Raw genomic sequence first — 57037 nt, forward strand, 5'->3', positions numbered from 1 at the left:
ACAGAAGTGCCGCCAAATTTATAGACGTACAATGCCATGTTTTTTATAGACCTTTTTGGCGTTTATTACGCCCTCTCCATAGATGAGAGGGTGAGGAGAATTTCGAGCATTTTCATCAATCAACGCTTGCGCAGCTTATGACTTGCTCGCCAGCGTTACCAATAACGTGAATATTTTACCGCGCGCAGCTTATTTATCCGATACAAAATTATCCGGCAGCTTTTCCGGCAAAAAGAATGCATCAAAACCTCTTGCGGCAAGACCTGTTCGTAACTGTTTATCGCCCGTCCATAACAAGCCATCCGTTTCTATACTCAACGCCACAAATAACAAATCTTTTGCATCCACGTCTTTAACCAATGCCCATGCTTTTTTGTAATGCCTCGACTGAAATACTATTTTCATCAAAGAAATCAATATGCCGGATCAGTTCGTAAAGCAGTTCCAAGATTTCATCCTGGGAATGTTTACTGACTACGCAGATTTTTTCTTTGTATTTAATACGCAGATTTTTTCTTTGTATTTAAATAGTTCGACAAAACCATATTTTGGCATTAGCAATGGCTGCTCAGAGCGCAATAAGACATTGGCTATTTTCGAATTTTTATTCACCAACGCCGAAAAAACGATATTGGTATCGACAATCACCGGTTTCATTTAATTTTTGCCAGAAACTTTTCTTGATTTTCCCGCCACCAATTTTCTTTCAGTTCATTGTCAAGCAAGCTTGCGTCATCATCGGTCATTTGACTTTTTGAAATCAGCTCTTTGATCCGCAGCATCTCAATCAGTCTTGTCAATTCATGAGCTGGTAAAAACTCTTTGGAGAAGCTTAAATTGACTGTTTTGTCTGTGGTTTGGTATGTCAACATGATCAGGGCCTCTTTTGGTTAATTTAGCCTGTCTTAATAATGTGTCGCTATCGCGACGGATTATTTTAATGTCGATTCTCGCACCGACAGCCGAGATACTTTTCTTTGCTTGTCCAAAGAAAAGTATCCAAAAGAAAAGACACCCGGACGCCGCTTGTATCCTCCGCTCCTCGCTTTCGGCGGGGGTTGACGAAAGGGGCTCCCTGCCCCTTCGTCAACGCGATGCATCCCTGCATCGCCCCTTCGGGCTAACCCGCCAAAAGCTCCGGTGCTCGGCGCGTCATACGGGAAAAATCCATCCTGATATTTGAAGGCAAATCTAACGTAGGAACAATGAAAATTTGCTCAAATATGGTTAGGATCTATATTTATTTCAACTCTTTTGGCATCATTTACTGCTTGCTCTCCTTCTTCCGTTGAAAGGAGTTTAAATGTGCCTTCAAGGTGCTTCACTTCGATAAAGTAATTTTTTTCAGCACTAACTTCAAATTGGTGAGGTTGCCCGCCTTGAAAAGCCAAACCCAATACATTAAAAATATAGTTACCTGTTACAACATCAAACATAAAATAGTTATTTGGACCGACGGTTGATGCCAATCGCCCATTAATCATAATGTGTGTTAGTGCTCCAGAGCCACCAAACCCGCCTCTGCGAATAACATAAATCCTAGCTTTACCCACAACATGATAAAATTTTTTTGCATCTGAATCTTTCTGAGTAGGTGATAATTGACCGCTAGCAGCACAGGCCACCATCAATAATGATAGACCTATGATAATAATTCTTTTGATCGCAATATTTAGCACTTACATTATCCTTGTGAAATTTAATTTTTTCGCCCCATGCAAGCCGCAATCATTAAACCATTTTTCTAGTTGAGGAGGGATAGAGCCGTAGGCTGGGTAGAGCAACGCGAAACCCAGCAAAAAACAACGCTAGGTTTCATTCATTCAACCCAGCCTACAAAAACCGACCGTAACTCAACGATTGCGGCTCCGAAATGTTGGGTTACGCTATCGCTAACCCAACCTACATGGGGATGGGTTTTTCTGCCGTTATGCCGCGTCGAGCACCGAAGGTATTTAACGGAATTGCCCGATAGACGATGCAGGCCCAATAGGCCGGAATAAGCGAAGCATTTCCGACTGATACCTGCTTACCAGAAACGCCTACCGGCTTATTCTGGCCTACAAACTTTGTCGCCGCTGACGACCGCCAAAACCTTGGCGCGCACAGGATCATCGCGAGAACCGACTTCAAAACAGGGCCGTAGGCTGGGTAGAGCAACGCGAAACCCAGCAAAAACATCAAAGCTGGGTTTCATTTCATTCAACTCAGCCTACAAAAACTAACAATAACTCAACGATTTCCGCTCCAAAATGTTGGGTTACGCTATCGCTAACCCAACCTACATTGGGATGGTTTTTTGTCCCGTTATGCCGCGCCGAGCACCGGAGGCTTTGAACGGACAAATCGGCAGGACAGCCGATTTGCATGTGTAGCACCCGAAGGGCGAGGCACAGGGATGTACCGAGTGATTTGCCCGATAGGGGCGATGCAAGGATGCATCGCGTTTTACGTAGGGGCTGGGACGCCCCTTCGGAAAACCCCGTTCAAAGCCTTCGGAGCGCAGGATCAACGCGGCATCCGGGTATCTTTTCTTTTGGATACTTTTCTTTGGATAAGCAAAGAAAAGTATCTCGCTCGTCGGTGCGAGAACCGACTTCCAAATAATCCACGGCTGCATAGACAAATAAACCATTCAGAGCCGTAGGCTGGGTAGAGCAACGCGAAACCCAGCAAAAAACATCATAGCTGGGTTTCATTTCATTCAACTCTGCCTACAAAAACCAACAATAACTCAACGATTTCCGCTTCGAAATGTTGGGTTACGCTATCGCTAACCCAACCTACATTGGGATGGGTTTTTCTCCCGTTATGCCGCGTCGAGCACCGAAGGTATTTAACGCAATTGCCCGATAGGCGATGCAGGCTCAATAGGCCGGAATAAGCGAAGCATTTCCGACTGATACCTGCTTACCAGAAATGCCTACCGGCTTATTCTGGCCTACAAACTTTGTCGCCACTGACGACCGCCAAAACCTTGGCGCGCACAGGATCATCGCGAGAACCGACTTCAAAACAGCCCATCGCAATAGCGGCACATTAACTCAAACAATCTCGCCCTCTTCATACAGCGTCTCTGGCGCAATATCGGCCCCATTTGGCCAGGATATACTCCAGCCATCGACGAAAAATTTTTGGAAATATTGCTTGTCTTTCAGAGGCTCAAAAACTTCACCATGCAACCACTTACAACAATCGGCAATCCTTTTCTCGCCATTATCGAAGGTCAACTTGATTTTATAATCGGATAAATATTCAGCTTCTATGACGACAGGCATATATTGCATGACATTCTCCATTAATTAAGAGGTTCAATTCGATCGATCTGTTTGCCTTGCGTGGCTTTTTGCCAATTCTGCATCAATTCTTCCTGATGCATCAACGCCCATTCCTGAATCAATTTTTTAGCAGTCTTAGAGTTAATATTGCCTTTTATCATACCGCCATCCATGCCAAATAAACCTCGTTGTCCCTGGTATTCATCATGGAAATGCGGCGGATTATGATCGTTATGAAACATCCGAATGATGATTCCAAAAAACATGGATACATAGGGCATCACAATCCACCAACTCAAAAACCAATTACCCCAAACGCTCCTTCACCCACTCCGGCACCGCCTGCAACGCAGCGGCCAGATTAGTCGGATCATTCCCGCCAGCCTGCGCCATATCCGGCCTGCCGCCGCCTTTGCCGCCGACTTGAGTGGCGACGAAGTTGACCAAATCACCGGCCTTGACCTTGCCCATGGTGTCTTTCGATACGCTGGCGATCAGACTGACTTTATCGCCGTTGACGACCGCCAGCACCAACGCAGCAGTACCCAGTTTATTTTTCAGTTGATCAGCCAAATCGCGCAAGGCTTTGGGATCGACATCATCCAGTTTCACGGCCAGCACTTTCACGCCATTGACCTCAACGGCCTGACTGGTCATTTCATCGCCCGCCGAGCTGGCCAATTTGGCTTGCAGTTTTTCCAGTTCTTTTTCCAGCGCACGGTTTTTTTCCACCAGTTGCTGCACTTTATCTGCGGCTTTATCCGGCGAGGTTTTCAACAAACCGGCAATGTTTTGCAAAGCATTTTCGCGTTGTTCTACCCATTCCAAAGCCGCTTTACCGGTCACGGCTTCCAATCGGCGTACACCGGCTGCAACCCCGGTTTCGCCGATGATTTTGAACAAACCTATGTCGCCGGCTCTATCTACGTGCGTGCCGCCGCACAGCTCGGTGGAAAATTCACCGATTTTCAATACCCGTACTTCGTCGCCGTATTTTTCGCCGAACAAAGCCATCGCACCGGCTTTCATGGCCTCGTCTTTGGCCATCACTTCAGCTGCCACCGGATTATTCAACCGAATTTGCTCGTTGACCATATCTTCGATAATAGCAATTTCCGCCGCCGTCATCGGCTCGAAATGCGAGAAGTCGAAACGCAAGCGCTCGGCATTCACTTGCGAGCCTTTCTGCGCCACATGCTCGCCCAAGGTACTGCGCAGGGCGGCGTGCAAGAGATGGGTGGCGGAATGGTTGCGTTCGGTGGCTTTGCGAGTCTCGGCGTCCACGCTGACTTCGCAGGCCTGTCCACTGGCGATGGTACCTTGTAAAACCTTACCTTTATGCAGGAACAGCTTGCCGCCCTGTTTTTGGGTATCGTGCACTTCGAATATCGCGCCGTCGCATTCGATCAGACCGGTATCGCCGACCTGGCCGCCGGATTCGGCGTAAAACGGGGTTTGATCTAAAATCACCACCCCTTCGTCGCCGGCTTCCAGACTCTCTACCGCTTGACCTTTTTTGTACAAACCGATGATCTCGACTGAGCCATTCAAATTGAAGTAGCCGGTAAATTCGGTATTGCTATCGTGTTTGATGTCCTGATCGTAATCCGCCGCAAAACTGCCGCCAGCACGGGCGCGATCGCGCTGGGCGCTCATTTCCACTTCAAAACCGTTGTGATCGACGCTGAGATTATTCTCACGGGCGAAATCGGCCGTCAAATCCACCGGGAAGCCGTAGGTATCATAGAGCTGAAACACCACATCACCGGGTATCACCCTGCCTTCCAGTTTAGCGACACAGGCTTCCAAAATTTTCATGCCTTGCTCCAGGGTTTCGGCGAAGCGTTCTTCTTCTTTTTTCAGCACCCGCTCGACTTGTTCCTGGGCCTTGGTCAGCTCCGGATAGGCCTCACCCATCTCGGCCACTAATGGCGCAACCAGTTGGTAGAAGAAAACTTCCCGGATGCCCAAACGGTAACCGTGGCGGATGGCGCGGCGAATGATGCGGCGCAGCACATAACCGCGACCTTCGTTGGCAGGCAATACGCCGTCTGCCACCATGAAGGCGCAGGAGCGGATATGATCGGCAATCACCCGCAACGAGCTGTTGGTTAAATCGCTAGTGCCGGCCAATTTGGCGGCGACTTTTAACAGGTTTTGGAATAAATCAATTTCGTAATTGCTATGTACGCCCTGTAATACTGCCGCAATCCGTTCCAGGCCCATGCCGGTATCGACGGATGGTGCAGGTAGTGGGGTCAGATTGCCGTCCTTGTCGCGGTCGTATTGCATGAACACCAGATTCCAGATTTCGATATAGCGGTCGCCGTCTTCATCCGGACTTCCTGGAGGGCCGCCGGCAACATGCTCGCCGTGATCGTAGAAAATCTCGGTACACGGACCGCACGGACCGACATCCCCCATGGACCAGAAATTATCTTTGGCACCGATACGAGAAAAACGGCTCGGGTCGATTTTGACATCTTCCAGCCAGATGGCTTCGGCTTCAGAATCTTCGTTGAATACCGTCACCCACAAACGTTCCGCCGGAATGCCGAGTTCCTTGGTCAGAAAATCCCATGCGTAATGAATGGCGTCTTGTTTGAAATAATCACCGAAGCTGAAATTACCCAGCATTTCGAAAAAAGTATGATGGCGCGCAGTGTAGCCTACGTTTTCCAGATCGTTATGCTTGCCGCCGGCCCGCACACAGCGCTGACTGGTGGCGGCACGAGTGAAATCTGTATTTTCCCTACCCAAGAACACGTCTTTAAACTGCACCATGCCGGCATTGGTAAATAGCAAAGTCGGATCGTTTCCAGGCACTAAGGAGCTGGAAGGACGCACGGCATGGCCGTGTTGACGAAAGAATTCCAAAAAGGCGGTCCGCAATTCGGCACTGGTCATTTTTTTCATGGTGATTAGTTCGATTTTTGTTTTAACGAATGTTTGTAGAAGCTGATGGCTCTGTCGCGATTGATGCACTTCACTTTGTTCAGCACATCCTACGTGCTATCTTTTAACTCTTGCAAGGTCATAAATTTGGCTTGACCAGAAAGCACTCGTGCCATCCGCACATCAAGAGTCTCTTTATGCCAAGCGGGCGATTCAACCGGGACGGATTCATGACATAGACTGTCCCAGATTTCTTCCATCAAATGCATGCGTTCGCTGATTGATAATGATTTGATTTCATTGCTGAGCATAACTGACCTTTACTTTTACCTTGTACGAGCCAAAAATTATTTGTTTTGAGTCCGTAAAATGCATCGACTACAGGAGGCGTGTTGGTCGCGATTGATGCGCTTCACTTTGTTCAGCGCATCCTACGGACTACTAAAATATCCCGATTACCATCACCATCCAATTAACTTGTCATATTCCGCATGGCTGCCTATCCAAAACCACAAAAAGCCTTCAGGCACCGGAACCGCCAAGGCACGATAGCTAATGCCAATTCGCGCCGACCAAACTTTGCCCACTTTTTTAAACTGTAGCGAAGGTTGACTAGGGTCAATTTTGAGCAATTCAAAATTTTTGTCGGCCAACCGCTGGATTTCAACCGGCAATTGTCCATAACTCGTCCAAAATGCCGATGACGCGTGATGTTTCAAAGCTCGCGAGCCATACCTGACTGATACTCAGTTAATGCACTGTTGATTAAAGCATCCAGCTTTCCTTCCGACTCATCCGTTTCGATCTTTTGATCCCAACGTCTTTGCTCAAATTCGACAAACCAATCCCGCAATTTTGCGAAGGCTACGTTATCCAACGCTGCGATTCGCTGTTCCAACAATTCCACTTCATTCAAGGTATTAGCCATTAACCACCTCGCGAATTTAATTTAATTTTCAATTCCGCAAACAAGCGTTTGATCATCTCGCCGCTAAAGCCGCGTTGCTGCAAAAACCGGCTGCGTTTTAGCCATTCGTTTTGCGTCAGCGACTTTTCGTCATCGTATTTGTTACAGTACACATCCATCAACAGATTGTGCCAGCCGCCTTGTTCTTCGGCGTGTTCATCCAAATCGACATCGGTAATGCCACGTTGCTGTAACTCATAACGAATACGAATTGGCCCATAGCCGCTGGCGAGACGTTGCCGCACATAGCATTCGGTATAGCGCACATCGTTTTGCCAGTTTTGCTCGGCCATTTCGTGTATGACCGGCTCAACCTCATCGCGCTGAAAACCTCTCAGCGCCAGCTTATCCAGCAATTCTTTTTGGCTATGCTCGCGCCGGGCCAATAATCGCAGACAAACCGCTTTTATTTGTTGGCTGCGCTCAATCGCCGTCGACAAACTCGGCGTCGTCTGCTTCATGGGCCGGTGCCACGGTCGCTAATTTTGCAAAAGCTTTTTCGCGAATGGCTTTTTCCAATTCCACCGCTTTATCCGGGTTATCTCTTAAAAACTGTTTGGCGTTGTCTTTACCCTGACCGATTTTCTCGTTGCCGTAGCTATACCAGGAACCGGATTTTTGCACGAAGCCGAATTCCACGCCCAGATCAACCAGTTCGCCGAAAAAGGACACCCCTTCGCCATACAGAATCTCGAAATCGGCTTGTTTGAACGGCGGCGCGACTTTGTTTTTGACCACTTTAACGCGGGTTTCGTTACCAATGACTTCGTCGCCTTTTTTGATGGCGCCGATGCGGCGAATATCCAGCCGTACCGAGGCATAAAATTTTAGTGCGTTACCGCCGGTGGTGGTTTCCGGGTTGCCGAACATCACGCCGATTTTCATCCGCAATTGGTTGATAAAAATCACCAAGGTATTGGAACGCTTGATATTGGCGGTGAGTTTGCGCAAGGCTTGCGACATCAGACGGGCTTGCAAGCCCATGTGCGAGTCGCCCATGTCGCCCTCGATTTCGGCTTTGGGCGTTAATGCCGCCACCGAGTCGATCACCACGATGTCGACCGCACCGGAACGCACCAACATGTCGGTGATTTCCAATGCTTGCTCGCCGGTATCCGGTTGCGACACCAACAAGTCATCGATATTCACGCCGATTTTTTGCGCATAGACGGGATCCAGCGCATGCTCGGCATCGACAAACGCAGCAGTGCCGCCCAGTTTTTGCATCTGGGCGATGGTTTGCAAAGTCAAGGTGGTTTTACCGGACGACTCCGGCCCGTATATTTCGATCACCCGGCCGCGAGGCAGACCGCCCACGCCCAAGGCAATATCCAACGACAACGAGCCGGTTGATACGACAGCGATATCGCGGCTGGCGGCGACATCGCCCATGCGCATGACCGAGCCTTTGCCGAACTGTTTCTCGATCTGCATCAATGCGGCGCCTAACGCCTTTTTCTTGTTCTCGTCCATTTCTATACCCGGTAAATCTATGACTGGTTAAAGCCGTGCATTATCACACAGATAGCCGCCTGTAAAACAGTTTCCATGAAATGTCGATTGGGGTTTTTCCCGACTGATTAGTCCGATTTTACTGGCTTTCGATAATTTCCAGACAGCGCTGAAACGTGCTGCGCACGATAAACAAGGTCATCACAATGGGATACAGCAAATAGTGCTCGGGCATCGCCAACCCAATCAGCACCCCCACCGCTAACGCGCAGGTATCGAAACGCGACAGATATCGTTGCAGATAACGCAAGGCATCCCGCGACTCTCGGTCGAAGCGGGGACTTTTATTGATGAAGGCCAGCAACATCCAGCCGCAGAGCAAGGCGTAATAGATGGGAAACACGTGAAACATCGGCGAGCCTTTGCTAAACAAAGGCTCCCAGTAACCGTACCAGGCCCATAGAACGCCACATGAAAAACCATCCTGCCAGACGCTGCTCGGCAGTTTTTTCAGACAGCCGCCCAACAGGAACAACCCGGCCAGATAGGCGCCGGACATCCATACCGGCTCCTGATTCAGAAACGGTAAATATACACTCTGGGTTTGCACCAGCGTCGTCAACACGACGCAGAAGATAATAAAAATAGGCATAACATTCAGTATAGAAAACAGAAAACGCCTAATTTACACGTCAACGCCCCACTTTGCCTGCAGATAGTTTTGCCGGGTATCGAATATCCGTTGCAGCTTGCCGCCTATCAACAGCCTGTGCATGACCTGCCCCAGCCAACCCCATGGCATGGCGTAAAACACAAGGTCTTCCATGACGACATGCCCCTGCTCTTCCGTCAAGCACACTTCGTGACTCCAAAACTTGAACGGGCCGACCGCTTGTTGATAGACAAACCGATGCGGTTCGTTGCAGTGACTGATTTCAGATAACCAGGGCATGGGCCAGCCGAACACGGCCTTCATCCGGTAACCGATCATCAAGCCGGTGTAGATTTTTGCCGGCACTCTCGAGGTAATTTCAACGTTAAAAAACGCCGGAGTGATGTGATTCAGGTAATGCGGCGACGAGAAAAAATCCCAGGCCTCCTGGCGGGTCAGGTTTAATGCCTGCCGACGATAGAGCTGATAAAGGTTCATGTGGATTAACCTGGAAAAACGCGTTGCGGATATCGGCAATCTACCGCAAAAAAATTATTTTGCGGCATACTCAAAGCCGCAGGCGATTGGCCGCTCACTTTTTCAAACTTTGATTATGATCAAAACATTAGGTCAAACCCTTTTGAGTATTTTTTTAGCGGGGTGCTCCATGGTTGGTATACGCAATAGCGCGGAAGCCGCTTACACAGTGATTTTACAAGACGGCGACATTGAAATCCGCGCCTATCAGCCTTTACTGATCGCAGAAACCATCATCGACGCCGACTATGCCGACAGCGGCTCGATAGGCTTTAACCGTCTGGCCGGCTATATTTTCGGCAACAATCGCCAACAGCAAAAAATGGCCATGACCACGCCGGTTTACCGGGAACAACAAGGCGAAAAAATTGCCATGACTGCGCCGGTGTTACAGCAAAAATCCGCCGGACAATGGCGCATGGCGTTTGTGATGCCGCCGGAATACGCGCTATCCACGCTGCCCGAACCGCTCGACCCGCTGGTGGAAATCAAACAGCTACCCGCTAAAAAGGTCGCTGTGCTAGGTTATTCCGGCAGCTTGAGCGAGGAAAAAATCAACGCGATGGCGAACGAGTTAAGTACCTGGCTGAGCCGACAGGATTATAAAATCCGATCGTCCGCGCGTTCGGCGGCTTACGATCCGCCCTGGACTATCCCGGCACTACGCCGTAACGAAGTGCATATCGATATCGAATGAGTTATTGCGGCCGCGTGGACTGCAGTTTAGGTACAGCAGCCAACAAAGTCTTGGTGTAAGCATGCCGGGGCCGCGTTAATACCTGCTCGACCAATCCTTGTTCGACGATTTTACCCTGATACATCACAGCCACCTGGTCGGCCATTTCCGCCACCACCCCCAAATTGTGAGTAATCAGTAAAAAGCTCAAGCCTTGTTGTTTTTGCAGATTTTTAAGTAGCTCAATGATTTGCGCTTGTACCGACACATCCAGCGCGCTGGTAGGTTCGTCGCATATGATTAATTTAGGTTCTACTGCCAAAGCCCTGGCAATACAAATCCGCTGGCGCTGACCGCCGGAAAACTCATGCGGGTAGCGCAGCGCGGCATCTACAGGTAAATCCACCTGCAATAACAGCTCAGCGACCCGATTTTGCATCGCTTCCTTAGATATCTCGGCTCGTAAGGCTCGTAAGCCTTCGGCAATGATATCACCCACCACCATTCTGGGATTCATGGCTGCAAACGGGTCCTGAAACACTATTTGCATCTCGGCGCGTTGACGGCGCAAGGTTTCACCGCTTAGCTGAGTCATATCGACACCAGCAAACAACACCCGCCCAGCTTCCGCCGGGATTAAATTCAACAAACCTTTACCCAAACTGGTTTTGCCGCAACCGGATTCGCCTACCAAGGCCAATGTGCTACCGCTATGCAATTCAAAATCGACCCCGTCCACCGCCTTGATATGCCCGACCACCCGCTTGAAAATACCTTTACGAATCGGGTAATAGACTTTAAATTTTTCTACGCTCAACAAAGCCGGTTTGGCTTGCGCTGGCCGGCCCACACAACTTTCCATCTTGGGCAGCGCTGCCAACAATTTCAAGCTGTAGGGATGCTGGGCCTGATGGAAAAATTCGGCAATACTGGCCGTTTCGACAATCTTGCCTTTTTGCATCACCGCAATCCGATCAGCAATATTGGATACCAACGCCAAATCATGACTGATCAACCACAGTGCCATGCCGGTTTGTTTTTGCAGGTTTTTCAGCAAATCCAGAATCTGCGCCTGAATGGTCACATCCAGCGCCGTAGTTGGTTCGTCAGCAATCAACAAATCCGGCTTACCGGCCAAGGCAATCGCGATCATTACCCGCTGGCGCTGACCTCCTGAAAGTTGATGCGGATATTCGTGGATACGGCGCTCGGGCTCGGGGATTTCCACCTGTTGTAACAGTTCCAGCACCCGCTGATTAGTTTCTGAATTGGATAACTGAAAATGGATATGCAAGACTTCGGCAATCTGCTGACCTATCGTCATCACCGGATTTAACGACGACATCGGATCTTGAAAAATCAAACCAATCCGCCGACCGCGTAACCGGCAAAAATCGATTTCCGGAATGTTCAGCAAATCCTGCTCTTGCAAGGTTATGCTCGCAGCCTGCATCTTTGCATTATTCGGCAACAGCCGCAGCACCGACAATGCGGTGATAGATTTGCCGGAACCGGATTCGCCGACCAAAGCAAAGGTTTCGCCGGGTCGGATTTCGAAGCTGATATCGTCGACGACGGCGATTGGGCCGAAGTGGACGGATAAGTTGGTGATGTTAAGTAATGGGTTCATCTAAACAGTCCCTAGCTGAACTAATTGCTGAAACCAGCCAGCAAAGTGCTTGCATTCATCACAGAGCTTATCGAGACCGATACTTTGAATGGCTAATGGGCCATGGGTGGTTTTACGATAAGAAAGCCCCGTTTGCAAAAGCGCATCGCTAATGCGTTTTGATGGCCTTGTTTCATAGCTATCGTTTATATGTTCAGGACTTTCAAATTCTTTACGAATTAACTGCAATTTTTCTAAAACCCTGGACCACTCAGAGTTAAGAGCGGTTAGTTTGGCTATTTCTGAAAACAACAGTCCTTCAAATTCATAAGGTTGTATGTACGGAAAGAAACGCTGCGATGCTTCATTATAATCGCTGCAAATATCGTCCTTTAAAGCAGTCTCAATAAAGTGGGTTTTTTGATAGGTGTCATTAATTTTTTGGCTTTCCTCCAAGCCAGGAAAACGTTTGTCTAAGGCATATAAATCAAAAAATGTTGTAACAAGTAACGATTTATCTTGTTTTAAAGAATTGATAATAAACTTTTTGACTCGATCATAATTCAAAGCACCACCTTTTGAATTAATTGATGTGCTAATTAAGCAGGGCTCCAAATAGATGGCTTGATATGCGAGCGGAATTTTCAATACCTCCTGAATAAAGGTTTCTTCTGTTTGCCCTTCGCAAACAACTCTAACCCGCATCATCGGCTTGGTCTCCCGCCGATGATATTGCGTTGCCATAGCTCTCCTAAACTGTAATCTTCCAACCAGTCTTGTAATTGATCTTCATCGAGACGCTTAAAGGTAGAGGCATTGTTTTCTCTATCTACCACAATAATATCGTTAGCCGAAAAGTGATTAATGAGCTCAACGGATTGAGTAGAAATAATTAATTGGGTTTTTTCTGAAGCTATTTTGATTAAATCGGCCAGTATGGTTAAGGCGTATGGGTGAAGACCCAGCTCGGGTTCGTCGATAATGGTGGTGTCTGCCATTAGTTCCTTTGGTTGCAATAATAAGGTTGTCAAACAGATAAAACGTAAAGTACCATCTGATAAGACGAAGGCTTTGAAGGGCGTGTCTGGGTTGCCGACTTCTTTCCATTCAACTTGAATATATTCTTCGCCGTCTCGGAAAATAAAATCGTCGAAAAAAGGAGCGACAAGGCGAATAGTTTTGACAATAAGGGAGTAGTGTTGCGGGAATTTAGTTTTTAATAGTAGTAAAAAAGCGGCTAGGTTGTCCGCATTGGGCTTTAATCGTAAATTGTCAGATTTAGAATGAATTTGCTTGACTAGAGCAGTTTCAGTTGTGTCGGAAAAATGGTATACCCGCGTATTTTCAATAGCCCATTGAAATATCGTTAAGCTATCATCAGTTTCATTTATCTCACTGAGAGTTGATTCTGGATTTCCGGAATTAGCTGGAGCTTTGAACTGCAATAGTTCTTCCAATGGCGGGTTGTGACTTTTATTCACTCCAAAAGCAAGTGTTTCGGAATTTACAATTAATCTATTGTCAATAGTCGGTATAAGATTGATAGAGTAAATATTGTCATTAAAGAAAAGTTGAATTCTAATTTGATGGGTTTGTTTTCGGCCATAATGTAAGAAAGCATTCGCTCCTGCGTTTTTTTGAATAAAAGCTTGAAAAGTACCTGTTTTTATATGCCTTAAAAGATCAAATGTAGAAATAAAATTGCTTTTTCCAGCACCGTTTGCGCCGATTAATATATTTAATGATTTTAGTGCCAAGTTTTCCAAATCTTGAATGGATTTGTAACCATGAATGCTGATCTGATCCAACGCCGCCATTATTGAGTTCTCCTAGGATCAAACGCATCCCTGACGCTATCAGCAAACAAATTCGCCGCTAGCACCAGTGCAAACATAAACACAAACGCGGCTGCCAATGACCACCAAACTATGGGTTCGCGGGCCATTTCCAGGCGGGCGCTGTTGATCATGTTGCCCCAACTGTGGGTGGTGGGGTCGACGCCGATGTTGATGTAGGACAGCACCGCCTCAGCCAGTACTAAGGAGCTGAAATCCAGCACTACCGAAATCAGTACGATGTGCATGACATTGGGCAATATGTGACGAAACAATATCATGGCAGGTTTCACGCCCAAGGCTTGCGCGGCCAGCACATATTCCATTTCCCGTAGCTTCAAAGTTTCGGCCCGCAGTAAGCGGCATAAGCCCGTCCAACTGGTGACGCCTAAAATCAGGCACAGAAACAGCAAGCGCATATCGGCGCGCACCAACAAATTGTTGAAATTTTCCGGGTGGTTGGCCATGTAGACCTGCACCATCAAAATCGAAGCGGCTATCAACAATACGCTGGGAATGGAGTTGAGAGTGGTGTAGATGAATTGAATCACATCGTCGACCCAACCTTTGAAATAGCCGGCCATGATGCCGAATACGATGGCCAGCGGCAACATCACCAAGGTAGTCAGGGAACCGATCACCAGACCGGTACGTATGCTTTTCAAGGTCTGGTAAAACACGTCTTCACCGACTTTATCGGTACCCAGCACATGATAATAAGCCGACAAGGAAAACAAGGTATAACAGCCACTCACCACCAGGAATAATGTCGCCCATACGGCCTTGCTGCTGGTGCTGCGCCATAACGCCCGGCGCCGTTCGTGTTGGTCGCCCCAAGCCAACACTAAGACCATCAGCATCAGACCCGCCCCCCGGCTAAATCCTCCGAAGGTTTTATCAAAAACATCGCCAGCCCATTCCGTTTCGGGGTCGGTCAGATGCGCGCCACCGTATTGCAGGCGAGGATAATCCCAACCGGTGGAGCCGTCGCCCAGGGTCAGCGTTTCCTTGGCATAGCCATAAACCGCAAACGGTGCGGAATAGGTTTTTTCGCCGTGTTTGCGCATGGTGGTGCAAGCCACATCCAGCAGACTTATAACCTCGTTACCGCGGCTATCGCCGTCTTTAAAATGCACCGAATCGGCCAGGCCGATCAGCGCGAAACACAACAGCATAGCCAGTGATGCCATTGCCACCGGGTTGGAAGTGATTTTTCGTAACGGCCTCCGCATCTGCGCCTGCCGCGACATATAAACCGCCAACCCGGCAGCGGCCAAGACTAGAAAGTAAATCAACGCGTCAGTCCATAACACGATCATCAGCTTAACCTCACGCGCGGATCGACCAGGGTGTAGGAAATGTCGGTCAGCAATAAGCCGGCGACGTATAACACCGAACCCAAAAACACCATGGAGCGGACGATGGCGAAATCCTGCCGATTAATGGCATCAATGGTGTAACTGCCCAAACCGGGAATGCTGAAAAATGATTCCATAATCAGGCTACCCATAAACAACAACGGCAACACCACCACCACGCCGGTCAGAATGGGGATCATGGCGTTTTTCAGTACGTGTTTGAACAATACCTGGGTTTCGGTCAGGCCTTTGGCTCGGGCGGTGCGCACGTAATCCTTTTCCACCTCTTCCAAAAACAAGGTGCGGTACCAACGAGCGCCCGAGCCTATACCGGCCACCACGCTGATCATCACCGGCAGGATCAAAAACTTGATCGCCGCCAGCCCGCTGTCGTAACCGGAAATCGGCACCAGCTTCAGCAGTTTGCCGATAACAAACTGACCACCGATGATATAAAACAAGGACGATACCGACATCAACATTACGCACAACACGCTGCTGCCCAATTCGACGTAGGTATTGCGGAACAACACCATCAACAAGGCCAGTGTGATATTGACCAGCAAGCCGACCGCCAGTGACGGCAAGGCTAGCGCCAGACTGGGCCACATGCGTTGACGAATGTCGGTGCCGATGTTGCGACCGCTATCGGAAATACCGAAGTCGAACAAAAACAGATTCACCGATTTTTGGTAAAAAATGGTATCGCTTAAGCATTTGCCGCCCGCCTGCCCGCTATTCCACAACAACGGCAAATCGTAGCCGTGCTGATGTTTCCAATTTTGAATGGCTTGCTCGGTGACGTGCTTTTGCCCGAGTTGCATGCGGGCCATGTCGTCCGGACTGTTAACCACGAAAAACAGCACAAAAGTCAGCACGTTCACCGCCATCAGCAACGGCAAGGCGTATAAAAACCGCCGAATGATGTAACTCATCATGATTTGGTCTCCTGTTGCTGCCGCCGATAAGCCTTAACCGCCGGATAAATCGCCACGGCCAGCAAGGCAAAACCGAGCAGCAAAGGCCAGAACTCGGCCTTGTTCCACTCTTCCCGCTTTTGCTCGCGCAACTCGGTATCGATACGGCTGTATTTCAGGCGGTTGTTGATCATGCGAGCCGGCTTGAGGTTTTTATACCAACTGTGCAGCAAGGCGAAATCCTTGGGGAAATAGCCGAACAGCCAGGGTGCATCCTGGCGCAAAATATTCTGCATGCGATCGATGATGCGTTGCCGTTCCGGGCTATTGTCCATGTTGCGCATTTGCTCGAACAACCGGTCGAATTCCGGATTGGCGTAATTGCCGGCATTTTCGCCGCCCTGCTTGACCTTGGAATTGGCCCCGTACAGCAGGAAGAAAAAGTTTTCCGGGTCGGGATAATCGGCATTCCAACCCCAGACGAAAATCTGCGCCGCGCCGCTGCGCATTTTTTCCTGAAAGCGGTTGTAGTCGGTACCGCGTATCACCAGTTGTATGCCCAGCTTTTCGAATTGTTTGCGGTACCAGTTCATCAAGGATTTGTCGTCGGCGCCGGTAGCCGTGGTATCGAAATACAGCAACAAGGCTTCGCCGGTTTTAGGATCGATGCCGTTCGGGTAACCGGCCTCGGCCAGCAATTGCTTGGCTTTTTCAAGCGATTTACGCCGCGGTTTGCCGTTTTGCCAGTCGTAAACCACCGGATTGATGCCGGCCTCGCCATCCTGATAGCCGAAGATGCCCGGCGGCAAGGCGCCTTGCGCAGCTACACCGCGGCCGTTGGCGAAAATGGCGATAAACTCTTCGTAATCGACGGCAATGGAAATGGCTTGCCGCAATTTGCGGTTTGCTTCGCTATCGCCGCCGATGACCGGGTCCAGCATGTTAAAGCCCATGTAAAACACCGACGTGGCCACCGAGGTTTGCAACTGAATCTGCTTTTCCCGCATCATCTGGGTCAATTGCGGATCGCCGCTGCCTGAAAACTGCACGGCCTGATCGAAACTATCCGAGGCAATCCCGGAAGCGTCGTAATAGCCTTGCAAGAATTTTGCCCAGTAGGGAATGGACTCTTTTTCCAATGTGTATACTACCTTGTCCACAAACGGTAGCGGCTTGCCGGCATCGTTTAACCAACCGGCTTCGTGGTCGCCCGGATCACCTTCCGTCGGAAAAAAATCAGGGTGATAATGCGGATTTTTCGCCAGCACCATACGCCTATTGGGATTGTTCTCTTGCAACCAATACGGCCCTGTACCGACCGGAAACCAATCCAAGGTAATGTTTTTGTTTTTCAAACCCGGCTGTGCATAAAACACATCCGCTTCCCACGGCATGGGCGCGAAAAACGGCATGGCCAACCAATATTGAAATTGCGGGTATTTACCTTTGATTCGAATGCGATATTGATGATCACTTAAGGCTTGCACGCCGCGCAGGGTTTGGTTTTTCAGCTCTTGGAGCGGAATCTCCGCCGTAGCCTGGGCAAACTCGGCAAAGCCGTCGATATACCCCGCCATCAGTTCGGCAATGGGCGACTGTGTTTTCGGATAGGCCAGCCGCTTGATTTGGTAGACATAATCTTCTGCCGTTAAGGTTCGGCTTTGTTGTACGGGCAAGTCCGTTAGGGTATCTATAGCCGACAATTGCTCATCGCTTAAGGCGTGGTACAAATACCGACCAGGTTCGTTTTGACTGAAGGCCGGATGCGGCTGATAGGCAATACCTGGCTTGATGGTTATCAGGTAGTCGCTAAACGCAATCTCCGCGTCGTTGGCGCTATCCGGCAACATATTGCCTTGCTTATCCAGATAGCGAACCGTGGGCAGTTTGGTAGCCGTCAAGGGTTGCAATTGATAGGGGCGCTTCAGGTAATGGTATTGCAACGGCGGTTCGTATATCTGACCGATAAATCCGTATTCGTCGCTGCTGTAAGCCACGGCGGGATCTAAATGCTTGGGCCGCTCGGAAAAAGACGAATACAGGATGGCCTGACCATGATCGGTATCGGGATAGGGGTTATTGAGTTGGGAAATGTCGCAGGCGGTTAATGTAAAAACCGTTAGTGACAAAAGTAGCTTGCGTAATTTAGGAACCGACAAAGTGCTGGACATTATGTGAAGGCCTTGGAAACTTACCGGCATTCTAACAACAAGCCATTAAAATAATAAGTGGTAAGACAGACGCTGTACCTAACGCTACCTTGCTATTCCAAATTTGCGGAGACGACCTGTTTGGCAATCGAGCCATCATCGGATAGCGACAGCGCTAACCAATGATGACATGAAGTATTTAAGCCAAGTTATTGATAGGCGCCTCGGGGTTAACATCGACTTCGTAATCGACGCCGTCCACCTCGAAACCGAACAGCTTCATAAACTCGTGTTTATAACCGGCGAAATCGGTCACTGCGTTGATATTGTCGTTGTTGACCTGTTGCCACAAGGCATTGACCTTGTCCTGCACTAGAGGTTGCAATTCTTTTAAGTCGGCGCGCAGACGACCTTCCTCGTCGAGTGTTGGGTTGGCGCCATACAAGCTGTCGCGGAACAGGCCGTTGACCTGCTCGATACAGCCTTCATGGGTGCCCTGTTCCTTCATGACTTTAAACAACAACGCCAAATACAGCGGCATTACCGGAATCGCCGCACTAGCCTGCGTGACCACGGCTTTCAATACCGAAACCCGGGCATCGCCGCCCAAAGCGGCCAGTTTGGCGCGAATATCGATGACGCGTTTGTCCAGATCTTTCTTGGCCGCGCCTATGGTGCCGTGCCAATAAATATCCCAGGTGACTTTTTCGCCCAGATAGGTAAAAGCGGTGGTTTTGGCGCCATCCGCCAGCACGTCGGCTTCTGCCAAGGCATCGATCCACATTTGCCAGTCCTCACCGCCCATTACCGCCACGGTGTTATCGATTTCTTCCTGGGTGGCGGCCGGCAAGGTAAAGGATTTAATCACCTCTTTGTCGGTATCGATGCCGTTTTGCACCAAATCCTTGCCAATCGGCTTCAGGGTCGAAGTGTGGGTGACGCCGGTTTTAGGATGGGTGCGGCGCGGTGCGGCCAGACTGTAAATCACCAGATCGACCTTACCCATATCCTGTTTGATGGCAGCTATGGCTTTTTGTTTGATTTCGTCGGAAAAAGCGTCGCCGTTGATGCTTTTGGCGTACAGGCCTTCCGCTTCGGCGAATTGATGAAACGCCGCCGAATTGTACCAACCCGGAGTACCCGGCTTATCGGCCGAACCTTCGCGCTCGAAGAATACTCCCAGGGTTTTAGCGCCCGCCCCGAAAGCGGACACAATGCGCGAAGCCAGCCCGTAGCCGGTGGAAGCGCCCAAAATCAGCACGTTTTTCGGGCCGTTGCCGATAGCGCCGAAGCTTTTGACGTAATCAATCTGCTGTTTGACATTGGCTTCGCAGCCGACCGGATGGGTGGTAACGCACATAAAGCCGCGTACGCGAGGTTTGATAATCATGTTGCTCCTCAAATCAAGCCATGAAAAATTAAGAATAGGGCTGCTTTGGCAACCTCTTTCGTTGTAAACCTTAAAGTTTATCCCATGAACTGGCCGAATAGGAAAATTAATCTCGCTTCATTGCGAATATGGAAGGTTCATAAAGTGAGAGTATGATTACGAGTAAAATAACGGTGTGACTAATTAGCCTGAGCTTATATTGAGTCCTCCGGCACTTGTTGCGCACCGCGCGCCTATCATGCAGTCGCGCTATAACCGGCACCAGCATGGCTCTGCTACTCTGTCCGCCAAACATTTATAATTCCAGGAGACTTGTGCCTGAATTCAACACACAACGCATCAGTTGCCCCAACTGCAAATTAGCCGACTTATGCCTGCCCTATGGTTTACAGCCTCAGGAAGTGGCGCAACTCACCGGTATTATCAAAAACAGGCATCCGTTACAGACCGACCAGTTGCTCTATGCGCAGGGCCAAACGTGCGAAAGTCTATACGCGATAAAATCCGGCTCTTTTCGCAGCTTTATTGCCACGACGGACGGAGAGGAACAGATCATAGGCTTTTATTTGCCCGGCGAACTGATGGGCTTGGATGCCTTCCAGCACGGTCGTTTCAATTGCTCCGCCATGGCATTGGAAACGGCATCGGTCTGCGAATTACCTTTGGCCCAACTCAATGAGCTCTGCGCACACATACCCAGTTTGCAAAAACAATTGATGCGGACTTTGGGCAAGGAAATCGCATCGGATCACGACAAGATCTTGCTCGGGCATCGTCCGGCCAAACAACGCATAGCGACTTTTTTACTGATGCTTTCAAACCGCTATGCGGCGCTGGGGTTTTCAAGCACTTTGTTTAATTTGACCATGAGTCGATACGACATCGCCAATTACTTGGGCTTGACGATTGAAACCGTAAGCAGGCAATTAGGCTTGCTTGGACGGCAAGGCGTTATCACAGTCAAGCAGAGAGGGGTTATGATCAATAACATGCAAGTATTGCAGCTGATTGCCAATGCCTGCCCGCAAGCATGCACACCGGAAGCAGCTGTTTGATATTACCGCGTCATCGTCATAACCCGGCAATATCACGGCTTAAAAAGCTTACTCGGCAGTTTTAGCTGCTTCGGGTTTTGGTTTGCTCGGGCCGACGCCTTGTTCGCCACAGGCGGCCAGCAGGGTTGAAGCAGCAAGCATGATCAACAAAATTTGGCTGATTTTTTTCATACATTATTCTCTTGTTTAGTAGATTGAGTCCGCCCCCAGTTAATTCGCCGGCAGGCTAATTAATTCAGAGACCAAAAAGCCTAAGCGGCTTTCGGCCATCATGGCAGTAATCCGCATTCCTGGTTTGATATAGATCAAATGGATTGGTCTATCCTGATGCGTTTTAATATTTGCCTATAGCGGAGGCCGCCGAACTAAATTCAACCCCGCATAGCGGCCGATGTCTGAAACAGATCTATACGAATCGCCCGCCATCCCTTACTTTGATTTTCTCCACCTTGCCATGTAGAAGGTCACTTTTCAGTATATTCTTGCTAAACTCAGAGTATCCCGATCGACTGCGACGTTACCGGTAACAACCAGCCTTTTTATACTTACCTTCTTTGAGAGCTTTTATCTCCACGGCCCAGCTATGAGCGAAAACCTACATATAGTCTGCCCTCATTGTTCGGCGACTAACCGCCTGCCATCCCCACGCCTGCGGCAAAATCCGCAATGCGGCCTATGTCATCAAGCTATTTTTGACGGGCAGCCATTACAATTGAACAGCCAAAATTTTGATAAACACCTTACTCGTAACGGTATCCCGCTATTAGTGGACTTTTGGGCCGACTGGTGCGGACCATGCAAAATGATGGCGCCTGCTTTTGCGCAAGCGGCTAAATTGCTGGAACCGGATATCCGGCTCGGCAAACTGAATACGGAAACCGAAGCCGCTATCAGCGCGCGCTACAATATCCGCAGTATTCCGACGCTGATATTGTTTAAAGGCGGTCGCGAGCTGGCTCGCCAGTCAGGGGCCATGAGTACACAGGAAATCGTTCGCTGGGTGAAAGCTCACCATTAAATTGGCTTTACGCAAGATTTTCTGATAGCTCTACCAGACTCGGAACGGGAGGCGTCCGGTTTAGTCGGCCGCCTTACGGGAATAGCGATGCTTGACACCGATAGGGAAATATTCCGGGTCGGCAAAGTGATGCAAAGTCACCCGTGGCAGTTGCCGCTCTTTGGGGGTGTAATTGGCAAATTCGCTATTCAGACGCAACAATTCAGCCTTTATCGATATTGCAATAATCTCAGTCAGCGCTAGTTCCGGTTGCACATCCGGCAACAGCTCCACGGCGACATGCAGCTCCTTGTCTCCTAAGGCCGTTTCCCGCACCTGTAAAACAAACTTTCCTGTTACCCAACGCATAATGTCTGGCTGCTCCAGGCCAACCGTCACATTCTCGGGATAAATATTGGCGCCGTAATAGGACACCGTAAAGTCGGCCCGACCGAACACAAACACGAAAGGTAATGGGCGTGGCTGGAAATCCGTCGGCAAACCCAGATCCGCGACAGTATGAATACCGTGATGATTCAGAAATTCCCACATCTCATCGAAACTCAGCACCCCACCTTTATCGGCAATATGGTAACGCAGCAGCGGTACGCTGTTTTCACCGGACACCACCAGAGTGTTATCGTGCACTTCAAAGAAACGGCTACACGGATCGTATTGCACTAAAGTTGGCAGGCGTGACTCGCCAAACAAATTGCGAGCCGCGGCAGGAAGACCAGCCAGCCAACGGCGAATAGCAATACTAAAGGGTGTTTCATTGCCCAACACACCGCCATCGGCTGTACCATACAGCGAAGCCGAATCGAAGCAAGACCGAGTCGAACCGGTACGCCGGCCGAGCATACTCCGCCACTCTTCGCTGAAAACCTCGCCGGCAAACACCAACTTTGTCTGGTATGCATCCCACGCTATGCCCTCGGCCGCACCGGCATCCAACACGTCTTTAATAAACGGCGGATAACCCAGTAGTACGGTCTGCTCGAAATGCGGCGCCAGTTCGCGCACCACCCGAAATATTTCGGCCTTATTGTTGCCGGGTGTCGCCACCATCAATGGATAACCCTTGCGCGCCAAATGCCAGCAACATGAGGTGGTAAACAAACCGCCTACCCAATTTCCCAACGCGAAACAGACCACCGCCAAGGTGTTGCGCTGATCCGCGGCAAAACTATCTACAAAAACTTGCTCGAAACGTACCGCCACATCCAACTCATACGCCGCCGAACGCGGCCAAAAAGTCGGCCGACCGGTAGAGCCCGAAGACACCGCCACTCGGTCCGCACCTTGCAAATTGCCCCCCAGACAGCGCTCCGGCAACGGATACACCTGCATATAATCGGCCTTGTTTATCAAAGGCAAGCGCTGGAATGCAGGGTAATCATTAATCTCTGCCGGGATAATCCGACGCGAGTCCAAAAAATGCCGATAGGCCGGCACCTGTTCGGCGCAACGTTTAAATAATCCCAACAAGCGGCCTTGCGGGTCGGCCAAAAGCTGCTCTTCCAGTAACTGGTCAAGCGAAGTATTGATAAATCGATAAAACGCTTCTTCGGATTTCGATATATTTTGCTTAAGCATGAAACGCCACCCCAACAGCCAAAAAAATCAGTTGCGGCAACTATTGGGCCGCCTGCAGTCGCTTTAGGCTTTTCGCTACCCGGCCCGCATCCAGGGCGGGATCGACATCGTCATCTATCTGCCGAATCACCAGCGCAGGGTCGATAATAAACGTCCAGCGCTTGGCCATGTTCAACACCGGAATCTTCACGCCGTAAAGTTCCGTGACTTTGGCATCGGGGTCGGACAGCAAACTGAAGGATAGCTTGTGTTCTTCATGAAACGCCTTCAGGTCGGCAAGATCATCGGTACTGATACCGAACACCTCGGCATTCTGTGAGCGAATGGCGTTAATGGCATCGCGAAAAGCACACGCTTGCGTAGTACAGCCCGGCGTGCCGGCCTTGGGGTAGAAATACAACACCGTCCAGCCCTTTTTTTGCCGGTCTATTAAACGCATCTCGCTGCCGTCATAAGCCGTTAATTGAAACAGCGGCGCATCCTCACCGACCTGCAAAGTTTCAGCGTTTACGGCGGAAGCCCATGTCAGGCAAACCGACAAAAGCAGGCATCTAAAACCAGCACGAAAATTAACCAACATAGGCAACCTCTGAAAATTGTGTCCGAAAGGAGTTAAAACCTGCAGTGCCAAGTCGCCTTGGCAACACAGTGATGCATCTTACCAGCCCACCTCAAAAGTCAATTTAGCCGTCAAAGTGCAGAATTTCAGGATTTTAATTTGTATAACGGCGGATTAAATTTAAAGCCGAAATGTTGCGGGTCTTCGCCTATCACGGCGGCGGAAAAAATATAAAACACATAATCGCGGGTTTCAGTGGGCAATTCGTAATTTTGTAGGAATTTCCAAAAGTTCCTGTCCCGTGGATTATCCGGCATTTGCTTAATCATATTTTTCACCCGGTTATCGCCGTAGTTATAACTGGCCATCACCAATAATCCCGAGGCCTGGGCTTCGGTGCTATAAATTTTGCGGAGATATTTAATGCCCGCCTGGGTGGCCCGGGCGAAATCGAAACGCTCATCCTGTTCATCATATTCACGCAGATCGGCAAGCGGTCCCGGCGATATGCCGTATTCTTGCGCGGTACTTGCCAGCAACTGCCAAGCCCCCTTGGCGATGCCAAACCGGGTCTCGGGACCTATCGCACGCGTATCGTAATTGCTTTCTTGCAACGGCAGATAGATAAAATACAAGGGCAGACCGTATGTTTCCAACGTGGCTATAACCGGCTGTAACAAATGGTTTTTCTCCAAGGTGCTTATAGCAGTCTGCAACCTTGATGTGCCCTGCCAGTACTGAATATATTTACGTACCTCGGAAACAAACTCTTCCGGCAATTCCAATTCACTTTCACCCAATTCGCGCGCCACCTTGGCAATTAATTGGTTTTCATATTGTGTAGTGGTCGGGAATCTTAACCTAAGGCTGTTGGCTTCTTCGACATACTGCCGGTATTTGGCCTTCATGCTCGCCAAGCGCGCCCTTTCCTGACGCATGCGCAACCTTTCGGCGGCAATTTTCTCCTGCTGCAATTTCAATTGCTCTTGGGATATTCTGAGTTTTTCGGTGTTAATTGCCGCCAGCGTTTCATCCAAAACGGCGGCACTTTCTTCCAACTTAATATCAGCCAGCGAGATATTGACCTCCAGCGATTTAATGTCGTAAAACATATCAATCGCCAATTTTCGGGTATTTTCCAAAGCGATTTGTTGATAGGTCACCAAGGCTACCGCCAACCCGAAAAGCCCCGCCAAAGTCCAAATCACTTTTTTATAACTCTTGGAGCGCTTGACACGATCTTTATGAATTACCCGCCGGGCCATCAGCGTGTAATCGCCCATATCCGGACTATCTTCCTTGGCCATTAAGCGCGCCTCAATATCGGCCTGCGATACATTCCGGTGTAATGCGGCAGTTTCTGCTTGAGTACTAGGGTTTAAAACAGTTGCGGTAGTCGCGGGAGAGGAAGGGGCGGCAGGTAGCGAATGGGTATGCTGCTGTATTCTAAGATAAAAACCCGCAACACCCAGGGCAATCAGAACCGGAAAATGCAAGGCCTCTTTGTTGGGTATCAAACGCCCATCTATGAAAATGCCATTTGTGCTCTTAAGATTATATAGCCACCAACCACCCGCCTCCCTCTTGATCTCCATATGGTAGCGGCTAACCACATCATCAGAAATGACAATACCATTATCCCCTGCCCGCCCCACTGTAAAACGGTCGGCAAACTTAAAATGCCCAAGGACTTCTCCTTGAATATTTAATAAGTCAACCGCCAGCTCATCCCTTTTATTTGGCGCCAATACAGTACGATCATCGTCCTGATTTGCATGTGCAGTATTGTTTGGCTTGATTCTGGTTTTGTCATCGTTCATTGGAATTGGCTACCAATCAAGTACGTTTTATTAGCAATCCGCCATTCGGTCCCGCCGGATTTTGACAAACACTTTACTCTGCGAATGCTTTAAAGCTATAAACTAAATTTCTCCCGTAGCCCGATTTAAGTCGAGGCCGTTTCGATTGTAATACACTTCGAAATAGTCAACGGTAAACTTGTTAAGGATCGCTGCAAATCGGCAGGCTTTCCGCAAAAGTACTGTTAAACCGGCAAGCAGAATTGAAAATTGCAATTTTTGAATGGGGGAACGGCTTTGATGATAGGCGGACACTATTGCGAGTGACCTGCAAATTGTCATGACGGCTTAGGCTGACTTGGAATTATTAGCCCTTTCGGCATACCGAATACCGACAAGAGAGAGAAAGCTATCATTGATCGGGATCGCCCAACTCGAATGCCAGTGTTAAAAATCAGAATTTCACGAACAGACATGCCGCCATCAGATAATGTAAACATCACCAAAGGCGGAATTTGAAAATAATTGGCGTCCCCACGGGGGTTCGAACCCCGGTTACCGCCGTGAAAGGGCGGTGTCCTAGGCCACTAGACGATGGGGACTTAGAACTGGTGCAGTCTTCTGCGATTTAATGCTGTTTAACTTTTTGCCAACCGAAATTGGCGTCCCCACGGGGGTTCGAACCCCGGTTACCGCCGTGAAAGGGCGGTGTCCTAGGCCACTAGACGATGGGGACTAAGACTTTAAACAATCAACTGCGTTGGTGGAGCCAAGGAGGATCGAACTCCTGACCTCTTGCATGCCATGCAAGCGCTCTCCCAGCTGAGCTATGGCCCCGTAGTCGAGACCGCGCATTATACTGACATTTACCGCCTTGTCTAGCTATTTTTTATAAAGCTGATCGCACGGGCGATTCGATCCAGGGTTTTTTCTTTACCCAGCAAATACAGGGTCACATCGATGGCCGGCGATACACCGCAACCGCAAACGGCAACCCGCAAAGGCTGAGCAACCTTACCCAGGTTTAAGTGCAACTGTTCGGCGCTATCCAGCACCACTTGATGCAAAGCTTCTGCCTCCCATGCCTCAATCGCGTCGAAACGGCTCCACAGATGTTGTAATATCTCATCCACACCCGCCTTGAAGTTTTTCTTGACGGCTTTTTCGTCATAAGCTGCAAAATCGCGATAGAAATACAGGCTGTCCTCAGCCATATCCACCAGGGTTTTACAGCGCTCCCTTTGCGCCTTAACCACTTCGGCCAATGCCGGCCCACTGGCGGGGTCGATACCCCGCTCGCCCAAATGCCAACTTAAATGATGGGCCACATGGGCGGGATCGCTGGTCATAATGTATTGGTGATTCAGCCAAATCAACTTTTCGGTATTAAATGTCGATGCCGACACATTGACTTTTTCCAACTCAAACAGCTCAATCATCTCATCAATACTGAACAATTCCTGGTCGCCATGCGACCAACCCAGACGCACCAGATAATTCAATAAGGCTTCGGGCAAATAACCGTCATTGCGATACTGCATCACACTGACCGCACCGTGGCGTTTGGACAGACGTGCGCCGTCCGCACCCAAAATCATCGGCACGTGCGCATACACCGGCAGTTGCGCAGCCAAGGCTTTTAAAATGTTGATCTGTCGCGGGGTATTATTGACATGGTCATCGCCGCGGATGACATGAGTCACCCCCATATCCATATCGTCGACCACTACAGTCAGATTATAGGTCGGCGTACCGTCGGAACGGGCGATGATCAAATCGTCCAACTCCTTGTTGGCCACCACGATACGACCCTTGACCAGATCGTCGATAACGACCTCGCCCTGCTCGGGGTTTTTGAAGCGCACCACCCGCTCGCCACTACTCTCCGAGCCGTTCCGACACTTACCGTTGTAACGCGGCTTCTCCTTGGCAGCCATTTGCTGTTCACGCAAAGCATCCAGCTCTTCCCGGCTGCAATAGCAATAATAGGCGTCACCTTGATCCAGCAACTGCTGAATCACCTCTTTATAGCGGTCGAACCGATGAGTTTGATAGAAAGGCCCTTCGTCATACTCCAAACCCAGCCAAGTCATGCCTTCCAAAATGGCATTGACGGAGTCCTGGCTGGAGCGCTCCAGATCGGTATCTTCGATGCGCAGAATAAATTTGCCGCCATGTTTTCGGGCATACAACCATGAAAATAGAGCTGTTCTGGCGCCCCCCACATGCAAGTAACCGGTGGGACTAGGGGCAAAGCGGGTTCTTATACTCATGTCTATTATTTACCTGTTAAAAATCTTTTTGCATATTCTGCTGGAATCGAGCGCGCCGCATTGAAACGCATCGCCTGATAATTAAACTGCACACTGCCTTTTGCCGCCGGGTTTTTACCTAAAATAGCCAGCGAGGTACCATGCCCTTGTTTAGCGGCTTTTTCGTACCATCGGGTTGCCTGGTCGCGATCGGCAGTCACGCCTATACCTCGATCGTAAAACGCCCCCATCACTACTTGGGCATCGACGATGCCCTGATTGGCCGACTTTTCCATCCATTCGGCAGCTAGCTTTTCATCTTTTTCCAGCCCTTCTCTACCTAAAAGATAGAGTGACGCCAATTTGGCTTGCGCTTGCGAATCACCTTGCCGCGCCGCTTGCATAATTTGTTCGGCAGTTTCAGCCCCTGCTTTACCACACATAAAAATCAAGGCAAAAACACCGATTAAGCGAGTTAATCTAAACATGGCGCGCGCTCCGCAAAAACCTGTATTATTTCACGGCGGGCGTTTAAGTTGAACGTAAGCTGTAAAAAATAAGATATCAGACTGGAATAGCAGCCAAATAATGCTAGACTCCTAACTAAGGGTAAATTACCGATATTCAAAAACAAACGGGAGATTTTTAATGCAGAAAATGCTTACTTTAACCGCGGCCTTAACCGTCGCACTATTGTCAGGTTGCGCGACGCAATCCAGCAATAATTTTCAAGCCTTTCAAGCCGACGATCTGAACGCTCAAGTTCAAGGCGGCTTACTTGTGCAAAAAACCAATAGCTTTTTCGTGTTGAATGACTCTTCGTCTTCAATGAGTAAAACCTATTTGAATTCAGCGGAATACAGCGGCACCAAACTGGATGTCGAAAAAAATCTGCTGAACAAGTTCAACAGAACCATTCCCGACATTACCTTATCTTCGGGTTTGCGTAGTTTTGGCTTCGGTCCTTGCGTGCACTGGGGCGCTACTCAACTGAACCAACCGCTACAAAGCTATTCAGCCAGCGGCTTTGAAAGCGCCATTACATCCATGCACTGCTCAAGCGGCGGCACACCCTTGGCTACAGCAATGAGCGAAAGCAATAAAGATATAGCTTCCGCCCCAGGCAATATTGCTTTGATTGTCTTCAGCGACGGCATGGATGAAGTATCTCCGGTACCTGCCACGGAAGCATTGAAAGCCCAATATGGCGACAGATTGTGCGTTTATACCGTGTGGGTTGGCAACGACGCCGATATAGCCGGCCAAGCAGGCTTACAGGAAATCGTAAGCACCGCCGGTTGCGGTATGGCGACCGACGCCAATGCGATTTCGAACCCCGCAGGCATGAGCGATTTTGTTAAACAGGTGTTCTTCAAACCAGGCTCACCTCAGGATTGCTCTACCCAAGATGATGATCTTGACGGCGTCAACAACTGTGCCGACAAATGCCCCGATACACCAAAAGGTGCGATCGTCGATAAGCACGGCTGCTGGGCATTCCATGGCGTGTTATTCGATTTCGACAGCGATAAAGTCAAATCGAAATACCACCCCATGATCAAAAATGCGGTTGACGTGATGAAACTCAACCCAGGCTTGACGATTGAGATTGAAGGCCACACCGACAGCTACGGCAGCGACGCCTATAACCAAAAACTATCCGAACGCAGAGCGGTATCGGTGAAAAATGAACTGGTTAGCCAGGGCGTTAACGGCAAGCGTTTGACTACCGTGGGTTTTGGTGAATCCCAACCAGTCGAATCCAATGATACTGATGAGGGCCGTGCTTATAACCGCCGCGTCAATTACAAACGCACCGACAAATAACATTCGGCGTTAACCCAAAAGGGAGGTTCTGCCTCCCTTTTTTTTGCCTGCCATTTCAATCCTGCAATCGCTTTATGTCGCCGGGGTGGCGAACCTGCAGGGCAAACCGGTCTTTACTTTTAGCCACCCACCCTCTGGCTTCAATCGCCTGACCGACATAGTTTCGCAGCGGCGGAAATAAGCGTTGATTCTTGTTCTCTATGCGCACGGAAACGTTATCGGAAAACTGCAAATAGCTGTATTTGGCCGTTTGTTTTAACGCCCGTATCCGGCCTGTCACACGTTTCCAGCCTTTATAATTTTCAGCGTTCAAGACACGAAATGGCCGGGGGGCATAACTTTGTAGACCCCAAATCCCCAACTTGGCCTGTTCGGCATTTTGCTGAGCCTCAAGCAAGGCCCCCAAGTATTTTAGATTGGGCGGATAGATATTCACAGCCGCCAATCCCAGTCTCACCAACTCCAAATTGATATGCCGCTTATCTTCGGCAAACACATAGGCCAAGCTACGCTGATATTTATCATGCTTTTCAACATCAACTTCCAGCCTGACTTTTTTATGCTCGATCCGCTGCCTTAACCAGGCCTTGGCTTGCTCCCCACCAGCTTCGGCATTTTTGTGGCGACCGGCAATTTCAGGGGTATTCACCCCTAACAAACGTACTTTCTGCCCATTGCTCAACAAAATCGTGTCACCATCAAAGACTTTTTCCACTCGATAGTAACTTGGCTCCGGTTCTACTGCTAAAATCTTGGCATTCGCTTGCTTACGATCCGAGTAATGATGCCGTCCCTGTTTATCGGTCCATTCAAACACCTGAGCATGTACCACTAGCGGCAATACTGCCAGCAGGCAAACTCGAAATGCCGCGGTATTATTCAACATATTTGACACCTTATGATCAGCGACCAACACATAATCAGCGCCACCCAAAATTGGCTTAACACCTTCATTATTACCTTTAATATTTGTCCGTTCGCCCGCCGGGAACAACAAAGAAACAGTATTCGTTATCGGGTTTCGCACGCGGACCACACAGAAACAACACTGGAAACCTTAATCGAAGAATGCCGGTTTCTGGATGCAAACCCCGAAATAGAAACCACACTGCTGATTTTACCGAACGGCTTTAAGGATTTTGACGACTATTTGGATATGCTGGACATTGCCGAGCGATTAGTACAAGCGCAGCACTATGAAGGAATTTACCAACTAGCCAGTTTTCACCCCGACTATTGCTTTGAAATGGCCAGCGAGTTGGGTCGGGACGATCCAGCCAATTACACCAACCGCTCGCCCTACCCCATGCTGCATGTGATCCGCGAATCGAGCATAGAACGCGCAGTGGCTACATATCCCGACCCGGAAAACATCCCGGCCCGCAATATCAAACTGACTCGCGAACTGGGCCTGGAAAAGTTACAAACCCTTTTGGCGGCCTGCCATCAAGAATAGTAATCGAAGTCTTCGGTCTTTTTCAGCTTGAACGAAGGTTCGGCATTGATTTTGGTGTCGACCAATTTTTCTCTCACCGGTTCAGGCTGGGCCTTTAAGGCTTCGATAAACTCTATAAACCATGTTGTCTGTTTAACATTATCCATGTCCTCGTCTTTGAGGATATTGGTTTGATCCGGCAAACTGCCGAAATCCTTGGCTTGCTGCAAGAATTGCTGACAAGCCTGTTCGTCACCACGCAAGGCATTGATGCATGCCAAATTGTAGGCCGCGCTGCCTTTTTGAATCCGGCAGGCTTTTTCAAAAAAATCTTCCGCCAAACCATACAAACTTGATTTGCCTTCTTCAGGACTGATGCGGGCCAATTCCATAAACGCCACCCCGCCGTCAATGGCTGCACCCAGATAATTAGGCGCAGTCAGCAAACAAAACGAAAACTTGGAAATGGCATCTTCATAAATTTCAATGGCTTCGAGTACCGACTTGCTTCTAGCTTCATGCAATAAGGCAAAACCCCAGTGATATAAGGCTTCCGAGAACATCAAATTATCGGCGATAACACTGGCAAAGCCTTGATAGGCGCTTTTATAGAGTTGCTCCGCTCGACCTTCCTCGCTTTTACGGGCTTGCGCCACTTGTTTGACGGCGGCATCCAGAGTGGAACGCTTTTTAATGGAACTCAAAAGTGACATGACTGACTCCTCACTAGTCTGTTGTGCGGCAGGTTGCGATAAAATAGCCGCAAAGTCTACAACATCACCGCACATAACCGGAACATAAAATGACAGACACTCTCCGCGACATGGAAAAAGCCAAGCTCAACCAGGAAACCTCACTGATCTCCTGGCTGGAATTGCAGCGCTTTTTTGCCGCCGGCCTGGCCATAAGCGTCGAAAAAGAGCTGGATCTGATAGAAGTAGCCTATCAGTTTTCCATAGATAACAAACAGATGGTGCAAGACTGGCTAAAAGCCAAGCGCATCGCTCCCGTTTCCGATCAGCTGGCTGGAGCCTGGTTCGACAATAAAGCCGATGTTTGGGCGGTTGTGGTTAAACCCTGGATTTTAGTGCAAGACGCAACCGCTCGCCCAAGCCCAATCAATCATTGAAATAACGGCGCACCAACCAATAATCCACGCTGACAAACCTGCCACCGCCCATAAAAAACAACACTAGCAACATAATAAAATAGGTTGCGGCGAATTCGATACCGTTGTTCAAGATCACCAGGCTACCGTTTTCGGTCAACCATTGAAAATCTCCCTGGGACTGCAAGATATCCTTGGCTTGTTGCAAACGTTCTACTGCTCCCACCGTGCGATCGGTGGCAAATAACCCGCTACCCGTTGCCACAGCCAACCAGCCATTGCTCCAATGCGTGGTAATGGCGGCAAACACCATAATCACCATTAAAGGCAACGCTATCAGCCGGGTCGCCAAGCCGAACAGTAATAGCAACGCCCCCACCGTTTCAAGCAAGGCCACCAAAAATACCAACAGATAAGGAGCCGGCAAGCCCAGCCCCCACTCGGTATTCCCAAACCATTCGGCTGTTTCGGAAAAATTAGTGAATTTTTTGCTGCCGGCCATCCAGAACACAGGCACCAAATATAAGCGAAGCAACAACGGCGCCAGAAAATCCAGAAACCGAGCCTTGTCAAACGCTCGCCTAAGCATTCCTACCGTATTGGGCGTTTTTTCAATCACTAACGCCATGAATTCAGAAAACGATTTATTATTCATGTCCCCTCCTCGTATAACCAGCTTGAGAAATGAACATCAGCCCCATATCCTTGTTTGCCGATATTCCCCGACATCTACCTGAAGAATTATGCCAAACGCTGCTTGAGAATCCCACCGTTCGCATCGAACGCATATTATCTAAGGGACACTATAGCGCAGAAAACGCTTGGTACGATCAAGAACAAACCGAATGGGTGATATTGTTGCAAGGAAAAGCCCGGCTCAGCTTCATGGACGACGAGCCTGTCGAACTGTCCCCCGGCGACTATCTGTTATTACCCGCGCATTGCAAACATCGGGTGGATTGGACCACCGCCGATCAGGTGAGCATTTGGCTTGCAATCCATATCTACGACTAATTTAGAGATGCAAAGGCTACATTCACCCCGTTTTCACAGAATAAAGCCTTACATGCCTCAACGCTTGTTGACCGGTTACGCCCGCCGAGATAGAGAAATCCAGTCGCGGGTGGCATTGCTTGATTTAAGCTACCCAAGCTGAATAGATTAGACGTATTAAAGCCCATTCTCTCCGACATCCTAACCCGAATACAACTTGTCGTTATTCCGACCGTTTCGGATCAGGAACGCGATATCATCAGCAATTATGCGCTAGTGTAACGTCATCATCACCGACCACAACCCGCACCTATACCGTCTAAAATCTTAGCAACGCTTTACGCAAAACTAACCGCGGGATCGGCTTTTGCCGCCACCGCCGCTCGGTTTGTTCTGCCCGGCGACTCCCGGCCGCCTTTTGTCCGCCGGACGACGTTTAGTTTGATTTTGCTTCGGCGAGGTTGTGTTCTTTTCGGACGATTTGGGCTTACTGTCGGTCACGGTTAATGAGACTTTTTCATAGCCGGTATCGGCCACTTGCGGTATCGTTTTTTTCAACAATTTTTCGATGGCGGCCAATAGATAAGCCTCTTCCTGATCGACCAAGGAAATCGCCTGCCCATCTGCTCCCGCCCGACCGGTGCGGCCAATGCGATGCACATAATCTTCCGCCACTTGCGGCAAATCGAAATTGACTACATGCGGCAATTGTTCGATATCCAAACCGCGCGCGGCAATATCGGTGGCAATCAAGGCGGTGATTTTACCGGCTTTGAATTCTTCCAAAGCCCTAACCCGGGCTCCCTGACTTTTATCGCCATGCAAGGCGGAACAACGAATGCCGTCTTTGATCAGTTGCTTCGCCAAACGGTCGGCACCATGCTTGGTGCGGACAAATACCAGCACTTGTTGCCAATCTCCGTTGCCGATCAGATACGACAACAACTCTCGCTTATATTCCCGTTTGATCGGATACACCAGTTGCGACACGGTATCGGCTGCGGCATTTTTTCTGGCAACGGCAATCTCCACCGGATCATTTAAAATCTGCTCGGCCAATGCGCTAATTTCCGGTGCATAGGTTGCCGAAAACAACAGATTTTGCCGTTTGGCCGGCAACAGGGCAATAATTTTACGTATATCGCGAATAAAGCCCATATCCAACATCCGGTCGGCCTCATCCAGCACAAAATGCTGGACTTGGGAAAGGCTCAAGTGCTGCTGATGAATCAAATCCAACAGACGCCCCGGCGTGGCTATTACAATATCGGTACCGCGCTGGATTTTTTGGATCTGCGGATTAATGCTGACACCGCCGAAAATCGCTTCGGCAAAAAACGGCAAATGCTTTCCGTAGGTTCTGACACTTTCATATACCTGCATGGCCAGTTCGCGAGTAGGCGTTAATATCAATACTCGCACCGGACGCGGCTTTTGCGGCATCGATTGCTGCTGCAAAATCTGCAGCAACGGTAAGGTAAACCCCGCCGTTTTACCGGTACCTGTCTGCGCCCCCGCCAAAACATCGCGTCCTTGCAAAATGACTGGAATGGCTTGGGCCTGAATCGGCGTGGGTGTTTGATAGCCTTGTTCCGCAACAGCTTGAAGCAGTTGCTCGGAGAGAGCCAATTCTGAAAACAACATTCATTAACCTTAAATAAGCGCCGTCTCTAACGGCAAATTAAATCATCCCGCGAATGGTATTTTTATAAAAAACCTATACAATTCGGTATGGCTGTAAAAAAACGATCCTAGGCAGGCAAGCATAAACGCTAGATGGAGAAAACCGCATGAAGCCAGAGAAACGCATCCACAAACGCATCAAACCCAAAGGCTTGCGGGCTGGGTTAATTTTTAACTCGGAACAACAAGAAATTGCCTTGGATGCGGACATTATAGACATTAGCTATACGGGTATCCGAGTCAAACTAAAACAACCCATCGCCACGGATCTGACCGGCAATATCAGGATTAACATGCTATTGCCTGAATCGAATACGCCTTTCTGCGTGCATGGCATCTTAAAACATCAACCCTCGAACGACGAGTGCGGCCTGCATTATGTCGATCACCTGCACGGTTCTATCGATGATCTGATGTTCGAATGCGTGGAACTTGACGAAACCACGGTCTTGATCAAAACGACTTAACCTGATCGCTCCGGATTAAAGACCTGCGTATCGACGAACACCGTCGATTAACTGGTGATGACGAATCGCACCGCATCCAGTCTTAATTGCGCATCCTGGATACTTTCGTGCGCAAGCATGGTCATTTCTTTTAATTGTTGAATTTCCTGATCCTTGATACCGGGGTTAATTTTCTTCAACCTGACCATGCGCTTGATTTCACCGGTGAACGCCGCAACCATGCGGTTGCTGCTTTCGGCGATTAGACCCTGCATCAATGTTTTAGCCTTTTGTTCGCCGACGCCGATCATATCTTGAATATGTTGGCGCTGGCTGTTTAAGAACTGGCTAACCTGCTCTTTATCGACACTCTCCGGGGTATCAAGCATGGAGTCGTGAGGGATCGCAGCCGTTAAATCCTTTTTATGCTGATCGATCAACACCCTCAGTGGCGTATGCGGTAAAAAGCGGCCTATCTGTAACTCAGCGGGCGCACTGCATTCCACCACGAACAACAATTCCAAAAAAAACTGCCCGGCTTTCAAGTTCGGCTGCTTAATGATACTGGCGACAGCGTTGCCGGTTTCGCTGGACAACACCAAATCCATAGCCGACAACACCATGGGGTGTTCCTGGGTCAGAAACTGCATATCCTCCCGCGCCAAGGCAATGTCCCTATCCACGGTAACGGTCAAGCCGTCATCTTGCAGCATCGGAAAATGCGCAATACGCAAATTCTCGCTCGGCCAAAGAATATGACACTGTTTGGAATGATACTCGACATCCACCCCATAGCAGTCAAACAGCGCTTCCATATAAGGCCACAAACTGCCGTCGCTTTCGATCATTTTCAGTTGCCGAATCAACTCGGCCGCTTCCGCCGGTCGACACGAGTTTAACTCCAGCAATTGATCGCGGCCATTTTGCAATTCGACTTCTATTTGGGCGGTGAGGATTCGGGTAACGGCAATAAAGTCCTCGACATCCTTCTGCTCCCGGCTAACCAATAAAGCGTTTAATTGAGCATCCATCCGCTTGGCGACATGGCCGGCCGCGGAACAGTTATGTCTAAAGGCGTCCAGCCCTTCTTCGTACCAACGAAACAGCAGGTGCTGCGGACTATTCACTAAATAAGGAATGTGAATGTGAATCACGTGTTTTTGGCCGATGCGATCAAGTCGACCAATACGCTGTTGTAACAAATCCGGATTGCGCGGCAAATCGAATAAGATTAAATGCCGGACAAATTGAAAGTTCCGGCCTTCACTACCGATTTCGGAACATAGCAACACTTGCGCCCGACTTTCGTCGTCGGCAAAAAATGCCGCGGCCCGGTCTCTCTCGACGATACTCATACCTTCATGAAACACCGCCGCCACATGCCCCAAACGTTGGCGTAATAGCTGGTCCAGCTGAATCACCGTCTCCGCGCGTTGACAGATCAGCAAGGCTTTTTCATCGCCCAGTGCCTTTAATTTATCCACCAACCACTCAAAATACGGACTACATGCCAAATCGGTGCCCGGCTCACCCTGTAACGGATAGCCGTAACGCTCTCGATCAGGAAAGCCTTGCACGGTATGCCTGGAGTTTCTGAACAAAATCCGCCCGGTGCCGTGATGATCCAGCAACAACCTGATCAATTCTTCCCGTACCGTTGTATCATTCGGCTGCGCATTGAATTGTTGCAACAGAGTTTCGACATTGTCCTGCCGCAGCAATCTTTTCAGCTGCGCTTGTCCGTCCGTCCCCAATGCTTGACCGAAGATCAACCGATTGGCCAACTCGGCAACCGGGGCAAACTGGCTTTCTTCCGCGACGAATTGTTGAAAACTGTAAAAACGATCCGGATCCAGCAACCGCAACCGGGCAAAGTGACTTTCCCTGCCTAATTGTTCCGGCGTCGCTGTCAGCAAAATCAAACCTTCAACGCTATTGGCCAATTGTTCGACAAATAGATAATCCGCACTGGGCGCCGCTTCGCTCCATTCCAGATGATGGGCTTCATCAACCACGACCATATCCCAGCCCGCATCTAAGGCCTGCGATTGGCGCTCGGGGAAATCGGCAAAAAACTGCTGACTGCACAGCACTAATTGCTCCGTGGAAAACGGATTCTCCTCCAGACTCGCCAGACAACGGGTTTCATCCAACAGACTGAAGCGCAGATTGAAGCGGCGGATCATCTCCACCAACCATTGATACATCAGGGCTTCCGGCACTAAAATCAAAACGCGTTGACTCAATCCGTTAATCAAACGATGTTGCAAAATCAATCCGGCTTCAATAGTTTTACCCAACCCCACTTCGTCCGCCAGCATGATCCTGGGGGCAATACGGTTGGCAGCCTGATGGGCAATATATAGCTGATGCGGAATCAACGCGGCTCTCGCACCCTGCAATCCCTTGACCGCCGATTGTTGATGCTGCTGCTGGCGACGCCACGTTTCATAACGCAAGCTAAACCAAGCACTAGGATCGAATTGCCCTGTAAACAAACGATCCTGCGGCTTATTAAACTGAATGTGATGATTTAATTCCATCTCATCGATTTGCTGAAACTGGCCATCCTCATCCAACCCAAAATAACTCAGCAAGCCGTTGTGTTGCAGCACTTGTTGCACGGTAATTTTGCAATACTCGGTGGATTCAACCGTATCACCTTCGCCAAACTGTACCCGAGTCAACGGCGCATTGTCCCGCGCATATATTCGTTTGTCGCCGGTGGCGAGAAACAATACCGTAACGCGGTTAAATTCCGCTTCTAAAATCATACCTAAGCCGAGTTCCGACTCGGTATTACTAATCCAGCGCTGACCGGGGATAAAATCGTTCATTAAATAACGTATGTCATAATTAATTCAAAAATTTTTAGGAGATTAAAATATTCATCAACACAGCCTAAAACACTTACATCCAATAAAATATTAAATATCATTTACTATAAGGCAAAGGAATAAACGGGTATTTTTTTATGCCCGCCTCCCCTCTGCTCTTGTACCAAAGATTAACCCCATCAACAATCATCTCTTCCCTACCTATAAAAACATTTGAATCAAACACCGTTTCAAGATCTTTTTTTGTTGAGTGCAATAAATTATTATTCCTCTCCCTATCCATAATAACTATATTATCTTTCAATTCAATATAATTGCTTTTATGTTTATAACCTTCCAATCCATACCCAATCAGATCGGAGTTAACAGAGCCGGGCCCTTTTTCTAAAATAGAATCACGAATACTCACAATTCCGCCGTTCGATATATCAATAAGCCTACTATCATTGGATGACAGGGAAGCCACTACGCTTCTAATAATCTCAGTTACCTTTGCTCGCGACTTTATTTCATGCCCTTGATCGACTGCAGCAATAAATAGACTATCCTCTATATAGAGCTCACCACCACCAACATATATACCATGAGCCCGTCCGCTCCTACCTAACAATTCAAATCTACTGTCTTTAATTTTAATTAATTCGGGCTGTCCCCCTGTGAGTAAGCCCTGTTCACTATCATGAAAATACACATGATTTAAAAGTAGATTTGCACCTTCCAATCTTACACATGCGCCATTTTGATCAGGAACCTTAATACCTTTGCATTCTATATTATAAATACTGACAGAATTTCCTTTTATAACAATTGCAGCTTTATTTTCGGCCACAGCACCATCGAATATAACATGCCCCTTACCTAAAACTGTAACCCTATCATTACGAATGACAAGCGGCGTTTTATAAATACTTGAACCCAACTCTAAAGTATCTCCATCCTGCAGAGAATTTAATGCGGCCGTTAAATCCACAAACTCTCGCCCATTCACCAATATTTGATTATCACCGAGCCGGTTGTCGGATTTTGGCAACCATTTTCCAAAAGAAATATTTATCTCATCGAGAACATTTACAGCGGGCTTCTTAGTCTCAACCAGCTTAAGAATTTTATTTTCTATGCTATATCTATAATTTGGATACAAAATTAAAGAAAAAACAAGAAGCACATGCCCAATAAAGCCCACTAGGGCCATATACCCCACTATTAATTTATATAATCGATTAATCAAGCGGACACCCTATCCAGAACGTATGAAATAATGTTACATTATCAGGAGTAAGCTGAAACGAAAGCGTCCATAAAATCAGAAAGCCTATCCGATTCCAAATTATTGATTCCAGCCGCCGCCATCCTACCTCCGCCACTCGGATATTTAGCACATAATGCATCCGCACCGGCTTTATTATTCAATGGCGCTCTAACACTTACCAAATAGCCCCCTTGCTCATTCAAACTCAAAACCGCGTGTGCGCGATTGGGATTAAGGTTTGCCAACTCATTACTCCAAACTCCACTAACACGCCGAGCCCACTTTTCGTCTGGCAGAATAAAAAGCGCCACATTTTCAGTTTTGAATTCAGCTTTTGTCCTATTGGCCAACCGCATATCATCTGTATAACCGTCCAACAACGCCTGATAAATATCGATGCGGTCAACCATGAAATCCAACGGCGATTCATATCCGTATAAAACCCGATACAATACATCCGGGGCAAAATTTAAATCGTCAAGATTCGAACCATAGCCATTGTAATTCAAACAAATCCCAAGCTGCCTTAACGATTCAATCTGGTTCGAAGATAACTTCAAACCTTCCGCTACGGAAAAAGCCCTACCCGTCAGGTTATCGCCGAATGCTGCAGTTACTGCCCAGGCGGTAAAGCGGTGTCCTAAATGTTGATCGATTAATAGACTAGTACACACATTGGCATCTGTATTTATCAAAGCTGTCAACAGAGGGTTGATGGGAATATCCGTGGCTTGATGATGATCGGCGTAAAATACCTCTACCTGCCTTTCCAATAAACTCATGAGTGGTTGGCGGTTTTTATCAAGTGATATATCCAGAACGTTTACACGGTCGCCCACCTTGGCGTCAACCCGTTTTAACAAGCTTATATCCCGCTTGACCCCGGTGATTAAATTCGACTCGGCGGGTTCGGCCAAACGCAATTGCAACAAGGCGCAGATTCCGTCCGCGTCACCGTTAAACACATCAAAAATCATTTAAAACCCGCCTTATATTCCTCTTGAAACGATACCGCGTCCCTCTAGGAGCAACAGTATTTGCTCGACACACGCCTCCAAACAATGCTTTCCAGTATCGACTTTCAATTCCGGTTTTTCAGGTTCCTCATAAGGAGATGAAATGCCGGTAAAATGTTTAAGTTCCCCTTGTCTAGCTTTTTTATACAAGCCTTTGACATCGCGTTCTTCGCAAATTGACAGGTCGCAACTACAGTAAATTTCAATAAAATCGCCGTGCGGCACCAACTTTCTGGCCAGATTACGCTCCGCCCGAAACGGCGAAATAAACGCTGTTAGCGCGATAGTTCCCGCTTCCAACATCAATTTAGCCAGTTCGGCAATCCGGCGGATATTTTCCCGCCTATCTTGATCAGTAAAACCCAAATCGCCGCACAAGCCATGTCTGACATTGTCGCCATCGAGTACAAAGGTTCTGCAACCCAATTGATGTAATCGTTCTTCGACGGCATGCGCCAGGGTTGATTTGCCTGCTCCCGATAAACCGGTAAACCATAAAATTACCGACTTATGTCCGTTTTGCTCCTCCCGCCTCCCCCTTGTTACCGTCGAGTGATGCCAAACAGTATGGGCACTTTGTTTTTTCATAAGGGTATCAATTTAAGACACGCAGTTTTAATAATGAGAGTTAAACTTTATCAGCGCCCATACTCCAAATTTTCAATCTTTTTCAAAACGCCGTTTTCGAACTGTAAAAACTGCTTGAACCTCCTGGAGCCGAAGTTATAAACCCACTCGTCTATAACAATCTCCTCATATTGATCCAACTCCAATGCACCGTAGGGATGCCGCAGGCGGCTAGCCCTCATACCATAACGCCTGTCGGTCCATTCTGGCTCACCGCACTTTTCCAATACATCAAACTTATAATCACCTATCTGCACCAGCTTTCGACCACAACGAAATGCCAGCGCATCTGTCGACGCCAAAATCAGACAAAGTATAAGCAGTAAGCGTTTCATCGATTCCCTTTAAGGGGCGACCGCATACTGATGGGAATAACTAGCGCCTTTATCGCATACCTTTCTACTGGTAGGCGATTCGCAGGAAATATCGCTGAATTCGGCTTTCAGCTCGCCCGGTTTATCCGGCACAAAATAAAAGCGGAAATTGGGGTCGGCACTGATAGCAATATCGATTTTGGCGTTTAATACCGGCTTGTCGTTAAAAGTGACTTTTAATTGGTCAATGAAGTGCGATTTTCTAACATACCGCGTCATCTGGTCCATCTGCATACCGGTCAGGTTAGGATGACTGATCATCAACTGAGCCTGCGTCGGTTGGCCGGTTTTCAACCCTTCATCCAAACGAAACTTGACTTTGCCCAAGCGTTTCATGGCCTCATCCAAATCCGCGCCAACCGGAGCGGAACAACCGCCACTGGCTTTGACGAATTTTTTAGTCATGGTCAGTTTGCCATCATTAGTTTCGGCAATCGCGCGGATATTGCTGTATGTATTCACCCGCACCCGCATGGCCAAGTCCGCTTTTCCGCTTTCCGGGAAAAACTCGAATTCGCCTACAAACGGAAACGGATTTTTGTCTACAAACACCCAAATTTTTTTGATGTATTTGTCTTGGGTTTGCGGCATTTTACTAATGACTTTGACGGGCACGATCGCAGGATCTTCCGCTCGGTAAGGCGCCTCCAATTCGATTACCGCATCCGATTCCTCGATGGTTTTGCCGGCGAAAAACTGCGTCTTCAGGGTATTATTCCAGGTAATGTCATCACCTTCGGCCAACGCTAAAACCGGCAACAGCAAAAATAACAAAGCAAAGTTAGATAATTTCTTCATAATTCTCCCTCGATCGTTAATAATTTAGTCTTCCCATTCAAGTTCCGCAAAGGCTATGGTGACGTTTTTTCGGTGAAATTGTTCAAACAATTGCCAGTTATTTTTTGCCGATAAGCCCACGCGCTCGATGGCGTACTCCAAGGTTTTTCCGTGCTTGATCATGACTTTGATTTCGCCAGCCAATTGCTCTAAATAGGCTTTTTGCGGTTGCAGACTGACCGGCCAATCTTTAACTAACCGACCGTGCCCGGGTATAACCAGTTTGTAATGATTTTTCTCCAGACGCTGCAATTCTTTCAACCAACCTCTGATACTGCCGTCAATCACTGGAATATGTTCCAAAAACAGCAAATCTGCCAACCAGAGGGTATCGGTATTTTTATCGTAAACACTTAAATCATTATCGGTATGCGCGGAAGGGTGGGCCGTTAACACCAACTCACGGTTACCGAGATTTAAATTCATTGTCTGTTTGACCTGTAAATCGGGGGGAATAATATTGTCCGGACCGACTCTAATATCCAACACCTCATCCGCTCTACTCAAATAATAAGGTGCACGGGTAGCCATGGCCCGCGCCAGCTTGTAATGACCGACAAAGCGCACACCCTTTTCTTTGAACGCCCTATTTCCATAAATATGATCCGGGTGTACATGGGTATTAATCACGTAACATATCGGTTTTGACGTCGCATTTTTAACAGCCTTACGTAACGCCAAACCTTGCTGCGGACTGCCTCCGCTATCAATAATCGCCACGCAGTCGTCACCGACAATAAAACCGATATTGGCGATTTCACCGTGATTCTCGCGATCGGGCCAGTGATGTTCGGAAACATGAACAAACACACCGGGAGCAGCTTCCGTTACCGGTAAGGCCGGTAGCGCCCAGCAGGCAGCATTTATCAATAAACCTATCCAGACAACCAGTAAGCGCATATCTCACCTTAAGCCGCAATTCTTTTGAAAAACTCGGATTCTGAAATAATATCTTGATTGGTTTCGACCCTATCCAGATACACCAACCCCTGCAAATGATCGTATTCGTGCTGAAATACGCGGGCGGGGAAGTTCTCTAAAACCATCTGCCTCGGCTGCCCATTCGCGTGTTGGTAATCCACTTGTATGGACCGGTAGCGAGGCACTAAGGCACGAATACCGGGCACACTCAAACAGCCTTCCCAATCCTTGAGTAAACAACTATCCACTACCCGAAAGCGCGGATTAACCATCACGACAGGCGCCATTTCGGGTGCGTTTGGATATCGTGTAGTAGGCCGCGATGCGACGATGATGATCTGCCAGGATGCACCAAGTTGCGGCGCGGCAATGCCGATTCCGTTACTTTCTTGCATTGCTTCTTGCAACACATCCAGCAACTCGCGGAACTTCACACCATTGAAATCATCAACCAGACGTGCTTTTTGGCGCAATACTTCCGCGCCCAATTGCACAATTTCGGATTTTTCACTCATCATAAAACCTAAGGACAAATAAATCACATCAGCCGCCATATTAGCAGAGGGCAGTATATTGTTGCTTATTAGAATTTACTCACCTTTACTTTCGTGCGCTTTTTTGTGATATTAGCAGAGAGATAGAACAGGCGTTTATGCCGAGACATCCCCACCACATCGACCAGGAGACAATATGAAAAAAATTCAAAAAACGCCCTTTGCACTGGCAATGAGTGCGTCTTTATTACCTTTTACTGCTAACGCGGTTCAAACCGACAATAATCCCTTTGCCCTATCGGACTTGAATTCAGGCTATATGCAAACCGCGGAAGCCGAAAAAGACGCCGCGTCTAAAATGAAAGACGGCGCCTGCGGAGAGGGAAAATGCGGCGGCCAAATGATGGATAAAACCACCGACAAAAAAGCCATTGAAGCAGTTTGTGCCGGTAAAAAAGCCACCCCTGCATCAGGCAGCGAAAAAGCCGCCGACAGCAAAAAACCAGAACCGACCAAATAAAACCGAACGGCACCGGCTAAGTGCCGGTGTCCATTCAACACTCACACACTAAAACTTTCCCCGCAACCGCACATCCCTTTGACATTAGGGTTATTAAATTTAAAGGCTTCGTTAAATCCTTCTTTGGCATAATCCAACTCTATACCATTCAATTTATCCAGGTCTGTTTGCTTAACCAGCACCTTGACATCGAACTGATCAAACACGATTTCATCCGCTGCCTGTTCATCGGCATAATCCAACACATAAGCGTACCCCGAACACCCCGAGGGCTTTACCCCCAAACGTAAGCCTAATCCGGAACCTCGCTTTTGCATCTGTTTCTGAATTTGTTTCGCCGCGCGCTCAGTCACCGTAATACTCATTCTGTTCTCTCCTAATTTCTTGCAAGCAATGTTTTTAAAACACTGACGAATTGATCGATTTCCTGCTCGGTATTATCTTTGCCCAGACTAACCCTGACAGCCGATTTAGCCAATGAGTCATCCACATGCATCGCGGCCAAAACCGGGCTGATTTGTGTGGAACCCACCGCACAGGCAGAGCCGCTGGATACGGCAATATTCTTTTGGTCCAACCGCATCAACAGCATTTCGCCATTAGCCGAGGAGATACCGAATTGCACGGTATTGGGCAACCGCTCCACTTGTTCGGCAAAGATCACCAGCCCTGGAATTGTTTTTAATTGTCGCTCCAGCCTGACCCTAAGGATTTGCAACTGTTTGATGCGCTCATCAAGCTCCAGCCGAGCCAATTCCGCTGCCTTACCAAATCCCACAATGGCTGCCACGTTTTCGGTTCCAGCCCTGAGCCCGCGCTCTTGGTCGCCACCGTATAGCAAGGGCTGTATCTCGACGCCGTCTTGCCATACCAAAGCGCCACACCCTTTTGGACCGTATATTTTATGGCTGGACAGCGTCATTAAATCCACGCCCAGCCGCTTGAAACTGACCGGCATTTTACCTAAAGCTTGCACCGCATCGGTGTGCAACCATCCGCCCTTCGTCTTCACCACCTCAAGCCAACGGGCTACCGGTTGAATAGCTCCCGTTTCGTTGTTCGCCAACATCAACGATACAAAGTCACCGGCTTGTAGGCTTTGCTCCGCGGCGGTCTCAGACATAATCAAACCGGAATCATCGACTGACAGGACAGTAACCGCCTGATAATATTCAGCCCTACGAAACGCATTTTCAACAACCGAGGGATGCTCAATAGCTGAAATCCATAAGCGCCTGCCCTGCGCGCTGGCTAGGGCCAATGCATTAGCCTCGGTGCCGCCATGGGTGAACAGGATTTGCGCCGCTGGCGCATCAATCAAGGCGCCCACTTGTTCGCGAGCAGTGTCTATGGCGCTGCGGGCGATTCGCCCTAATCGATATAAGCTAGAAGGATTGCCATACAGCTGCCTAAAATAAGGCATCATGGCCTCCACCACCCGCTCATCAACCGCAGTGGTGGCGTTGTGATCAAAATAGATCATTTAGGCCGATTTTCGTTCCTGTATGGTCTGAATATCAATCACATGTTCGGATTGTTTGGCCTGTCGTTTGGCAACTTCACCGACAAGCTCTCTTTCCAGTAACTGACCCAGCGTAATTTGTTTTAGATAGCCGCGAATTTGTTCACTTAAGCCCATCCACAAATCATGCGTAATGCACGGCTGATCATTATGGCAATTCGATTTTCCGCCGCACTTGGTGGAATCGACCGGTTCGTCCACGGCCTCGATGATATCGGCAATATTGATTTCGCGCGCACCGCGGCTCAAGGTATAACCGCCACCCGGACCTCTGACGCCTTTGACCATTCCCGCCTTACGTAACCGGGCAAACAATTGCTCCAGATACGATAGTGAAATAGTTTGCCGGGTAGCAATGTCGGTTAAAGTGACGGGATGCTTTTGGCTGTGATAGGCCAGATCCAACATGGCCGTAACCGCATAACGTCCTTTGGTGGTAAGTCGCATAAAGCCTCCTCAATTAAACCCAGTTAAAGTAAGGAGACTATAAATAAACCCAGTATTTTAGTCAAGTATTACACTTTAGCAATATCAGGTTTTGTCTTTAATCTGACAATCGTCCAGCTGGGGCATATTTTTTTCACCGCATTGAATCCCGGCATCATTGAGTTTTTGACACATGATTTCTATTTGTTTATCCATTTGGTGGATATGGTCCAGCATCAGATTTATGGCGTTGGCAATTGGATCGGGCATATCGGTAGCCCCATAGGCATCAAAACCAATCTTTTGCGCCATTGCATCGCGCCTGGCTTTCTCCTGTTTTGCCTTGCCGTCGATAATATGGGCGGGAATCCCTACCACGGTGACACCATCCGGAACCGGCTTGACCACGACCGAATTGGATCCGACCCGGGCTCCCTCGCCTATTTCAATCGGCCCCAACACTTTGGCGCCCGCACCGATCACCACCCCATTTTTCAAAGTAGGATGCCGCTTACCCTTATTCCAACTGGTACCACCCAACGTTACCCCATGATAAAGGGTGCAATCGTCGCCTATCACGGCCGTCTCCCCAATCACTACGCCCATACCGTGATCGATAAAGAAACGCCTGCCGATCTGTGCCCCAGGATGTATTTCAATCCCCGTTAACCAGCGGCCTAAAAAGGAAACATAGCGAGCAGGCCAATGCAAACCGCGCACCCACAACCATTTACTCATTCGATGAATCAAAACCGCATGAAAACCTGGATAGGTCGTCACTACCTCAAATACCGACTGCGCAGCCGGATCACGCGCAAAAACGCATTGAACATCTTCTTTAATTCGGCTGAACATAGCGATTACTTTAAATTGTGATTTTGAGAAAAGCGCAAGATACCGCGCAATATATCGAGTTCCTTGATATCCAACTGCGTTCTGTTAAACAGCCGCCGTAAGCGACGCATGATGGATTTGGAACGCTCCGGATGTAAAAAACCGATGTCAGCCATGGTCTGCTGTAGATGCAAATAGAACCCTTCCATCTGTTCCGCGGTCGCCAAAGGCTCCTCCCACTGATCGCCAATCGTGTTTGGATATTCCTGACCACTGGCGACAAACAATTCGTAACAAACCACCTGTACCGCCGCCGCCAGATTTAACGAGCTGTATTCCGGATCGCAAGGAATACGTAGCAAATAATGACACAAATCCAATTCGTGATTCTTTAAACCGGAATTTTCCCGACCAAACACCAGGGCGATATTCTCTATACAGCCACGCCATCTTCCAGCGGCTTCGCGCGCGGTGACGGACGGCCAACTAATGGTTCTGTCGCGCGCGCTCGCACCTAAAACAACCTGGCAGTCGGCAATTGCATCCTGTAGTGACGAATATACACCGGCCTCACGTAACACATCGTCGGCGCCGGAAGCCCGCGCGGTAGCGTCCGCATGCGGAAACAACTTTGGCGAGACCAACCGTAACTGATCCATACCCATGTTTTTCATGGCCCGCGCCACAGCGCCAATGTTGCCGGGGTGGGACGTTTCAACTAAAACGACTTTAAAATTGGAGAGCAAAGACAGTTTCCGGCCACTAAAAAACCGGCGATTTTAACAAAAGATTTGCTATGCTATCGTAGTTTTCTAACTGCTCATTATCAATTCGATCTATGCATCCCATGCTTAATATAGCCGTGCGCGCAGCGCGCAATGCCGGCGACCTGATTCAACGCTCCTCAAATAACATTGAGAAACTCACTATCGATCAAAAAAGCCGTAACGATTACGCGTCGGAAGTCGACCGCATGGCCGAGCAGGAAATAATTAAAGTTATTCGTACGGCTTTTCCGGAACACTCGATTCTGGCGGAAGAAAGCGGCGAGCATAAAGGCAACGATTATGTATGGGTCATCGATCCTTTGGACGGTACCACCAATTTTTTACACGGCTTTCCGCAATATGCCGTATCGATTGCGCTAAAGCTAAAAAACAAGCTGGAAGTCGGCGTGATATACGACCCTCTTCGCGACGAGCTTTTCACGGCGGAACGCGGCGGCGGCGCCATGCTGAATAATCGGCGTATCCGCGTCACCAAACAGAATAGTATGCGCGGCGCCTTAATTGGCACCGGCTTCCCATTTAAAACCATGGAGCATATCGAACCTTATCTCGGCATGTTCCGCGCCATCAGCGCCGATACAGCCGGCATTCGCCGCGCCGGCGCCGCGGCACTGGACATGGCCTATGTGGCCTGCGGTCGTCTGGATGCTTACTGGGAAATCGGCGTCAAGGAATGGGACATTGCCGCCGGCGTATTACTAATTCAGGAAGCCGGCGGGGTAGCCACTGATTTTTCCTTTAACGATAAATACTTACAATCCGGCAACATCATTGTGGGCAATCCGCGCATGCACCAACTGATGTATCACGCCATTGCTCCGCATGTCTCCGACAAGCTCAAATAAACCATCGACTGGCATTATTTACCACAAGACCTAAAATTGTTATCGACTTGCCTTTTCTTTTATACTTGAAGGCTAATCAAATTCTAAGAGGAAATCATGGAAAAACCCTTCATCCTACACATGCTGACTACAGCCAAAAATTTAAGCCCCTTCGACGTCAATATGGCGATGGATGCAGGCTGGATTTCAGCAATTCCTTATATCAACGTTGAGCCCAGCGAAGTTCGTGGTTTGGTACAAGATGCGATTTTCTCCCGCAGCCCGAAAGGCTTAAAACGTACCGCAATTTTCATCGGCGGCCGCGAAACCAAACAAGCCATGGACATGTTGAAACAGGCAAAAAATTCCATGTTTCCTCCGTTTGAAGTATCGGTATTTGCCGATCCCAGCGGCGCATTCACCACGGCCGCCGGCATGGTGGCTGCCGTTGAAAAAGAACTGACCGACAAATTCGGCACTACTCTGGAAGGCAAAAACATCCTGGCTCTAGGCGGCACGGGCCCAGTAGGACAGGCAGCGGCGGTCATCGCCGCGCAAGCCGGGGCTCATGTCAGAATCATAGGCAGACAGTTGGACAAAGCCCAACGAACCGCTCAGCTCTGCAGCGAAGAATTCGGTGACGGCAAAATCACCATTACTGCCGGTGCCGATGCCGACAAAACCGAATACATGCAAACCGCCGACATCGTTTTTGCTACCGGCGCCGCCGGCATCGAACTACTCAGCGCCGAGTTGATCGCCGCGGCGCCGCAATTGAAAGTAGTTGCGGATGTTAACGCGGTGCCACCGGCAGGTATTGCCGGCGTGGATGCGTTTGACAGCGGCAAACCGCTGGCCGGCTCCACCAGCGGTGCCGTGGCCATCGGCGCACTGGCTATCGGCAATATTAAATATCAAGCCCAAAGCCGCTTATTGAAACGTATGCTGGAATGCGACAAGCCTTTGTTCTTGCACTTTGAACATGCTTTTGAAGTGGCTCGTGAATTTATTAAGTCATCTAACTAACGCGTATCGTAAGCGCGCCAGCATCCGTCAACTATCGAGGATAAGATCAAAATGTCAAAACGCAGCATACTCCATATGTTCGACCCGATGCCAAACAATAGCCCGTTTGACATCAACATGGCACTCGATGCAGGTTTTGATGTACTGATGCCGTATTCCAACGTCAAACTGGAAAACATCCAGAATCTGACCCAGGATGCCATATTTTCGCGTAGCCCATCCGGCATCAAAAAAACCGGGATTTTTATTGGCGGCCGCGACATCGGCTTGGCCATCGATATGCTGCAAGCTACTAAGCCGGCCATGGTGCCGCCATTTGAGGTATCCGTGTTTGCGGATCCCAGCGGCGCTTACACCACGGCCGCAGCCTTGGTGGCTTGCGTGGAAAAAGCCTTAAAAGAAGTTCACGGCAAAGCGTTAACGGATTGTAAGGCCTTGGTATTCGGCGGCACCGGACCGGTTGGCATTGCCACCGGCATTATTGCGTCGTTACAGGGCGCGAACACCGTTTTGGTCGATCACCTGTCGGTGGATACCGCAAATGATGCCGCCAAGCAATACAATCGCCGTTTTAGCGCCAATATGAGCGGTGCTGTCGCCAGAACCGATGCCGACAAAATTGCCTTATTGGCGGATGCCGATATCGTGTTCTGTACCGCCAAGGCCGGCATCCGCGTATTAAGTGCCGCGGTATTGGCTCAAACCCGGCAATTAAAAGTGGCTGGCGACGTAAACGCGGTTCCGCCCGCCGGGATCGAGGGTATCGCCGCTAACGATATGGCTGTCCCCATGACACACGCCACCCAATCGCCAAAAGCGGTTGGAGTAGGCGCTCTGGCGGTCGGCAACGTCAAATATAAATTACAGCATGAATTGTTAAAATCCATGCTGAAAAGCGATAAGCCTGTCGTTATCGACTTTAGAGAGGCTTTCAGCAAAGCACGCGACTTGGTTTAATCTATAAAAAAGAGGCCCCGCCCGCTCCGGACGGAGCCTCTTTAAGTTTAAATCGGCTCTGAATAATGATATTTAACCGCCAACCGTGTCAGCTCGACATCGTTTTTTACCTTTAATTTCGCGTATAAACGATAGCGGTAGGTATTGACGGTTTTATCGCTTAGAGTCAATGCTTCGGCGATCTCCTGAATACCCTTGCCTTTTAGTATCATCTGCGCCACTTCCGCTTCACGTTGCGATAATTGCGAAAATGGCGACGATTCTCCACCTTCTATCGATTCAAATACCAAGTTACTGGCCACATCCTGGCACAAATAACGCTTCCCGGACATTACCGCCCTAATGGCGCCCACCATTTCACTGACCGGCGAAGCCTTAGAAACGAACCCCTCCACACCAAGCTTTAATAGTTGTTGCGGGATTGCCCCACCGTTGTGCACGGATAAACCAACAATTTTAACTTTCGGGAAGCGCTGCAAAATTCTCCTGCACGCCTCAAACCCCCCCATGCCCGGCATATTGACATCCATCAACACCACATCGGGCTGATCAATCTCTATACTTTGCAAAGCTTTTTCACCACAATCACAAACCGCAACGACAGTAATGTCTTCGAAAGCATTGAGCAATGCTTCGACTCCGCTTCTTATTAACTCGTGATCATCTACCAGCAAAACCTTAATCATATTTTCCAATACCTGACAATGTCATCGGCGCCTGCTTCACAAATATAGCCGGATTAAACAAACTCGCTCATGATAGGCTATTTTTACCGTAAAATTAACCCCTGTAAAATTCTCAGTTTACCGCTTAATCGGTAAAATAGCTGTTTATCGACTCAATAAAACTTCATCAACATGCGCACATCTCAATTTCCACTCAATACCGTAAAAGAAACCCCTGCCGATGCCGAAATCGCCAGCCACAAACTCATGATACGCGCGGGCTTAATTCGCAAAATCGCGGCCGGTATCTATACCTGGCTGCCTTTGGGCTTGCGGGTCTTGCGCAAAGTGGAGCAGATCACCCGTGAAGAAATGAATAAAGCCGGTGCGCTGGAAGTATTAATGCCGGCGCTGCAGCCCGCCGAACTCTGGCAAGAAACCGGCCGCTGGGAAAAATACGGCCCTGAACTGGCCCGCATGCAAGACCGCCATGCCCGCGAATTTTGCTTGGGACCGACACATGAAGAAATCATTACCGACCTGGCCCGCAACGAACTGAAAAGCTATAAACAGCTGCCGATTACCTATTACCAAATCCAGACCAAGTTTCGCGACGAAATTCGCCCACGCTTCGGCGTGATGCGTTCGCGCGAATTTGTCATGAAGGACGCTTATTCCTTCCATTTACATCAGGAGTCGCTACAGCAAACTTACGATGTCATGTATCAAGCCTACACCAACATTTTTAACCGATTCGGCTTGAAGTTCCGCGCTGTCATCGCCGACTCCGGCGCTATTGGTGGCGCGGTATCGCATGAATTTCACGTATTGGCCGATTCCGGCGAAGATGCTATCGCATTCTCGGACGCCAGCGACTATGCCGCCAATGTCGAAAAAGCCGAAGCCTTAGCGCCCCAAGGCCAGCGCCCGCAACCTAATCAAGCATTCACTTTAGTCGACACCCCAAACCAACACAGCATCGAAGAAGTCAGCCAATTTTTCAATGTCCGCGCCGAGCAATGTTTGAAAACCTTGATCGTGCGCGGCCAAGACAACAGCTTGGTCGCATTGCTGCTGAGGGGCGACCATGAGTTGAACCCTGTCAAAGCCGAAAAAATGCCCGGCATACTATCGCCGCTACAATTCGCCAGCGATGAAGAAATTATTGCCGCTTGCGGCTGCAAGCCCGGCTCGATTGGCCCCATCGATTTAAAAATGTCCATCATCGCCGACCGCAGCACCGTTTTAATGGCCGATTTTATTTGTGGCGCCAATCGGGATGGTAAGCATTATAGCGGCAGCAACTGGCAACGCGATCTACCGCTACCCGAGCAGATAGCCGACTTACGCTTGGTTGTTGAAGGCGATGCCAGCCCGGATGGAAAGGGCCAAATCACCATTGCTCGTGGTATAGAGGTCGGCCATATTTTTCAGTTAGGCGACAAATACAGCGCGGCCATGAACGCCGCCATCATTAATGAAGCCGGTAAAAATCAAATTATGCTAATGGGTTGCTATGGCATCGGCATTTCTCGCGTGGTTGCCGCCGCAATCGAGCAAGGCCATGACGAGCGAGGTATTATTTGGCCCAACGAACTGGCACCGTTCCAAGTCGCACTCTGCCCCATGAATATGCATAAGTCCGACCGACTGGTAGAAACCGTGGAAAAAATATACCGCGAATTATTAGACGCAGGCATTGAAGTGCTATTGGACGACAGAAAAGTCAGGGCCGGATTCATGTTCTCCGACATGGAATTGATCGGCATCCCGCACCGAATCGTGATTGGCGACCGCGGGCTTGATAGCGGCACTGTCGAATATCAAGGGCGAACCGACCATGCAAGTCGGGAAATCCCCTTTTCGGAAATCGTTAATTTCCTAACGAGCAAACTGGCCTGAACTTTTAACCAAAAAGAAAGGGTGCCGAAGCACCCTTTCTTTTTTCGCGCATGGTTAGCTAAATTAGCTTAACGCATTAAGGTAAACATGGATTTTACCGCGCCACATTTTGGGCACCCCCAATCTTCAGGCAAGTCTTCCCAACGAGTCCCCGGCGCGACCCCATTGCGAGGATCACCTAATTCCTCGTCATAAATGTGACCACAGGTTTTACATTTATACTTTCTGAATTCAGCCATTTATTTCTCCTAGTTTATATGATGGATACCAATGAACAGCCGAGATTGTAGCCAAGAGACCGTCAAAAAAAAACCACGAATATTTTGGCATTTCCCCTGTCCGTCTCAATCCTTATTAGCGGATGAACATTAATCAGTCACACAATTTTAATCCAATCTTAAGCATAAGCTTACATTTGCTGTAAAAAATATAGTCTAAAATTGTTTCGAAACTTAAATTTAGCCACAATCCGCAACAATAAATTTAAGCCACGGACTATTTCCAATACCTTATGGAGTTTTACATTGGTTTCCGAAAAGCAAACTTTTGATAACTGTTTTGAGGTTTTCCTGGCGGATACGCCGGAAAGCAAGCAAATTCACTACAACCTCAGATATCAAGTCTATTGCGAGGAAATGGGCTTTGAAGACAAAACGCTCTACCCTGATGAGATGGAGTCCGATGAATGGGATGATAACGCCGTTCATTTTTTAGTCCGCCATAAAATCACTGGTCATTGGCTAGGGGGATTGCGCTTGGTTTTTAACCATAACAACAAACTGCCATTTGAGCAGCATAGCTCGTCTCATAGGCGTATAAGTCCGGAAACACGCAAAGTATCGGTGGAAATGTCCAGGCTATGCGTCATCAAGGAAGCCAGACGCTTTTCTTCCAAACGCTTCGCGCCTTACGGCTTGCCCGACCAAGAAATCGCTGCGGAAAACGACAAAGTCAGATCTTTTTATAATTTCAAAAATCAAACCCGCAGCATGATATGGGGATTATTTAAAGCAGCTGTTGACTACTCGGCAGAGAATAAATTGGATTATTGGTATTTTATTGTTGCGCCGGCGCTAGCATGCTTCATAAGACGGGAAGGTTTTGAACTGTCGCAAATTGGAGCACCCTGCGACCACAAAGGCGTGCGCACACCTTACGAGATATCGGTTAAAAACATTCTGCAAAATCCCTTATGGTTAACCGATTATAAAAACGACTTTGCTCGCTACTCCCAGGTATTCAAGCAACAGGCTGAGGGTCAGCTAAACACGGCTTAACAAGATAACCGATAGACCGACTTAATTAATCATTACCACGCCGCCTTTAACGGTTAGCATTGCATCACCGCTAACCGTGGTGGTGAGGCCTTTAAGATCGGTTGTGGTTTGCCCTTCAATTTTAATCATCAAGCCTTTGATTGTTACGCCGGTTTGATCGATTTTCACACTATTCTGGCCGACTTTTAGCTCAATCGACTGCATGGCTTCTTCGGTGATTTTACCTGTGTCTACCTTCACCGAGCGGTTGCCCATTCCTACTGTAATTTCATCATTACCCTGTTTGATTTCGGCCGTTCTATTACCCATTTTGACAGTGAGCAAATCATTGCCCTGATCTAGAGTTACCGTTCGATCATTGTAAATGTCGACCTTCTGGTCACCGGGATCTTTTTTGTCAAAGCCGATGGTATGAACATCATCGTTTTCTACCACCCGGGTAAAGTTCTTTTCGGCATGCATGTACAGCTCTTCATCGCCTTTTTTGTCTTCAAACCGAATTTCATTGAAATTATCGGACGAGCCGTCTTTGCTGCTGCGCGACTTTATCCCGCTTTGCGTTTTGTTGGCATCCAGATCGTAAGGCGGCATTTGGTCCGCATTATAGACCCGCCCGGTCACGATGGGCCGATCCGGATTCCCCTCCAGAAAATCCACAATCACTTCCTGCCCGATGCGCGGGATATGGATGGCACCCCAATTTTTGCCCGCCCACACTTGGGCAACCCGTACCCAACAGGAGCTGTTTTCGTCGTTTTTACCCTCGCGGTCCCAATGAAACTGGACTTTGACGCGACCGTACTTATCGGTGGTAATTTCGTCGCCGGATTTCCCCACCACAATAGCGGTCTGCACGCCTTGCACAATCGGTATACGACTGACTCTTGGCGCCCGGTAATTGAATTTACTGCTGATGACCGTATACAGGCACTGATAAGGCTCCAGGCAATCGGCAATGCCAAACGATTCGTAACCGTTGTTTTGCAGCTGGATTTGAGTGGAAACAGCGATATATTCCTGGTTTTGGTCTTTGCGCGGAAACTCGATCAGGTCGAATTTATTCCCTGCCGCCAGACTGCGCGTATTGCCGGAGGCGGACATATACTCAAACCCGGCCCGCATCTCCTGCATTCTGACTTTGGCGTAATGATCCCCATCCGCCGTTTTGATGTAATTCCCGGGATAGTCATAAACCTCTTTACTATCTTCTTCATGTCCGCCGGGATCATTAGAGGTCGTTTTCAATTCGGCTTTCGGCTTCTCAAAATCAAAATCATCATGTTCATAAACCCCACTTTGGATTTCTTCGCTGACACGCCACTCAAAAATATGTTCTTCATTGCGGCGGCCTTGATTTTCGGGCGGTAAATAACGAATTTTCTGCTTGGCCGGTTGCGCATGACCGGAACTGTCATCGCACAGCACCATGGTATGCTGACTATCGGTATGCTTAAAATAATAATAAATACCCTCAGCCTCCATCAGGCGGCTGATAAAATTAAAATCGCTTTCCCGATATTGCACGCAATATTCACGCGGCTCATAGCTGCCGGCCAACTTATTCTCTAAATCGGTGTATCCGTGCTCGGCCAGCAGCTTTTTTACGATATCCGGAACCGACAAATTGGAAAAAATTCTGCAATTACTGGTTCTGGACAACAGCCAAGCTTTAGGTCGCAGGGTCGCCCGGTAATAATACAAGCGGCCCAGCATGCCAAACAAACTGATACGCGTCACGACATCATGTAAAGAGCGATGCTTACCGTCCGGCAACAACAGTTTGACTGTGGTACTTTTGCCCAGCAAAGCCTTTAAATCGATATCGTTTTTTTCGCTGAGCAACTCCAGCTCATATTCAAATAACTGACTCAAATGCTCGGTGCCGGTCATTCGATATAACAGCAAATCAGTCTCACCCAACGGGGTGGTTACCGAAGCTATCCGATCACTTTGAGATAGAGCCATGATTGAAATCCTATAGTCCGCATATCATTTGTGTAACATTTTCAGCCAAAAGGTCAGCCGCCTATCAAAACCGTCGGGCAACCCAGCACGATCACTCCGCCATGAGCGGTCTGATCGCCCATTCTGGCCGCCGGCATTTTACCGATCAAAACCGTTGCCGACCCTTTCACTATTGAATCCGGCGGACCAACGCACACCGCCATATCGCCAACCCGAGCGGCCGGCATTTTACCTATCAGGGTAGTCACCGCGCCCGGCGGTAAAATAGGGCCTCCGACATGCGGCACAGGCCCGGTAAACATCGGACATACGTGCATATCGGTAATTCTCGAAGCCGGTTGACCCATCGCTATCTACTCCAGTTAACCTTGCCAAAGCCGTCCATTACCACCATTGGCAATGTCGATGCCCTGTTCCAAAAAAAACAGGTATTTATCATTGGCCCTTTCCGGCTGGCTTTGCACCGCCGCCAACATAACCGCGCCAGCGACTGCCTTGGCAGTCAAATTG

The 57037-nt window shown here is 48.8% G+C and carries 61 protein-coding genes, 3 tRNA genes and 1 pseudogene (2 of these 65 only partly in view); 14 read left to right on the forward strand and 51 right to left on the reverse strand.

What is annotated here, in order from left to right; all coding sequences use genetic code 11:
- The 13 genes and pseudogenes from M0R33_RS01585 to M0R33_RS01645 all read right to left on the reverse strand — a co-directional run.
- A protein-coding gene (locus tag M0R33_RS01585; RefSeq protein WP_292564043.1) for an aspartate kinase crosses the window boundary here: on the reverse strand, positions 1-38 show its start. 1183 nt of this gene lie to the left of the window's left edge; 38 of the gene's 1221 nt are visible here — the first part of the coding sequence; the start codon lies at positions 36-38; its stop codon lies beyond the left edge, outside the window.
- A 151-nt stretch (positions 39-189) separates the two neighbouring features.
- Positions 190-657 (reverse strand): annotated as a pseudogene (locus tag M0R33_RS01590) (PIN domain-containing protein).
- The gene (locus M0R33_RS01595) at positions 654-872 is read right to left on the reverse strand and encodes a hypothetical protein (protein ID WP_292564045.1); all 219 of its coding nucleotides are present in this window, start codon (positions 870-872) and stop codon (positions 654-656) included. Before M0R33_RS01595 ends, M0R33_RS01590 begins: the two are co-directional and overlap by 4 nt.
- A 345-nt stretch (positions 873-1217) precedes the next feature.
- On the reverse strand, positions 1218-1679 hold the full coding sequence (locus tag M0R33_RS01600; protein WP_292564048.1) for a hypothetical protein: 462 nt from the start codon (positions 1677-1679) through the stop codon (positions 1218-1220).
- Positions 1680-3044: 1365 nt separating this feature from the next.
- Entirely contained in the window at positions 3045-3287 is a 243-nt protein-coding gene (locus tag M0R33_RS01605) for a DUF2442 domain-containing protein (protein ID WP_292564051.1), read from the reverse strand.
- A gap of 11 nt (positions 3288-3298) precedes the next feature.
- A complete protein-coding gene (locus tag M0R33_RS01610; protein WP_292564054.1) occupies positions 3299-3577 on the reverse strand; it encodes a DUF4160 domain-containing protein in 279 nt (92 codons plus the stop codon).
- Between the two features lie 7 nt (positions 3578-3584).
- Entirely contained in the window at positions 3585-6194 is a 2610-nt protein-coding gene (gene alaS / locus M0R33_RS01615) for an alanine--tRNA ligase (protein ID WP_292564057.1), read from the reverse strand.
- 89 nt (positions 6195-6283) lie between these two features.
- Positions 6284-6484: an addiction module protein gene (locus M0R33_RS01620; RefSeq protein ID WP_292564060.1), complete on the reverse strand. Its 201-nt coding sequence runs from the start codon at positions 6482-6484 to the stop codon at positions 6284-6286.
- Positions 6485-6888: 404 nt separating this feature from the next.
- Positions 6889-7101, reverse strand: coding sequence for a hypothetical protein (locus M0R33_RS01625; RefSeq protein WP_292564063.1), 213 nt, complete (start codon positions 7099-7101; stop codon positions 6889-6891).
- Positions 7101-7601, reverse strand: a complete 501-nt coding sequence (locus tag M0R33_RS01630) for a regulatory protein RecX (RefSeq protein ID WP_292564066.1) — start codon at positions 7599-7601, stop codon at positions 7101-7103. Before M0R33_RS01630 ends, M0R33_RS01625 begins: the two co-directional genes overlap by 1 nt.
- Complete coding sequence (gene recA, locus M0R33_RS01635) at positions 7564-8613, reverse strand: recombinase RecA (protein WP_292564069.1); 1050 nt, start codon at positions 8611-8613, stop codon at positions 7564-7566. Before recA ends, M0R33_RS01630 begins: the two co-directional genes overlap by 38 nt.
- Before the next feature lie 118 nt (positions 8614-8731).
- Complete coding sequence (locus M0R33_RS01640; protein WP_292564072.1) at positions 8732-9244, reverse strand: hypothetical protein; 513 nt, start codon at positions 9242-9244, stop codon at positions 8732-8734.
- 33 nt (positions 9245-9277) lie between these two features.
- The gene (locus tag M0R33_RS01645) at positions 9278-9742 is read right to left on the reverse strand and encodes an SRPBCC family protein (protein WP_292564075.1); all 465 of its coding nucleotides are present in this window, start codon (positions 9740-9742) and stop codon (positions 9278-9280) included.
- A gap of 115 nt (positions 9743-9857) precedes the next feature.
- Between M0R33_RS01645 and M0R33_RS01650 the strand changes: the two genes are divergently transcribed.
- Positions 9858-10478, forward strand: a complete 621-nt coding sequence (locus M0R33_RS01650; protein WP_292564077.1) for a heme-binding protein — start codon at positions 9858-9860, stop codon at positions 10476-10478.
- A gap of 1 nt (position 10479) precedes the next feature.
- On the opposite strand, the gene M0R33_RS01655 is transcribed toward M0R33_RS01650, so the two are convergent.
- The 7 genes from M0R33_RS01655 to fabV all read right to left on the reverse strand — a co-directional run bounded on the left by M0R33_RS01655 (position 10480) and on the right by fabV (position 19716).
- A complete protein-coding gene (locus M0R33_RS01655) occupies positions 10480-12087 on the reverse strand; it encodes an ABC transporter ATP-binding protein (protein ID WP_292564080.1) in 1608 nt (535 codons plus the stop codon).
- Positions 12088-12810, reverse strand: a complete 723-nt coding sequence (locus tag M0R33_RS01660; RefSeq protein ID WP_292564084.1) for a DUF4276 family protein — start codon at positions 12808-12810, stop codon at positions 12088-12090. It abuts the gene before it with no gap.
- On the reverse strand, positions 12771-13883 hold the full coding sequence (locus M0R33_RS01665) for an AAA family ATPase (protein WP_292564087.1): 1113 nt from the start codon (positions 13881-13883) through the stop codon (positions 12771-12773). The genes M0R33_RS01660 and M0R33_RS01665 overlap by 40 nt, the downstream gene beginning before the upstream one ends.
- The gene (locus M0R33_RS01670; protein WP_292564090.1) at positions 13883-15220 is read right to left on the reverse strand and encodes an ABC transporter permease; all 1338 of its coding nucleotides are present in this window, start codon (positions 15218-15220) and stop codon (positions 13883-13885) included. Before M0R33_RS01670 ends, M0R33_RS01665 begins: the two co-directional genes overlap by 1 nt.
- Positions 15220-16197: an ABC transporter permease gene (locus M0R33_RS01675; protein WP_292564093.1), complete on the reverse strand. Its 978-nt coding sequence runs from the start codon at positions 16195-16197 to the stop codon at positions 15220-15222. Before M0R33_RS01675 ends, M0R33_RS01670 begins: the two co-directional genes overlap by 1 nt.
- Positions 16194-18347 carry an ABC transporter substrate-binding protein gene (locus M0R33_RS01680; protein WP_292564096.1) on the reverse strand — a complete coding sequence of 718 codons (2154 nt, stop codon included), beginning with the start codon at positions 18345-18347 and terminating at the stop codon, positions 16194-16196. Before M0R33_RS01680 ends, M0R33_RS01675 begins: the two co-directional genes overlap by 4 nt.
- Before the next feature lie 178 nt (positions 18348-18525).
- The gene (gene fabV, locus M0R33_RS01685) at positions 18526-19716 is read right to left on the reverse strand and encodes an enoyl-ACP reductase FabV (RefSeq protein ID WP_292564099.1); all 1191 of its coding nucleotides are present in this window, start codon (positions 19714-19716) and stop codon (positions 18526-18528) included.
- Positions 19717-20030: 314 nt separating this feature from the next.
- Between fabV and fnr the strand changes: the two genes are divergently transcribed.
- Positions 20031-20771: a fumarate/nitrate reduction transcriptional regulator Fnr gene (gene fnr / locus M0R33_RS01690; RefSeq protein WP_292564102.1), complete on the forward strand. Its 741-nt coding sequence runs from the start codon at positions 20031-20033 to the stop codon at positions 20769-20771.
- Positions 20772-20819: 48 nt separating this feature from the next.
- Here fnr and M0R33_RS01695 read toward each other — a convergent pair whose 3' ends face one another.
- Positions 20820-20942, reverse strand: coding sequence for a hypothetical protein (locus M0R33_RS01695; protein ID WP_292564104.1), 123 nt, complete (start codon positions 20940-20942; stop codon positions 20820-20822).
- A 412-nt stretch (positions 20943-21354) separates the two neighbouring features.
- Between M0R33_RS01695 and trxC the strand changes: the two genes are divergently transcribed.
- Positions 21355-21789, forward strand: coding sequence for a thioredoxin TrxC (trxC, locus tag M0R33_RS01700; RefSeq protein ID WP_292564149.1), 435 nt, complete (start codon positions 21355-21357; stop codon positions 21787-21789).
- A gap of 60 nt (positions 21790-21849) precedes the next feature.
- Here the strand turns inward: trxC and M0R33_RS01705 are convergent, their stop codons facing one another.
- The 8 genes from M0R33_RS01705 to M0R33_RS01740 form a co-directional block, all read right to left on the reverse strand.
- On the reverse strand, positions 21850-23364 hold the full coding sequence (locus M0R33_RS01705) for a phenylacetate--CoA ligase family protein (protein ID WP_292564152.1): 1515 nt from the start codon (positions 23362-23364) through the stop codon (positions 21850-21852).
- Between the two features lie 40 nt (positions 23365-23404).
- The gene (locus tag M0R33_RS01710) at positions 23405-23944 is read right to left on the reverse strand and encodes a peroxiredoxin (RefSeq protein WP_292564155.1); all 540 of its coding nucleotides are present in this window, start codon (positions 23942-23944) and stop codon (positions 23405-23407) included.
- Positions 23945-24069: 125 nt separating this feature from the next.
- Complete coding sequence (locus M0R33_RS01715; protein ID WP_292564159.1) at positions 24070-25743, reverse strand: FHA domain-containing protein; 1674 nt, start codon at positions 25741-25743, stop codon at positions 24070-24072.
- Positions 25744-26248: 505 nt separating this feature from the next.
- Positions 26249-26324 (reverse strand) — tRNA-Glu (locus M0R33_RS01720).
- Between the two features lie 58 nt (positions 26325-26382).
- A tRNA-Glu gene (locus M0R33_RS01725) sits at positions 26383-26458 on the reverse strand.
- Positions 26459-26483: 25 nt separating this feature from the next.
- Positions 26484-26559 (reverse strand) — tRNA-Ala (locus tag M0R33_RS01730).
- A 41-nt stretch (positions 26560-26600) separates the two neighbouring features.
- On the reverse strand, positions 26601-27995 hold the full coding sequence (gltX, locus tag M0R33_RS01735; protein WP_292564162.1) for a glutamate--tRNA ligase: 1395 nt from the start codon (positions 27993-27995) through the stop codon (positions 26601-26603).
- A 5-nt stretch (positions 27996-28000) separates the two neighbouring features.
- The gene (locus tag M0R33_RS01740; RefSeq protein ID WP_292564165.1) at positions 28001-28462 is read right to left on the reverse strand and encodes a tetratricopeptide repeat protein; all 462 of its coding nucleotides are present in this window, start codon (positions 28460-28462) and stop codon (positions 28001-28003) included.
- Between the two features lie 160 nt (positions 28463-28622).
- Here M0R33_RS01740 and M0R33_RS01745 point away from each other — a divergent pair, with 160 nt between their 5' ends.
- Complete coding sequence (locus M0R33_RS01745) at positions 28623-29801, forward strand: OmpA family protein (RefSeq protein ID WP_292564167.1); 1179 nt, start codon at positions 28623-28625, stop codon at positions 29799-29801.
- Between the two features lie 55 nt (positions 29802-29856).
- On the opposite strand, the gene M0R33_RS01750 is transcribed toward M0R33_RS01745, so the two are convergent.
- Positions 29857-30687 (reverse strand): thermonuclease family protein, encoded by an 831-nt coding sequence (locus M0R33_RS01750; RefSeq protein WP_292564170.1) that lies wholly within the window; start codon positions 30685-30687, stop codon positions 29857-29859.
- 12 nt (positions 30688-30699) lie between these two features.
- Between M0R33_RS01750 and M0R33_RS01755 the strand changes: the two genes are divergently transcribed.
- Entirely contained in the window at positions 30700-31257 is a 558-nt protein-coding gene (locus tag M0R33_RS01755) for a DUF1415 domain-containing protein (RefSeq protein WP_292564171.1), read from the forward strand.
- Here M0R33_RS01755 and M0R33_RS01760 read toward each other — a convergent pair.
- Positions 31248-31949, reverse strand: coding sequence for a hypothetical protein (locus M0R33_RS01760; RefSeq protein ID WP_292564173.1), 702 nt, complete (start codon positions 31947-31949; stop codon positions 31248-31250). The genes M0R33_RS01755 and M0R33_RS01760 overlap by 10 nt on opposite strands.
- An 89-nt stretch (positions 31950-32038) precedes the next feature.
- Between M0R33_RS01760 and M0R33_RS01765 the strand changes: the two genes are divergently transcribed.
- Positions 32039-32365 (forward strand): DUF2288 domain-containing protein, encoded by a 327-nt coding sequence (locus M0R33_RS01765; RefSeq protein WP_292564176.1) that lies wholly within the window; start codon positions 32039-32041, stop codon positions 32363-32365.
- Here M0R33_RS01765 and M0R33_RS01770 read toward each other — a convergent pair.
- Entirely contained in the window at positions 32355-32999 is a 645-nt protein-coding gene (locus M0R33_RS01770) for a DoxX family protein (protein WP_292564178.1), read from the reverse strand. The genes M0R33_RS01765 and M0R33_RS01770 overlap by 11 nt on opposite strands.
- 29 nt (positions 33000-33028) lie before the next feature.
- Here M0R33_RS01770 and M0R33_RS01775 point away from each other — a divergent pair, with 29 nt between their 5' ends.
- The gene (locus M0R33_RS01775; protein WP_292564181.1) at positions 33029-33358 is read left to right on the forward strand and encodes a cupin domain-containing protein; all 330 of its coding nucleotides are present in this window, start codon (positions 33029-33031) and stop codon (positions 33356-33358) included.
- 327 nt (positions 33359-33685) lie between these two features.
- Here the strand turns inward: M0R33_RS01775 and M0R33_RS01780 are convergent, their stop codons facing one another.
- On the reverse strand, positions 33686-34981 hold the full coding sequence (locus M0R33_RS01780) for a DEAD/DEAH box helicase (RefSeq protein ID WP_292564184.1): 1296 nt from the start codon (positions 34979-34981) through the stop codon (positions 33686-33688).
- A 146-nt stretch (positions 34982-35127) separates the two neighbouring features.
- On the opposite strand from M0R33_RS01780, the gene M0R33_RS01785 reads away from it, so the two are divergent.
- Positions 35128-35487 carry a PilZ domain-containing protein gene (locus M0R33_RS01785; protein ID WP_292564186.1) on the forward strand — a complete coding sequence of 120 codons (360 nt, stop codon included), beginning with the start codon at positions 35128-35130 and terminating at the stop codon, positions 35485-35487.
- A gap of 47 nt (positions 35488-35534) precedes the next feature.
- On the opposite strand, the gene rapA is transcribed toward M0R33_RS01785, so the two are convergent.
- The 8 genes from rapA to def form a co-directional block, all read right to left on the reverse strand.
- A complete protein-coding gene (gene rapA, locus M0R33_RS01790; RefSeq protein WP_292564189.1) occupies positions 35535-38303 on the reverse strand; it encodes an RNA polymerase-associated protein RapA in 2769 nt (922 codons plus the stop codon).
- Between the two features lie 97 nt (positions 38304-38400).
- Complete coding sequence (locus tag M0R33_RS01795) at positions 38401-39531, reverse strand: hypothetical protein (RefSeq protein WP_292564192.1); 1131 nt, start codon at positions 39529-39531, stop codon at positions 38401-38403.
- A gap of 41 nt (positions 39532-39572) precedes the next feature.
- Positions 39573-40469 (reverse strand): DHH family phosphoesterase, encoded by an 897-nt coding sequence (locus M0R33_RS01800; RefSeq protein WP_366042957.1) that lies wholly within the window; start codon positions 40467-40469, stop codon positions 39573-39575.
- Positions 40470-40541: 72 nt separating this feature from the next.
- Positions 40542-41156 carry an adenylyl-sulfate kinase gene (gene cysC / locus M0R33_RS01805; RefSeq protein ID WP_292564196.1) on the reverse strand — a complete coding sequence of 205 codons (615 nt, stop codon included), beginning with the start codon at positions 41154-41156 and terminating at the stop codon, positions 40542-40544.
- A gap of 50 nt (positions 41157-41206) precedes the next feature.
- A complete protein-coding gene (locus tag M0R33_RS01810) occupies positions 41207-41530 on the reverse strand; it encodes a DUF2845 domain-containing protein (RefSeq protein WP_292564198.1) in 324 nt (107 codons plus the stop codon).
- 9 nt (positions 41531-41539) lie between these two features.
- Positions 41540-42367, reverse strand: a complete 828-nt coding sequence (locus M0R33_RS01815) for a quinoprotein dehydrogenase-associated SoxYZ-like carrier (protein WP_292564200.1) — start codon at positions 42365-42367, stop codon at positions 41540-41542.
- A gap of 24 nt (positions 42368-42391) precedes the next feature.
- On the reverse strand, positions 42392-43306 hold the full coding sequence (locus tag M0R33_RS01820; protein ID WP_292564203.1) for a quinoprotein relay system zinc metallohydrolase 2: 915 nt from the start codon (positions 43304-43306) through the stop codon (positions 42392-42394).
- 8 nt (positions 43307-43314) lie between these two features.
- Positions 43315-43842, reverse strand: a complete 528-nt coding sequence (def, locus tag M0R33_RS01825; RefSeq protein WP_366042958.1) for a peptide deformylase — start codon at positions 43840-43842, stop codon at positions 43315-43317.
- A 175-nt stretch (positions 43843-44017) separates the two neighbouring features.
- Here def and M0R33_RS01830 point away from each other — a divergent pair, with 175 nt between their 5' ends.
- Positions 44018-44341: a hypothetical protein gene (locus tag M0R33_RS01830; protein WP_292564209.1), complete on the forward strand. Its 324-nt coding sequence runs from the start codon at positions 44018-44020 to the stop codon at positions 44339-44341.
- Positions 44342-44382: 41 nt separating this feature from the next.
- Here the strand turns inward: M0R33_RS01830 and M0R33_RS01835 are convergent, their stop codons facing one another.
- From M0R33_RS01835 to M0R33_RS01855, 5 genes are all read right to left on the reverse strand, one after another.
- Positions 44383-44706 carry an iron-sulfur cluster assembly accessory protein gene (locus M0R33_RS01835; RefSeq protein ID WP_292564212.1) on the reverse strand — a complete coding sequence of 108 codons (324 nt, stop codon included), beginning with the start codon at positions 44704-44706 and terminating at the stop codon, positions 44383-44385.
- Positions 44707-44717: 11 nt separating this feature from the next.
- The gene (locus M0R33_RS01840; RefSeq protein WP_292564215.1) at positions 44718-45824 is read right to left on the reverse strand and encodes a cysteine desulfurase family protein; all 1107 of its coding nucleotides are present in this window, start codon (positions 45822-45824) and stop codon (positions 44718-44720) included.
- Complete coding sequence (locus tag M0R33_RS01845) at positions 45825-46310, reverse strand: Fe-S cluster assembly transcription factor (RefSeq protein WP_292564218.1); 486 nt, start codon at positions 46308-46310, stop codon at positions 45825-45827.
- Between the two features lie 84 nt (positions 46311-46394).
- A complete protein-coding gene (cysE, locus tag M0R33_RS01850) occupies positions 46395-47144 on the reverse strand; it encodes a serine O-acetyltransferase (protein ID WP_292564221.1) in 750 nt (249 codons plus the stop codon).
- Positions 47145-47149: 5 nt separating this feature from the next.
- Positions 47150-47869 carry an RNA methyltransferase gene (locus M0R33_RS01855; RefSeq protein ID WP_292564224.1) on the reverse strand — a complete coding sequence of 240 codons (720 nt, stop codon included), beginning with the start codon at positions 47867-47869 and terminating at the stop codon, positions 47150-47152.
- 92 nt (positions 47870-47961) lie between these two features.
- Here M0R33_RS01855 and M0R33_RS01860 point away from each other — a divergent pair, with 92 nt between their 5' ends.
- From M0R33_RS01860 to M0R33_RS01870, 3 genes are all read left to right on the forward strand, one after another.
- Positions 47962-48756: an inositol monophosphatase family protein gene (locus tag M0R33_RS01860; protein ID WP_292564227.1), complete on the forward strand. Its 795-nt coding sequence runs from the start codon at positions 47962-47964 to the stop codon at positions 48754-48756.
- Between the two features lie 96 nt (positions 48757-48852).
- Entirely contained in the window at positions 48853-49761 is a 909-nt protein-coding gene (locus tag M0R33_RS01865) for an NAD(P)-dependent methylenetetrahydromethanopterin dehydrogenase (protein ID WP_292564229.1), read from the forward strand.
- A gap of 51 nt (positions 49762-49812) precedes the next feature.
- Positions 49813-50718 (forward strand): NAD(P)-dependent methylenetetrahydromethanopterin dehydrogenase, encoded by a 906-nt coding sequence (locus M0R33_RS01870; RefSeq protein ID WP_292564232.1) that lies wholly within the window; start codon positions 49813-49815, stop codon positions 50716-50718.
- Between the two features lie 47 nt (positions 50719-50765).
- Here M0R33_RS01870 and M0R33_RS01875 read toward each other — a convergent pair whose 3' ends face one another.
- Complete coding sequence (locus M0R33_RS01875; RefSeq protein ID WP_292564234.1) at positions 50766-51404, reverse strand: response regulator; 639 nt, start codon at positions 51402-51404, stop codon at positions 50766-50768.
- A gap of 171 nt (positions 51405-51575) precedes the next feature.
- Between M0R33_RS01875 and M0R33_RS01880 the strand changes: the two genes are divergently transcribed.
- Positions 51576-53285 (forward strand): proline--tRNA ligase, encoded by a 1710-nt coding sequence (locus M0R33_RS01880; RefSeq protein WP_292564237.1) that lies wholly within the window; start codon positions 51576-51578, stop codon positions 53283-53285.
- 68 nt (positions 53286-53353) lie between these two features.
- On the opposite strand, the gene M0R33_RS01885 is transcribed toward M0R33_RS01880, so the two are convergent.
- On the reverse strand, positions 53354-53524 hold the full coding sequence (locus tag M0R33_RS01885; protein ID WP_292564239.1) for a rubredoxin: 171 nt from the start codon (positions 53522-53524) through the stop codon (positions 53354-53356).
- 285 nt (positions 53525-53809) lie between these two features.
- On the opposite strand from M0R33_RS01885, the gene M0R33_RS01890 reads away from it, so the two are divergent.
- The gene (locus M0R33_RS01890; RefSeq protein WP_292564241.1) at positions 53810-54562 is read left to right on the forward strand and encodes a PEP-CTERM/exosortase system-associated acyltransferase; all 753 of its coding nucleotides are present in this window, start codon (positions 53810-53812) and stop codon (positions 54560-54562) included.
- Positions 54563-54583: 21 nt separating this feature from the next.
- Here M0R33_RS01890 and M0R33_RS01895 read toward each other — a convergent pair whose 3' ends face one another.
- The 3 genes in view from M0R33_RS01895 to M0R33_RS01905 are tightly spaced (at most 53 nt apart) and all read right to left on the reverse strand, a layout consistent with a single transcriptional unit that may run on beyond the window.
- Positions 54584-56527, reverse strand: a complete 1944-nt coding sequence (locus M0R33_RS01895) for a type VI secretion system tip protein VgrG (protein WP_292564244.1) — start codon at positions 56525-56527, stop codon at positions 54584-54586.
- 53 nt (positions 56528-56580) lie between these two features.
- Positions 56581-56874, reverse strand: coding sequence for a PAAR domain-containing protein (locus tag M0R33_RS01900; protein ID WP_292564247.1), 294 nt, complete (start codon positions 56872-56874; stop codon positions 56581-56583).
- Between the two features lie 15 nt (positions 56875-56889).
- Positions 56890-57037: the end of a hypothetical protein gene (locus M0R33_RS01905; RefSeq protein WP_292564250.1), read on the reverse strand. The gene runs 443 nt beyond the window's last position; 148 of the gene's 591 nt are visible here — the last part of the coding sequence; its start codon lies beyond the right edge, outside the window; the stop codon is at positions 56890-56892.

The organism is Methylomonas sp., assembly GCF_023228165.1.
GTDB lineage: Bacteria > Pseudomonadota > Gammaproteobacteria > Methylococcales > Methylomonadaceae > Methylomonas.

Coding starts and splice junctions, on each gene's coding strand:
- alaS (WP_292564057.1), bottom strand. CDS start 6,194: ATGAAAAAAATGACCAGTGCCGAATTGCGGACCGCCTTTTTGGAATTC.
- M0R33_RS01620 (WP_292564060.1), bottom strand. CDS start 6,484: ATGCTCAGCAATGAAATCAAATCATTATCAATCAGCGAACGCATGCAT.
- cysC (WP_292564196.1), bottom strand. CDS start 41,156: ATGAAAAAACAAAGTGCCCATACTGTTTGGCATCACTCGACGGTAACA.
- M0R33_RS01785 (WP_292564186.1), top strand. CDS start 35,128: ATGAAGCCAGAGAAACGCATCCACAAACGCATCAAACCCAAAGGCTTG.
- M0R33_RS01775 (WP_292564181.1), top strand. CDS start 33,029: ATGAACATCAGCCCCATATCCTTGTTTGCCGATATTCCCCGACATCTA.
- M0R33_RS01595 (WP_292564045.1), bottom strand. CDS start 872: ATGTTGACATACCAAACCACAGACAAAACAGTCAATTTAAGCTTCTCC.
- M0R33_RS01830 (WP_292564209.1), top strand. CDS start 44,018: ATGAAAAAAATTCAAAAAACGCCCTTTGCACTGGCAATGAGTGCGTCT.
- M0R33_RS01740 (WP_292564165.1), bottom strand. CDS start 28,462: ATGTTTAGATTAACTCGCTTAATCGGTGTTTTTGCCTTGATTTTTATG.
- M0R33_RS01870 (WP_292564232.1), top strand. CDS start 49,813: ATGTCAAAACGCAGCATACTCCATATGTTCGACCCGATGCCAAACAAT.
- recA (WP_292564069.1), bottom strand. CDS start 8,613: ATGGACGAGAACAAGAAAAAGGCGTTAGGCGCCGCATTGATGCAGATC.
- M0R33_RS01675 (WP_292564093.1), bottom strand. CDS start 16,197: ATGATGAGTTACATCATTCGGCGGTTTTTATACGCCTTGCCGTTGCTG.
- M0R33_RS01840 (WP_292564215.1), bottom strand. CDS start 45,824: ATGATCTATTTTGATCACAACGCCACCACTGCGGTTGATGAGCGGGTG.
- fabV (WP_292564099.1), bottom strand. CDS start 19,716: ATGATTATCAAACCTCGCGTACGCGGCTTTATGTGCGTTACCACCCAT.
- M0R33_RS01845 (WP_292564218.1), bottom strand. CDS start 46,310: ATGCGACTTACCACCAAAGGACGTTATGCGGTTACGGCCATGTTGGAT.
- M0R33_RS01770 (WP_292564178.1), bottom strand. CDS start 32,999: ATGAATAATAAATCGTTTTCTGAATTCATGGCGTTAGTGATTGAAAAA.
- M0R33_RS01695 (WP_292564104.1), bottom strand. CDS start 20,942: ATGAAAAAAATCAGCCAAATTTTGTTGATCATGCTTGCTGCTTCAACC.
- gltX (WP_292564162.1), bottom strand. CDS start 27,995: ATGAGTATAAGAACCCGCTTTGCCCCTAGTCCCACCGGTTACTTGCAT.
- M0R33_RS01745 (WP_292564167.1), top strand. CDS start 28,623: ATGCAGAAAATGCTTACTTTAACCGCGGCCTTAACCGTCGCACTATTG.
- M0R33_RS01705 (WP_292564152.1), bottom strand. CDS start 23,364: ATGCTTAAGCAAAATATATCGAAATCCGAAGAAGCGTTTTATCGATTT.
- M0R33_RS01880 (WP_292564237.1), top strand. CDS start 51,576: ATGCGCACATCTCAATTTCCACTCAATACCGTAAAAGAAACCCCTGCC.
- M0R33_RS01630 (WP_292564066.1), bottom strand. CDS start 7,601: ATGAAGCAGACGACGCCGAGTTTGTCGACGGCGATTGAGCGCAGCCAA.
- M0R33_RS01655 (WP_292564080.1), bottom strand. CDS start 12,087: ATGAACCCATTACTTAACATCACCAACTTATCCGTCCACTTCGGCCCA.
- M0R33_RS01640 (WP_292564072.1), bottom strand. CDS start 9,244: ATGCCTATTTTTATTATCTTCTGCGTCGTGTTGACGACGCTGGTGCAA.
- M0R33_RS01810 (WP_292564198.1), bottom strand. CDS start 41,530: ATGAAACGCTTACTGCTTATACTTTGTCTGATTTTGGCGTCGACAGAT.
- rapA (WP_292564189.1), bottom strand. CDS start 38,303: ATGAACGATTTTATCCCCGGTCAGCGCTGGATTAGTAATACCGAGTCG.
- cysE (WP_292564221.1), bottom strand. CDS start 47,144: ATGTTCAGCCGAATTAAAGAAGATGTTCAATGCGTTTTTGCGCGTGAT.
- trxC (WP_292564149.1), top strand. CDS start 21,355: ATGAGCGAAAACCTACATATAGTCTGCCCTCATTGTTCGGCGACTAAC.
- M0R33_RS01835 (WP_292564212.1), bottom strand. CDS start 44,706: ATGAGTATTACGGTGACTGAGCGCGCGGCGAAACAAATTCAGAAACAG.
- M0R33_RS01895 (WP_292564244.1), bottom strand. CDS start 56,527: ATGGCTCTATCTCAAAGTGATCGGATAGCTTCGGTAACCACCCCGTTG.
- M0R33_RS01780 (WP_292564184.1), bottom strand. CDS start 34,981: ATGTTGTTTTCAGAATTGGCTCTCTCCGAGCAACTGCTTCAAGCTGTT.
- M0R33_RS01860 (WP_292564227.1), top strand. CDS start 47,962: ATGCATCCCATGCTTAATATAGCCGTGCGCGCAGCGCGCAATGCCGGC.
- M0R33_RS01765 (WP_292564176.1), top strand. CDS start 32,039: ATGACAGACACTCTCCGCGACATGGAAAAAGCCAAGCTCAACCAGGAA.
- M0R33_RS01885 (WP_292564239.1), bottom strand. CDS start 53,524: ATGGCTGAATTCAGAAAGTATAAATGTAAAACCTGTGGTCACATTTAT.
- M0R33_RS01865 (WP_292564229.1), top strand. CDS start 48,853: ATGGAAAAACCCTTCATCCTACACATGCTGACTACAGCCAAAAATTTA.
- M0R33_RS01680 (WP_292564096.1), bottom strand. CDS start 18,347: ATGTCCAGCACTTTGTCGGTTCCTAAATTACGCAAGCTACTTTTGTCA.
- M0R33_RS01875 (WP_292564234.1), bottom strand. CDS start 51,404: ATGATTAAGGTTTTGCTGGTAGATGATCACGAGTTAATAAGAAGCGGA.
- M0R33_RS01900 (WP_292564247.1), bottom strand. CDS start 56,874: ATGGGTCAACCGGCTTCGAGAATTACCGATATGCACGTATGTCCGATG.
- def (WP_366042958.1), bottom strand. CDS start 43,842: ATGAGTGAAAAATCCGAAATTGTGCAATTGGGCGCGGAAGTATTGCGC.
- M0R33_RS01710 (WP_292564155.1), bottom strand. CDS start 23,944: ATGTTGGTTAATTTTCGTGCTGGTTTTAGATGCCTGCTTTTGTCGGTT.
- M0R33_RS01670 (WP_292564090.1), bottom strand. CDS start 15,220: ATGATCGTGTTATGGACTGACGCGTTGATTTACTTTCTAGTCTTGGCC.
- M0R33_RS01760 (WP_292564173.1), bottom strand. CDS start 31,949: ATGTCACTTTTGAGTTCCATTAAAAAGCGTTCCACTCTGGATGCCGCC.
- M0R33_RS01820 (WP_292564203.1), bottom strand. CDS start 43,306: ATGCGCTTACTGGTTGTCTGGATAGGTTTATTGATAAATGCTGCCTGC.
- M0R33_RS01750 (WP_292564170.1), bottom strand. CDS start 30,687: ATGTTGAATAATACCGCGGCATTTCGAGTTTGCCTGCTGGCAGTATTG.
- M0R33_RS01650 (WP_292564077.1), top strand. CDS start 9,858: ATGATCAAAACATTAGGTCAAACCCTTTTGAGTATTTTTTTAGCGGGG.
- M0R33_RS01755 (WP_292564171.1), top strand. CDS start 30,700: ATGATCAGCGACCAACACATAATCAGCGCCACCCAAAATTGGCTTAAC.
- M0R33_RS01665 (WP_292564087.1), bottom strand. CDS start 13,883: ATGGCGGCGTTGGATCAGATCAGCATTCATGGTTACAAATCCATTCAA.
- M0R33_RS01645 (WP_292564075.1), bottom strand. CDS start 9,742: ATGAACCTTTATCAGCTCTATCGTCGGCAGGCATTAAACCTGACCCGC.
- M0R33_RS01715 (WP_292564159.1), bottom strand. CDS start 25,743: ATGAACGATGACAAAACCAGAATCAAGCCAAACAATACTGCACATGCA.
- M0R33_RS01605 (WP_292564051.1), bottom strand. CDS start 3,287: ATGCAATATATGCCTGTCGTCATAGAAGCTGAATATTTATCCGATTAT.
- M0R33_RS01625 (WP_292564063.1), bottom strand. CDS start 7,101: ATGGCTAATACCTTGAATGAAGTGGAATTGTTGGAACAGCGAATCGCA.
- M0R33_RS01815 (WP_292564200.1), bottom strand. CDS start 42,367: ATGAAGAAATTATCTAACTTTGCTTTGTTATTTTTGCTGTTGCCGGTT.
- M0R33_RS01660 (WP_292564084.1), bottom strand. CDS start 12,810: ATGGCAACGCAATATCATCGGCGGGAGACCAAGCCGATGATGCGGGTT.